Origin of the sequence: Streptomyces sp. NPDC001599, from assembly GCF_042893535.1 — a bacterium.
Taxonomy (GTDB): domain Bacteria; phylum Actinomycetota; class Actinomycetes; order Streptomycetales; family Streptomycetaceae; genus Streptomyces.
In genome coordinates, this window is record NZ_JBIAVA010000001.1 from 905,038 (window position 1) to 961,925 (window position 56,888).

Annotated in this window: 50 protein-coding genes and 1 riboswitch (2 of these 51 only partly in view); of the genes, 20 read left to right on the forward strand and 30 right to left on the reverse strand. The window is 73.2% G+C overall.

The genetic code is table 11. The annotated features are described in order from the left end of the window. The 6 genes from ACFYZ3_RS04145 to ACFYZ3_RS04170 form a co-directional block, all read left to right on the forward strand. Window positions 1-1,070, forward strand: partial view of a family 43 glycosylhydrolase gene (locus ACFYZ3_RS04145; RefSeq protein WP_388513835.1) — the 3' portion only. The gene continues 505 nt to the left of window position 1, outside the view; the window shows 1,070 of its 1,575 coding nt (coding positions 506-1,575); its start codon lies beyond the left edge, outside the window; it ends in the stop codon at window positions 1,068-1,070. Window positions 1,071-1,134: 64 nt separating this feature from the next. Then, entirely contained in the window at window positions 1,135-2,505 is a 1,371-nt protein-coding gene (locus tag ACFYZ3_RS04150; RefSeq protein WP_388513837.1) for an ABC transporter substrate-binding protein, read from the forward strand. Window positions 2,506-2,639: 134 nt separating this feature from the next. After that, the gene (locus ACFYZ3_RS04155; protein WP_388513838.1) at window positions 2,640-3,443 is read left to right on the forward strand and encodes a rhamnogalacturonan acetylesterase; all 804 of its coding nucleotides are present in this window, start codon (window positions 2,640-2,642) and stop codon (window positions 3,441-3,443) included. Window positions 3,444-3,483: 40 nt separating this feature from the next. Next, entirely contained in the window at window positions 3,484-4,818 is a 1,335-nt protein-coding gene (locus ACFYZ3_RS04160) for a polysaccharide lyase family 1 protein (RefSeq protein WP_388513840.1), read from the forward strand. 47 nt (window positions 4,819-4,865) lie between these two features. Further along, a complete protein-coding gene (locus ACFYZ3_RS04165; protein ID WP_388513841.1) occupies window positions 4,866-6,002 on the forward strand; it encodes a pectinesterase family protein in 1,137 nt (378 codons plus the stop codon). Between the two features lie 132 nt (window positions 6,003-6,134). Then, window positions 6,135-6,932, forward strand: coding sequence for an HAD family acid phosphatase (locus ACFYZ3_RS04170; protein ID WP_388513843.1), 798 nt, complete (start codon window positions 6,135-6,137; stop codon window positions 6,930-6,932). Here the strand turns inward: ACFYZ3_RS04170 and ACFYZ3_RS04175 are convergent. The 9 genes from ACFYZ3_RS04175 to ACFYZ3_RS04215 form a co-directional block, all read right to left on the reverse strand. Beyond that, the gene (locus ACFYZ3_RS04175) at window positions 6,917-9,139 is read right to left on the reverse strand and encodes a family 43 glycosylhydrolase (RefSeq protein ID WP_388513845.1); all 2,223 of its coding nucleotides are present in this window, start codon (window positions 9,137-9,139) and stop codon (window positions 6,917-6,919) included. The genes ACFYZ3_RS04170 and ACFYZ3_RS04175 overlap by 16 nt on opposite strands. A 185-nt stretch (window positions 9,140-9,324) precedes the next feature. Next, window positions 9,325-10,068: a hypothetical protein gene (locus ACFYZ3_RS04180; protein WP_388513847.1), complete on the reverse strand. Its 744-nt coding sequence runs from the start codon at window positions 10,066-10,068 to the stop codon at window positions 9,325-9,327. After that, complete coding sequence (locus ACFYZ3_RS04185) at window positions 10,065-10,631, reverse strand: SigE family RNA polymerase sigma factor (RefSeq protein ID WP_388513849.1); 567 nt, start codon at window positions 10,629-10,631, stop codon at window positions 10,065-10,067. The genes ACFYZ3_RS04180 and ACFYZ3_RS04185 overlap by 4 nt, the downstream gene beginning before the upstream one ends. Before the next feature lie 76 nt (window positions 10,632-10,707). Continuing rightward, complete coding sequence (locus ACFYZ3_RS04190) at window positions 10,708-12,162, reverse strand: peptidoglycan D,D-transpeptidase FtsI family protein (RefSeq protein ID WP_388513851.1); 1,455 nt, start codon at window positions 12,160-12,162, stop codon at window positions 10,708-10,710. A gap of 82 nt (window positions 12,163-12,244) precedes the next feature. Beyond that, the gene (locus ACFYZ3_RS04195; RefSeq protein ID WP_388513852.1) at window positions 12,245-12,904 is read right to left on the reverse strand and encodes a response regulator; all 660 of its coding nucleotides are present in this window, start codon (window positions 12,902-12,904) and stop codon (window positions 12,245-12,247) included. After that, window positions 12,901-14,172 carry a sensor histidine kinase gene (locus tag ACFYZ3_RS04200; protein WP_388513853.1) on the reverse strand — a complete coding sequence of 424 codons (1,272 nt, stop codon included), beginning with the start codon at window positions 14,170-14,172 and terminating at the stop codon, window positions 12,901-12,903. The genes ACFYZ3_RS04195 and ACFYZ3_RS04200 overlap by 4 nt, the downstream gene beginning before the upstream one ends. Continuing rightward, window positions 14,169-15,188, reverse strand: a complete 1,020-nt coding sequence (locus ACFYZ3_RS04205) for a hypothetical protein (RefSeq protein WP_388513855.1) — start codon at window positions 15,186-15,188, stop codon at window positions 14,169-14,171. Before ACFYZ3_RS04205 ends, ACFYZ3_RS04200 begins: the two co-directional genes overlap by 4 nt. A gap of 111 nt (window positions 15,189-15,299) precedes the next feature. Continuing rightward, window positions 15,300-15,770: a GNAT family N-acetyltransferase gene (locus ACFYZ3_RS04210; protein ID WP_388513856.1), complete on the reverse strand. Its 471-nt coding sequence runs from the start codon at window positions 15,768-15,770 to the stop codon at window positions 15,300-15,302. Between the two features lie 3 nt (window positions 15,771-15,773). Continuing rightward, a complete protein-coding gene (locus tag ACFYZ3_RS04215; RefSeq protein WP_003976948.1) occupies window positions 15,774-16,547 on the reverse strand; it encodes an IclR family transcriptional regulator in 774 nt (257 codons plus the stop codon). Window positions 16,548-16,669: 122 nt separating this feature from the next. Between ACFYZ3_RS04215 and ACFYZ3_RS04220 the strand changes: the two genes are divergently transcribed. The 4 genes from ACFYZ3_RS04220 to ACFYZ3_RS04235 all read left to right on the forward strand — a co-directional run bounded on the left by ACFYZ3_RS04220 (window position 16,670) and on the right by ACFYZ3_RS04235 (window position 20,886). Next, window positions 16,670-18,199 carry an aldehyde dehydrogenase (NADP(+)) gene (locus tag ACFYZ3_RS04220; protein WP_388513858.1) on the forward strand — a complete coding sequence of 510 codons (1,530 nt, stop codon included), beginning with the start codon at window positions 16,670-16,672 and terminating at the stop codon, window positions 18,197-18,199. A gap of 118 nt (window positions 18,200-18,317) precedes the next feature. Beyond that, window positions 18,318-18,926: a DUF1349 domain-containing protein gene (locus ACFYZ3_RS04225; RefSeq protein ID WP_388513860.1), complete on the forward strand. Its 609-nt coding sequence runs from the start codon at window positions 18,318-18,320 to the stop codon at window positions 18,924-18,926. 92 nt (window positions 18,927-19,018) lie between these two features. After that, window positions 19,019-19,732 (forward strand): DsbA family oxidoreductase, encoded by a 714-nt coding sequence (locus tag ACFYZ3_RS04230; protein WP_388513861.1) that lies wholly within the window; start codon window positions 19,019-19,021, stop codon window positions 19,730-19,732. Between the two features lie 59 nt (window positions 19,733-19,791). Continuing rightward, window positions 19,792-20,886, forward strand: a complete 1,095-nt coding sequence (locus ACFYZ3_RS04235) for an aminotransferase class V-fold PLP-dependent enzyme (protein WP_388513862.1) — start codon at window positions 19,792-19,794, stop codon at window positions 20,884-20,886. A gap of 80 nt (window positions 20,887-20,966) precedes the next feature. On the opposite strand, the gene thpD is transcribed toward ACFYZ3_RS04235, so the two are convergent. The 5 genes from thpD to ACFYZ3_RS04260 form a co-directional block, all read right to left on the reverse strand. Continuing rightward, entirely contained in the window at window positions 20,967-21,866 is a 900-nt protein-coding gene (thpD, locus tag ACFYZ3_RS04240) for an ectoine hydroxylase (protein WP_361007820.1), read from the reverse strand. Between the two features lie 6 nt (window positions 21,867-21,872). Beyond that, a complete protein-coding gene (locus ACFYZ3_RS04245; protein ID WP_003976954.1) occupies window positions 21,873-22,271 on the reverse strand; it encodes an ectoine synthase in 399 nt (132 codons plus the stop codon). A gap of 118 nt (window positions 22,272-22,389) precedes the next feature. Continuing rightward, entirely contained in the window at window positions 22,390-23,661 is a 1,272-nt protein-coding gene (ectB, locus tag ACFYZ3_RS04250; protein ID WP_361007822.1) for a diaminobutyrate--2-oxoglutarate transaminase, read from the reverse strand. Between the two features lie 130 nt (window positions 23,662-23,791). Then, a complete protein-coding gene (ectA, locus tag ACFYZ3_RS04255) occupies window positions 23,792-24,304 on the reverse strand; it encodes a diaminobutyrate acetyltransferase (protein ID WP_361007824.1) in 513 nt (170 codons plus the stop codon). 329 nt (window positions 24,305-24,633) lie between these two features. Next, window positions 24,634-25,761, reverse strand: a complete 1,128-nt coding sequence (locus tag ACFYZ3_RS04260; RefSeq protein ID WP_388513864.1) for a pyridoxal-phosphate-dependent aminotransferase family protein — start codon at window positions 25,759-25,761, stop codon at window positions 24,634-24,636. A gap of 177 nt (window positions 25,762-25,938) precedes the next feature. On the opposite strand from ACFYZ3_RS04260, the gene ACFYZ3_RS04265 reads away from it, so the two are divergent. The 3 genes from ACFYZ3_RS04265 to ACFYZ3_RS04275 all read left to right on the forward strand — a co-directional run bounded on the left by ACFYZ3_RS04265 (window position 25,939) and on the right by ACFYZ3_RS04275 (window position 28,701). Next, window positions 25,939-26,421 (forward strand): hypothetical protein, encoded by a 483-nt coding sequence (locus ACFYZ3_RS04265; protein WP_388513865.1) that lies wholly within the window; start codon window positions 25,939-25,941, stop codon window positions 26,419-26,421. A 43-nt stretch (window positions 26,422-26,464) separates the two neighbouring features. Next, a complete protein-coding gene (locus tag ACFYZ3_RS04270; RefSeq protein WP_388513867.1) occupies window positions 26,465-27,556 on the forward strand; it encodes an amidohydrolase family protein in 1,092 nt (363 codons plus the stop codon). Window positions 27,557-27,753: 197 nt separating this feature from the next. Continuing rightward, entirely contained in the window at window positions 27,754-28,701 is a 948-nt protein-coding gene (locus tag ACFYZ3_RS04275; protein WP_388513869.1) for an SCO1860 family LAETG-anchored protein, read from the forward strand. A 412-nt stretch (window positions 28,702-29,113) separates the two neighbouring features. On the opposite strand, the gene cobC is transcribed toward ACFYZ3_RS04275, so the two are convergent. The 5 genes from cobC to cobM are packed head-to-tail and all read right to left on the reverse strand — an operon-like array spanning window position 29,114 to window position 34,880. Continuing rightward, complete coding sequence (gene cobC, locus ACFYZ3_RS04280; protein ID WP_388513870.1) at window positions 29,114-30,202, reverse strand: Rv2231c family pyridoxal phosphate-dependent protein CobC; 1,089 nt, start codon at window positions 30,200-30,202, stop codon at window positions 29,114-29,116. Then, the gene (locus ACFYZ3_RS04285) at window positions 30,174-31,091 is read right to left on the reverse strand and encodes a sirohydrochlorin chelatase (RefSeq protein WP_388513871.1); all 918 of its coding nucleotides are present in this window, start codon (window positions 31,089-31,091) and stop codon (window positions 30,174-30,176) included. Before ACFYZ3_RS04285 ends, cobC begins: the two co-directional genes overlap by 29 nt. Further along, on the reverse strand, window positions 31,088-32,839 hold the full coding sequence (gene cobJ / locus ACFYZ3_RS04290; protein WP_388513873.1) for a precorrin-3B C(17)-methyltransferase: 1,752 nt from the start codon (window positions 32,837-32,839) through the stop codon (window positions 31,088-31,090). The genes ACFYZ3_RS04285 and cobJ overlap by 4 nt, the downstream gene beginning before the upstream one ends. Beyond that, entirely contained in the window at window positions 32,836-34,071 is a 1,236-nt protein-coding gene (gene cbiE, locus ACFYZ3_RS04295) for a precorrin-6y C5,15-methyltransferase (decarboxylating) subunit CbiE (protein ID WP_388513874.1), read from the reverse strand. Before cbiE ends, cobJ begins: the two co-directional genes overlap by 4 nt. Then, the gene (gene cobM, locus ACFYZ3_RS04300; RefSeq protein ID WP_388513876.1) at window positions 34,068-34,880 is read right to left on the reverse strand and encodes a precorrin-4 C(11)-methyltransferase; all 813 of its coding nucleotides are present in this window, start codon (window positions 34,878-34,880) and stop codon (window positions 34,068-34,070) included. The genes cbiE and cobM overlap by 4 nt, the downstream gene beginning before the upstream one ends. Window positions 34,881-34,990: 110 nt before the next feature. Between cobM and ACFYZ3_RS04305 the strand changes: the two genes are divergently transcribed. Then, entirely contained in the window at window positions 34,991-35,719 is a 729-nt protein-coding gene (locus tag ACFYZ3_RS04305) for a ZIP family metal transporter (RefSeq protein WP_388513877.1), read from the forward strand. A 20-nt stretch (window positions 35,720-35,739) separates the two neighbouring features. On the opposite strand, the gene cobI is transcribed toward ACFYZ3_RS04305, so the two are convergent. From cobI to pitH, 9 genes are all read right to left on the reverse strand, one after another. Next, window positions 35,740-36,489 carry a precorrin-2 C(20)-methyltransferase gene (gene cobI / locus ACFYZ3_RS04310; RefSeq protein ID WP_388513879.1) on the reverse strand — a complete coding sequence of 250 codons (750 nt, stop codon included), beginning with the start codon at window positions 36,487-36,489 and terminating at the stop codon, window positions 35,740-35,742. Then, window positions 36,486-37,946 carry a cobyrinate a,c-diamide synthase gene (locus tag ACFYZ3_RS04315; RefSeq protein ID WP_388513880.1) on the reverse strand — a complete coding sequence of 487 codons (1,461 nt, stop codon included), beginning with the start codon at window positions 37,944-37,946 and terminating at the stop codon, window positions 36,486-36,488. The genes cobI and ACFYZ3_RS04315 overlap by 4 nt, the downstream gene beginning before the upstream one ends. Next, on the reverse strand, window positions 37,943-38,542 hold the full coding sequence (gene cobO / locus ACFYZ3_RS04320) for a cob(I)yrinic acid a,c-diamide adenosyltransferase (protein WP_003976969.1): 600 nt from the start codon (window positions 38,540-38,542) through the stop codon (window positions 37,943-37,945). The genes ACFYZ3_RS04315 and cobO overlap by 4 nt, the downstream gene beginning before the upstream one ends. Continuing rightward, window positions 38,542-40,551 (reverse strand): putative cobaltochelatase, encoded by a 2,010-nt coding sequence (locus tag ACFYZ3_RS04325; RefSeq protein WP_388513881.1) that lies wholly within the window; start codon window positions 40,549-40,551, stop codon window positions 38,542-38,544. Before ACFYZ3_RS04325 ends, cobO begins: the two co-directional genes overlap by 1 nt. Continuing rightward, a complete protein-coding gene (cobN, locus tag ACFYZ3_RS04330) occupies window positions 40,548-44,201 on the reverse strand; it encodes a cobaltochelatase subunit CobN (RefSeq protein ID WP_388513882.1) in 3,654 nt (1,217 codons plus the stop codon). Before cobN ends, ACFYZ3_RS04325 begins: the two co-directional genes overlap by 4 nt. Beyond that, on the reverse strand, window positions 44,198-45,706 hold the full coding sequence (locus ACFYZ3_RS04335; RefSeq protein ID WP_388513883.1) for a cobyric acid synthase: 1,509 nt from the start codon (window positions 45,704-45,706) through the stop codon (window positions 44,198-44,200). Before ACFYZ3_RS04335 ends, cobN begins: the two co-directional genes overlap by 4 nt. Further along, the gene (locus tag ACFYZ3_RS04340) at window positions 45,703-46,689 is read right to left on the reverse strand and encodes a cobalamin biosynthesis protein (protein ID WP_388513884.1); all 987 of its coding nucleotides are present in this window, start codon (window positions 46,687-46,689) and stop codon (window positions 45,703-45,705) included. Before ACFYZ3_RS04340 ends, ACFYZ3_RS04335 begins: the two co-directional genes overlap by 4 nt. Window positions 46,690-46,814: 125 nt before the next feature. After that, a riboswitch (cobalamin riboswitch) is annotated at window positions 46,815-46,890 on the reverse strand. Window positions 46,891-47,096: 206 nt separating this feature from the next. Then, entirely contained in the window at window positions 47,097-47,318 is a 222-nt protein-coding gene (locus ACFYZ3_RS04345; RefSeq protein WP_031047613.1) for a hypothetical protein, read from the reverse strand. Between the two features lie 34 nt (window positions 47,319-47,352). Next, window positions 47,353-48,624 (reverse strand): low-affinity phosphate transporter PitH, encoded by a 1,272-nt coding sequence (gene pitH / locus ACFYZ3_RS04350; RefSeq protein WP_388513886.1) that lies wholly within the window; start codon window positions 48,622-48,624, stop codon window positions 47,353-47,355. A 223-nt stretch (window positions 48,625-48,847) separates the two neighbouring features. Between pitH and ACFYZ3_RS04355 the strand changes: the two genes are divergently transcribed. From ACFYZ3_RS04355 to ACFYZ3_RS04365, 3 genes are all read left to right on the forward strand, one after another. Beyond that, on the forward strand, window positions 48,848-49,546 hold the full coding sequence (locus ACFYZ3_RS04355; protein WP_388513888.1) for a class II aldolase/adducin family protein: 699 nt from the start codon (window positions 48,848-48,850) through the stop codon (window positions 49,544-49,546). Window positions 49,547-49,661: 115 nt separating this feature from the next. Further along, window positions 49,662-50,789 carry an alpha/beta hydrolase family protein gene (locus ACFYZ3_RS04360; protein ID WP_388513890.1) on the forward strand — a complete coding sequence of 376 codons (1,128 nt, stop codon included), beginning with the start codon at window positions 49,662-49,664 and terminating at the stop codon, window positions 50,787-50,789. Between the two features lie 213 nt (window positions 50,790-51,002). Next, window positions 51,003-52,421 carry a hypothetical protein gene (locus ACFYZ3_RS04365; RefSeq protein ID WP_388513891.1) on the forward strand — a complete coding sequence of 473 codons (1,419 nt, stop codon included), beginning with the start codon at window positions 51,003-51,005 and terminating at the stop codon, window positions 52,419-52,421. Window positions 52,422-52,453: 32 nt separating this feature from the next. Here ACFYZ3_RS04365 and ACFYZ3_RS04370 read toward each other — a convergent pair whose 3' ends face one another. Then, the gene (locus tag ACFYZ3_RS04370) at window positions 52,454-52,867 is read right to left on the reverse strand and encodes a VOC family protein (RefSeq protein ID WP_388513892.1); all 414 of its coding nucleotides are present in this window, start codon (window positions 52,865-52,867) and stop codon (window positions 52,454-52,456) included. 246 nt (window positions 52,868-53,113) lie between these two features. On the opposite strand from ACFYZ3_RS04370, the gene ACFYZ3_RS04375 reads away from it, so the two are divergent. The 3 genes from ACFYZ3_RS04375 (at window position 53,114) to ACFYZ3_RS04385 (ending at window position 56,230) form a co-directional block, all read left to right on the forward strand. Further along, window positions 53,114-54,712: an ABC-F family ATP-binding cassette domain-containing protein gene (locus ACFYZ3_RS04375; protein WP_388513893.1), complete on the forward strand. Its 1,599-nt coding sequence runs from the start codon at window positions 53,114-53,116 to the stop codon at window positions 54,710-54,712. Window positions 54,713-55,047: 335 nt separating this feature from the next. Beyond that, window positions 55,048-55,269, forward strand: a complete 222-nt coding sequence (locus tag ACFYZ3_RS04380; protein WP_003976983.1) for a helix-turn-helix domain-containing protein — start codon at window positions 55,048-55,050, stop codon at window positions 55,267-55,269. Window positions 55,270-55,426: 157 nt separating this feature from the next. Further along, entirely contained in the window at window positions 55,427-56,230 is an 804-nt protein-coding gene (locus ACFYZ3_RS04385; protein ID WP_361007865.1) for an enoyl-CoA hydratase/isomerase family protein, read from the forward strand. Between the two features lie 16 nt (window positions 56,231-56,246). Here the strand turns inward: ACFYZ3_RS04385 and ACFYZ3_RS04390 are convergent, their stop codons facing one another. Next, window positions 56,247-56,888, reverse strand: the 3' portion of a protein-coding gene (locus tag ACFYZ3_RS04390; RefSeq protein ID WP_388513896.1) for a nucleopolyhedrovirus P10 family protein. The gene runs 126 nt beyond the window's last position; only the last 642 of its 768 coding nucleotides appear in the window; the start codon falls outside the window, past its right edge; the stop codon is at window positions 56,247-56,249.

Sequence of the window (56,888 nt, forward strand, 5' to 3'; positions counted from 1 at the left end):
ACCGCATGCGCCCCGACGGCACCGGACTCCTCGACGACGGCAAGGTGATCGTCGACGGCGACCGGCTCCCCGGCTGGTTCACCCTGGAGGGTCCCAAGCTCTACCGGCACGACGGCTGGTACTGGATCCTCGCCCCCGCCGGATCGGTGGAGACCGGCTGGCAGGGCGCCTTCCGCTCCCGCGAGTTCTTCGGGCCGTACGAGGAGAAGGTCGTCCTGGAACAGAAGGACACCGACGTCAACGGCCCCCACCAGGGCGGCTGGGTGCGCACGGCGTCCGGCGAGGACTGGTTCCTGCACTTCCAGCAGCGCGGCGCGTACGGGAGGGTGGTCCACCTCCAGCCGATGCGGTGGGACTCGGACGGCTGGCCGGTCCTGGGCGACGAGGGCGCCCCGGTCGCCGAGCACCGGCGTCCCGCCCTGCCTCCGCAGCCGCCCGCCGCGCCCGCCACCGACGACGACTTCCCCGGCGGACGGTTCGGCCGCCAGTGGTCGTGGACGGCCAACCCCCGGGCCGGCTGGGCCACCCAGCACGCCGGGGACGGGCTGCGCCTCGCCTGCGTCCGCTCGGCCGACGCGCACGACCTGCGCCTGCTGCCTAGCGTCCTGACCCAGCGCTTCCCCGGCGAGCCCTCGGTGATCGAGGTCGAGCTGCGCCTGGACAGCGAGGAACCCGGCGCGCGGGCCGGGCTCGCGGTGCTCGGCGACGCCTACCGCTGGATCGGGCTCCAGCGGGACACCGACGGGACCGTGCACCTGGTGCACCGCTTCGCCGAGTCCGTGGCCGAGGCCGAGCGGGACGCCGACCGGCCCCGCCCCGCACCCGGGGGACGGGCCAGGCTGCGGATCGAGACGGTCCCCGGGGCGCGCTGCCGCTTCTCCTACGACCTCCTCGACGACGATCCCGGCGGCGACGGCCTCGGCGAGGGCCCGCACCCCGTCGGCCGGGAGTTCGCCGCCACCCCCTGGCGCTGGGTCGGCGCACTGCTCGGACTGTTCGCCCTCGCGCCCGCCGGCCAGGGTCCCGCCGGCGCCGCCACCTTCACGCGGTTCCGCCTCGGGCCCCACTGAACCCCCACGTTGTCGTTCCACCGCTTTGTTCGATCCAGAAGATCCGGAAGAAGAGAGCCGACCAATGAGGATCAGCATGCTCAGCAGCAGAGACAAAGGCACAGTCAGGCGCCGGACGTCCGCCGCCGTCGCCCTGGGGGCCGTGCTCGCGCTGACCGCCACCGCCTGCGGTGACGACGGCAGCGGGGCGGGCGGCGACAAGGGGGCCGAGGGCAGCGGCAAGGGGAAGATCACCTTCTGGGACAACAACGGCGGTATCCGTACGGCCGTCTGGAAGACGATCATCGCCGACTTCGAGAAGGCGAACCCGGACATCGACGTGGAGTACGTCGGCATCGCCGCCACCGAGTACCAGTCCAAGGTGGACACCGCCATCCAGGGCGGCGGCCTGCCGGACGTCGGCGGCGTGACGGCGTCGATGCTCGCGGGCTTCTCCGCCCAGGGCGCCCTGGAGCCGCTGGACGACCGGCTCGCCAAGTCCTCCCTGAGCGCCAAGCTCAACAAGGACATGGTCGAGTCCCTGAAGGCCGCGGGCGGTGGCGACGGCACCCTGTACTCGATGCCGACCTCCGCCAACAACGGCGTCCTCTACTACCGCACCGACCTGTTCGAGAAGGCCGGTCTCGACGCGCCGACGACGTGGGACAAGTTCTACTCCGCCGCCGAGAAGCTCACCGACGCGGGCAAGAACGAGTTCGGCTACACCATCCGCGGCGGCTCCGGATCCATCGCCCAGGCACTTGACGCGATGTACGGGCAGTCCGGCATCACCTCGTTCTGGGACGCCGGCAAGAAGAAGACCACCGTCAACGACCCGAAGAACGTCGAGGCGCTGGAGAAGTACGCGGCCCTCTACAAGAAGGTCACGCCGGCCGCCGACGTCAACAACGACTTCGCCAAGATGGTGGCCCAGTGGGACACCGGCACCATCGGCATGCTCAACCACAACCTGGGTTCCTACCAGGACCACGTGAAGGCGCTCGGCGTCGGCAAGTTCCGCGGCATCCCGCAGCCGGTCGGCGCCTCCGGCAAGCGGGTCCAGGTGTCCAACCCGGTCGACGGGCTCGGCATGTTCAAGAGCTCGAAGAACAAGGAGGCCGCCTGGAAGTTCATCGAGTTCGCCACGTCGAAGGAGCAGAACTCGAAGTTCAACGAGTCGGCCGGGCAGGTGCCGTCCAACACCGAGGCGGCGAGCGACGCGTGGATCCAGAAGGCGGAGCCGACGAAGCTGGCGGCGCAGGCGCTGAATGACGGGTCTACGACCATTGTTCAGCTGCCGTACTACCTGCCGGACTGGAACACGCTGTCCAAGTCGGAGAGTGAGCCGGGGTTCCAGAAGGTGCTGCTGGGTGACATGAGTGCGAAGGACTTCCTGGACGGGCTGGCCGACAAGCTGAATGAGGCGCAGGCCGAGTGGACGGAACAGATGGGTTAGTCGGCGGTTTCGGTCTCGGTTTCGCCGTGGGTGGTCCGTGGTTCGTCGCGGGCTGCGGGCCGTCCGTGGCTTGTCACGCAGTTCCCCGCGCCCCTGAGGGAGCTGCCCATCCCCCTCTTGAAAGGCAGACCGGCGTGTCACTCAGCCGAAGACAAGTCACCTCAGCCGCCGTTGCCGCCATACCCTTGGCTTTCGCGGTCAGCGGCACCGCCCACGCCGGGGGGCGCCACCACCCCCGCACCCTCTTCATCGCCGGGGACTCCACCGCCGCGCAGAAGTACTCCGACGCCGCTCCCGAGACCGGGTGGGGGATGGCGTTGCCGTTCTTCCTCCGCAAGGATCTCCGGGTCGCCAACCACGCCGTGAACGGGCGGAGTTCCAAGAGCTTCGTCGACGAGGGGCGGCTCGATGTCGTCCTGGGCGCCATCCGGCCCGGTGACTTCCTGCTGATCCAGTTCGCCCACAACGACGAGAAGGACGAGGACCCCACCCGCTACACCGAGCCCTGGACGACGTACCAGCAGTATCTGCGGAGGTACGTCGACGGGGCGCGGGCCCGCGGGGCGCGGCCGGTGCTGGCCACGCCCGTGGAGCGGCGGCGGTTCGACGCGGAGGGGAAGGCCGTGCCCAGTCACGGCGAGTACCCGGCGGCGATGCGGGCGCTCGCGCGGCAGGAGGGCGTGGCGCTGCTCGACGTACAGGCGCTGTCACTCGCGCTGTGGCAGCGGCTCGGGGCCGAGGAGACCAAGGCGTACTTCAACTGGACCGCCACCGAGCAGGACAACACCCACTTCAACCCGCCGGGCGCGATCGCGGTCGCCCGGCTCGTCGCCCGGGAGCTGCTGCGCGGGCGCGTACTGGCGCACCGGGACGTGCGCCGGCTGGACGAGGAGATCCCCGGGTCCTGGATCAGCTGGCCCGCGCCGGCCACCGCGTAACACCGACGTCGACCGACCCGAGAACAAGGAGAGCCGCACCATGAGCATCCAGAGATGGCATGGGCATGCCATAAAGAGAAGCGCCGCGCTCGTCGGCTGCACCGCCCTCGTGCTGAGCCTGACGGCCGCCACGGCCGAGGCCCGCCCCGGGCACCACCACCCCCGGGACACCGCCCGGCAGACGCTGCCGGCGGGCGACGGCTGGGGATCGCACGGCACCGGCACCACCGGCGGGTCCGCCGCCGACGCGGAGCACGTGTACACCGTCTCCACCTGGGCCGAGTTCAAGGCCGCCCTCGCCGCCGACGGCACCGCGCCCAGGATCATCAAGGTCAAGGGCACCGTCGACGCCGTCTCGGAGGGCTGCGAGGCCTTCGCCGCGCCCGGCTACGACTTCGACGCCTACCTGGAGAAGTACTCCCCGGAGAACTGGGGCAGGGAGACCGACCTGAGCGCCGAGCCCGACGACAGCCCCGAGGGCCTGCGCCGCGTCTCCGCCGCACAGCAGGACCGGTCCATCAAGGCGAACGTCCCCTCCGACACCACCATCATCGGTGTCGGCCGGGGCGCCGCGCTCAAGGGCGCCAGCCTCCAGATCAAGGACGTGGACAACGTCATCGTCCGCAACCTGACCTTCGAGAGCCCCGTCGACTGCTTCCCGCAGTGGGACCCGACGGACGGGGACCAGGGCAACTGGAACTCCGAGTACGACAGCGCCGTCGTGTACGGGTCGACCCACGTCTGGCTGGACCACAACACCTTCACCGACGGCGAGCACCCCGACAGCGCGGCGCCCACCTACTTCGGCATGCTCTACCAGCAGCACGACGGCCAACTGGACATCGTCAAGGGCGCCGACCACGTCACCGCCTCCTGGAACGTCTTCACCGAGCACGACAAGACGATCCTGATCGGCAACAGCGACAGCGAGTCCACCGCCGCCGTCGACCGGGGCCACCTGAAGGTGACCTTCCACCACAACCTGTTCAAGAACCTCGTCGAGCGCGCGCCCCGCGTCCGCTTCGGCCAGGTCGACGTCTACAACAACCACTTCGTGGCCTCGGACGACTACGCCTACAGCTTCGGCGTCGGCAAGGAGTCCGCGCTCGTCGCCGAGCACAACGCCTTCACCCTGCCGGCCGGCGTCAGCCCCGCGAAGGTGCTCAAGCGCTGGAACGACTCGCCGCTCAGCGCCGCCCACAACCGCGTCAACGGCCGCACCGTCGACCTGATCGCCGCCCACAACGCCGAGAACCCGGACGCGGTCCTGCGCTCCGGCGCGGGCTGGACGCCCTCGCTGCGCACCAAGGTCCTCCCGTCCCGGGCGGTCCCCTTCGTCGTCGACCACGGCGCGGGCGCCGGCCGCCTGCGCTGACACCCGTCCCCCGCACCGCCCCGGCCCACCCCCGAAGGAGCATCCGCATGCACCGACCCGCCCCATCCCGCAGAGGCTTCCTCCTGGCGACCGCCGGCGCGGGCGCCGCCCTCGGCCTCGCGGCAGCCGGTCCCGCCGCCGCCGGAACCCGACCGCACCCGCACCCGCGTCCCTTCGGCAGGTACGGCTCACCGCGCGCCCGCCGCACACCCAAGACCCTGTACGTCGACCCGTACGGCCGCGGCGACTTCACCTCCGTCCAGAGCGCGGTCGACGCCGCCGGGGGCGACGGCTGGACGCTCGTCCTCGCCCCGGGCACCTACCGCGAGACGGTCTCCGTCGACGCCGAGCGCACCGGTGCGACCTGGATCGGAGCCTCCGGCGACCCGCGCGACGTCGTCATCGTCTACGACAACGCGGCCGGCACCCCCAAGCCGGACGGCTCCGGCACCTACGGCACCAGCGGTTCGGCCACCACCACCGTGCGCGCCGACGGCTTCACCGCCCGCGCCGTCACCTTCGCCAACGACTGGCTGCGCGCCGACCGGCCCGACTGGACCGGCACCCAGGCGGTCGCGATCAAGGTCATGGGCGACCGCTCCGCCTTCCACGACTGCCGTTTCCTCGGCCACCAGGACACCCTCTACGCCGACAGCCGCGACCTCTCCCTCTTCGCCCGCCAGTACTTCGAGCGCTGCTACGTCGAGGGCGACGTCGACTTCGTCTTCGGCCGGGCGACCGCGGTGTACGAGCAGTGCCACTTCCGCACCCTGGTCCGCCCCGACCTCGACGCCGCCCCGTACGGCTTCGTGTTCGCGCCGTCCACGGCGGGCGCCAACCCGCGCGGCTACCTGGTGATCCGGGGCCGCGTCAGCAGCGAGGCCCCCGACGGCTACTACAAGCTGGCCCGCCCCTGGGTGCCCAGCTCCGACGCCACCGCCCGTCCGATGCTCACCGTGCGCGAGACCCGCCTCGGCGCGGGCATCGACGCGGCGGCGCCGTACGCCAACATGCGCGACGCGTACCCCTGGCAGGAGCAGCGGTTCCGCGAGTACCGCAACACCGGCCCCGGCGCCGAGGTCACCGTCCCGGATAACCGGCCGCAGCTCACCCGCGCCGAGGCCGCCGCGTACACCCGCGAGGCGTACCTCGGCGACTGGCGGCCCTACGACCGGCGGCGGTGACCGGTCCGCAGGTGACCGGTCCGCAGGTGACCGGTACTTGACCTGCTTGACGTGATTTTTGCCAGGTAAAGGGGCGCGGATCCGGCCACGGGTCTCGCGCTCACCCGGGTGACGCGCGTAGAAAACTGTGTCATGCATAAACCACTGCGCATCGCGACCGTCACCGCCGCCTGTGCCGTCGCCGGTGCCGTCCTGTACGGAACGGGCGCCGCCACCGCCGGCCAGTCGACGGCCAACTCCACCCACGAGCCGTACAACATCGGGGTGCTGGCCAAGGACATCGACGCCTACTACGGCACCACCCTCGACGCCGACGGCGTCTACCAGGCATCCCCGGACAGCCCCTACGCCGCGGACCTGGCCCGCGTCGACGCCGCCGCGAAGAAGCAGATCGACCGGGCCGTCCGCACGGCGCACCACAAGCACACCAGGCCCGCGGTCGTCTTCGACATCGACGACACGCTGCTCCTCAGCCTCGACTACGAGAAGAAGAACAACTACGGCTACGACGGCGCCACCTGGGCCGCCTACGTCGACCGCGCCGACCGCCCGGCGGTCCCCGGCAGCCCCGAACTCGCCCGGTACGCCGAGAAGAAGGGCGTCGAGGTCTTCTACAACTCCGGCCTGAGCGAGGCGCAGCGCGCAGCCGCCGTCGAGAACCTGGAGAAGGTCGGCGCCGGGGTGAACCTCGACGCCGGCCACATGTTCCTCAAGGACAAGGCGAACCCGCCCTCCTACCTGGCCCACTGCGCCACCCCGGGCACCTGGACGTGCACCACCGTGCAGTACAAGGCGGGTACCCGCCGGCACATCGAGCGGGACCTCGGGTACGACATCGTCGCCAACTTCGGCGACCAGTACTCCGACCTCCAGGGCGGCTACGCGGACCGGACGTACAAGCTGCCCAACCCGACCTACTTCGTGGAGTAGCGCCCGGCAACGGCGGGGACGGACCCCAGGGTCGGCACGACCGGCTCGATCGTGCCGTCGGAGGCGAACTCCAGCCGGTCGATCGTGGTCTCCCGGTGGGTGCCGTCCCCGCCGGACCCGCCGGGACCGTTCAGCGCGAACCGGTGGTAGACGATGTACCAGTCGTCGGTGCCGGGCGTGTTGACCACGGAGTGGTGGCCGGTGCCGAGGATGCCGTACTCCGGGCGCTTGGACAGGATCGTGCCGCGCTCGGTCCACGGGCCGAGCGGCGACGGGCCGGTCGCGTACGCCACGTGGTAGTTCTCGCTGCGCGTGTCGTCCTGCGACCACATGAAGTAGTAGGTTCCGCCGCGCTTCACCACGAACGACCCCTCGCGGAAGTCGCCCGGGGTGATGTCCTTCACCCGCGACGCGTCGAACGACACCATGTCGTCGTTCAGCGGGGCCACGTAACCGTGCCCGTTCCCCCAGTACAGGTACGACTGCCCGTCGTCGTCGGTGAAGACGGACGGGTCGATCATCTGGCCGTCGAACTGCCCCTTGGCGACCAGTGGCCTGCCCAGCGCGTCCGTGAAGGGACCGGCCGGGGAGTCGGCCACCGCGACGCCGATCTGCTGCTCGGCGCAGAAGTAGAAGTAGTACCTGCCGTCGCGTTCGGCGATCGCCGGGGCCCAGGCGTTCTTGTCCGCCCAGGTCACGTCCGGCCCCAGGTCGAGGATGACGCCGTGGTCCTTCCAGTGGACCAGGTCCTTCGACGAGAACGCCTTGAACCGGGTGCCGCTCCAGCCGGGGAAGCCGTCCGTCGTCGGATAGATCCAGTACCGGCCGTCCATGTACCGCACGTCGGGATCCGCGTACAGGCCGGGCAGGACCGGGCTGCGGGTGGGCACCGCCTCGACGGTCCAGGTGCGCCGGGTGCCGTCGGCGGCCGTCACCGTGTACGTCTGCGGCCTGCGGAAGTCGCGGCGCGTACCGGACCGCGGGCTGACCGTCGCGCCCTCGCCGACCCACAGCTTCGGGGCCAGGTGGCGCAGGTTGGTGCGCGGCTCCATCGGCAGGACGACCTTGCCGGTCTCCTCGCTGACGACCGCGTAACCCTTCTGCCCGCGCGCCGCGGCGTCCACGACCGAGGCGGGGCTCGCCGGGTAGGCGGCCAGCAGCCGGTCGTACTCCGCCTGCGTCACCGGTATCACCGTTCCGTGCCGGGGGCTGGCGGGCAGCTGGTAGCCGGTCGAGGGCGTCCACCTGCCCGAGTCGAGGTCGGTGGTCTCGAAGGGGAGGTAGCCCCGGCCGCCGTACTCGTCGACGAACAGGTACCACTTCTCCTCGGTGTTCGACTTGAACACCGTCGGTCCCTCGCCCCGGTCCATCGCGCCGCTGCCGATGCAGTCGGAGACGAAGTCGTACGAGGTGTCGGTGAGCGAGGCCGACTTCTCGGCGGTGATGAACTTCGAGCAGGGGGAGCCGGAGGACGGGTCGCGCTCGTCCTTGGTGTAGCGGTAGTACGTGCCCTCGTGCGCGACGACCGTCGAGTCGATGACCGAGTAGCCCGGGTCGTTCCAGACCTTCGGCTCGCTGAAGGTGCGGAAGTCCTTCGTGGTGGCGTACAGCATCTTGTTGTACGTCGAGCCCGTGTGGTCCGGGTCGTCGTCGGCGTAGAGCTTGGACGCCCAGAAGACGACGTAGGCGTCCAGCTCGTCGTCCCAGTAGGCCTCCGGCGCCCAGGTGTTGCCCGCGTTGTCCGGGGACACCTTCACCAGGCGCTGGTCGGTCCAGTGGACCAGGTCGGTGGACTCCCACACCATGATCGACTTGCTGCCGTGCCGCTGGACCTCGTCCCAGCTGCCGCTGCTGTTGCGGTACATCCGCAGATCGGTGGCGATCAGGTAGAACCGGTCGCCCTCGGGGGAGCGGATCACGAACGGGTCGCGCAGGCCCTTCTCGCCGGTCGTGGAGGTCAGCACGGGCTCGCCCCCGTTCAACTCGCGCCAGTGCAGGGCGTCGTTGCCGCGGCTGAGGGCGTAGCGGATCTGCTCGCCGTCGGCGGTGCCCTCGCCGGTGAAGTAGGCGAAGAGGTATCCGGCGTACGGATTCTTCTGCGCGGGCGGTGCTTCCGGACGGGCGGCGCCCGGCGGGGCGGCGAGCAGGGCGAGGAGGAGAGCGAGGAAGGGGACCAGAAGCGTGCGGCGAGCGGTGTGACGGCGCATGACACTTCCTGTGGGAGTCTGAGTGATTGTGTTGGATGGCGTGCACTTGAGTGTCGCCAGTGCCGGTCGGGGCGTCAACGGAACGGTGGGAGGAAAATCCGGCGGGTCGGTCGGTGGTCGGTATATCGAACACACTCATCGGTCGTCACCGGCGCGGAACGGGTTGCCGGGTCCTCAGGGGTTCTTCACGAGTCGTCGCCGCGGGGCGCGAAGTCGCCCCGCACCGAGAACTGCCCGGACGCGGCGGTGGCCGTCGCCGAGTAGCGGTCGCCGCGGGCGTCCCGGCCACCGCGCTCGTGGTTGTACTGGCCGGCGAAGATCCACTCGCCCGCCGGGACCGTGCGCCCCGGCTTGAGCGTCCACCGGTGGACGAGGAAACCGTCCCGTTCCTCGACCGTGAGCGTGAAGTCGCCCTCCGGCAGCGATCGCCAGGCCCCGGTGGAGGTGACCGACCCGGTCTGCGCCACCCTCAGTTCGACGGTGAGCGCGGTCAGGGGAGCGCTCGCCTTGAGGGTGACGTTGCTCTGCGCCCAGAAGTCGTTGCTGTGCGGGTCCACCGAGCCGTCCGACCACAGCGGGCCGTCCGCGACGCCGGAGGCGGGCGGCCGGCCCGTGGTGGCGTCCCCGGGTGACGGTGCGGGGACCGGGGAGGTGGCGACCGAGCGCTGGGCGGGGGCCTCGTCCCTCACCGCGGACGCGACCGCGTAGCCGCCGGCGGCCAGGACGCCGGCCACCGCCGCCGTCGCACCGGCCACCCGGACCCAGCCCAGCAGCGTCGGACGGACCGACCGGTGCCGCGCGGGGCGGTCCCGGTCCGTCATGCCGCGCTCGACCCGGGCCAGGATGCGGGCCCGGTCGGGCTCGTGCGCCCCGGCCGCCTCGCGCAGCCGGACACGCAGCTCCTCGTCCACGTCCCGCCGCCCGGTCATCGGTTCCCTCCCGCTGCCCCACCGCTGCGTGCGATCGCCGCGTGCACCTGCCGGGGAGCCGCCCGGGTGCCGAGCAGCCGCTGCAGTTCGGCCACTCCCTTCGACGTCTGGCTCTTCACCGTACCCACCGACACGCCCAGGGCGAGCGCCGTGTCCCTCTCGGAGAGGTCGAAGGAGTGCCGCAGCACCACGCACGCCCGCTTGCGGAACGGCAGCCGGCGCAGCGCCTCCCGCACGTCCACCACGCCGGCGACGTCCGGGTTCTCCGTCCGCTCCTCGCGCTGCGACCAGAACAGGGCGACGCGTCTGCGTTCGCGCACGGCGGTCCGGATGCGGGTGCGGGCGAGGTTGGCGACGACACCGCGGGCGTACGCCGTCGGATGGTCTGCCGCGCGCACCCGGTCCCAGCGGTGCCACAGGGCCAGCAGGGCGTCCGCCGCGAGGTCGTCGGCGGCGTCCGGCTCGCCCGTCAGCAGCTGGGCGAGCCGGGAGAGTTCGGCGTAGTGACGCTCGAAGAAGGCGTGGAACTCCGCGGAGGCGGCGTCGTCGACGACTGTCCCCACGGCGGACTCTCCTCGCAGCGGCTTCCCGGGTGCCGAACACCGTACGGCAGACCGAACCCGAACGACCCCCGCAAAGTCAGCCCTTGAGCGCCGCCTCCATCATCGCCTTGGCCACCGGGGCCGCCAGGCCGTTGCCGCTGACCTCGCTGCGGGCCGCGTCGGACTGCTCGACGATGACCGCCACCGCGACCTCCTTGTCCGACGAGTCGGACTTGGCGTAGGAGGTGAACCAGGCGTACGGCGTCTTGCTGTTGTTCTCGCCGTGCTGGGCCGTGCCCGTCTTGCCGCCCACCGTCGCCCCGGAGATCTGCGCGTTCGAGCCCGTGCCGTCCTCGACGACGGTCTCCATGGCCGACTGCAACTGCTCGGCCGTGTTCGAGCTGACGATCCGCTTCGAGTCCGGGTCGGTGTGGTCCTCCAGGACGTCGCCGCCGCTGTCGGTGACCTGCGACACCATGTGCGGGGAGACCAGCTCGCCGCCGCCCGCGAGGGCCGCGGAGACCATCGCCATCTGGAGCGGGGTCGCCGTCACGTCGAACTGGCCGATACCCGTCAGGGCCGTCGACGACCGGTTCATGTCCTTCGGGTAGACGCTGGTGTACGCCCGTACCGGCACGTCCTGCGACTCGTCGTTGAAGCCGAACTTCTCGGCCATGGCGCGCAGCTCGTCCTGGCCGAGGTCGACGGCCATCTTCGCGAAGACGTTGTTGCACGAGTACTGCAGCGCGGTGCGGATCGTGGCGTTCTCGCAGGGCGCGTTCGGATTCTCGTTGGTCAGGTCCGTGGTGGTGCCCGGGAGCGTGTACGGATCGGGGCTGTCGGTCTTCTCGTCCACCGAGTCGTACAGCCCGTTCTCCAGTGCGGCGGCCGCCACGACCAGCTTGAACGTCGAGCCCGGCGGCAGCGGCTGGCGCAGCGCCCGGTTGGTCAGCGGCTTGTCCGGGTCGGCGGTGAGCTTCTCCCAGGCCTCACCGGCGGTGTTGGCGTCGGTCAGCGACGTCGGGTCGTAGGAGGGGGTCGACACGACCGACAGGATCCGGCCCGTCTTCGGGTCGATCGCGACGGCGGCGCCCTTCTTGTCGCCCAGCGCCTCGAACCCGGCCTTCTGCACGGCCGGGTCGATCGTCGTCACCACGTTGCCCGGCTCCGCCCGGGTGCCGGTGACGGTGTCCGTCACCGTCTTCAGCCGCGGATCGGTGCCGTTGAGCACGTCCTGGTAGATGCCCTCCAGCTGGGTCGGCGCGTACGCCTGCGAGGCGTAGCCCGTCACCGCCGCGTACAGCTTCCCGTTCTCGTACGTGCGTTTGTACGCGAGGTCGCCGCCCTCCGTCGGCGCCGAGCCGGTGACCGACCGGCCGCCCACGATGATGTTCCCGAGCGGCTCCGCGTACGTCTCGATCGCGTTCCGTCGGTTGTCCTTGCCGTCGGCGAGTGCCTGTCCCTCGTAGAACTGCACCCAGGTCGCCCTGACCAGCAGAGCGAACACCAGGAGCAGCGTGAAGACCGAGGCGCGCCTGATCGTCTTGTTCATCCCGTTCATCCCGCTGACAGGACGAACGGGCGGGCGGCGGTCGTTCCCGTGTGCCCCGATTTCTCATCTTTCTCATCCCGTCTCATCGCCCGTTCATGAAGCCCGCCTCGTAGGCCCGGATCACCGCCTGGGTGCGATCCCGGGCGCCGGTCTTCGCCAGCACCGCCGCCACATGGGTCTTCGCCGTGGCCGGGCCCACCCCCAGCCGCCCGGCGATCTCCGCGTTGGTCAGCCCGGTCGCCATCAGGCGCAGCACCTCGCCCTCGCGTTCGGTGAGCCGCGCCACCCACGCCGGCGGGGCGGGATTCGCGCGCGCGTGCTCGGCCGCCAGCGTGCGCACCGCCGACGGGAACAGCAGCGTGTCGCTGTGCGCCACCAGCCGCACCGCCCGGACGAGGGTGTCGGCGTCGGCGCGCTTGAGCAGGAAACCGGCGGCACCGGCGCGCAGGGCGTCGTAGACGTAGGAGTCGTTCTCGAAGGTGGTCACGACGACGACGCGGGGCGGTTCGGCGAGCGTGGCGAGGATCTGCTCGGTGGCGCGGATGCCGTCGACCCCGGGCATGCGGACGTCCATCAGGACCACGTCGGGCCGGACCTCCCGCACGACGGAGACGGCCTCGGCACCGGTGGCGGCCTCACCGACGACCTCCAGATCCGGTTCGGCGGCGAGGATGGCGCGCAGGGCGGTACGGACCATGCGCTCGTCGTCGGCGAGGACGATCCGGATCGGCGGCTGGGTCACGCGGTTCCCTTCAACGGCAGTCGGACGTGCAGTCGCCACACCGGACCAGCGGGGCCCGCCTCTGCCGCTCCGCCCAGCAGCCGGGCCCGGTCGGCGATGCCGCGCAGGCCGTGGCCGCCGCCGGGGCGCGGGGCTGGGACGGAGCCGACGGGATTCTCGACGGTGATCCGCAGGTGCCGGTCCAGCACCTCGACGCGGAGCGTCACGGCGGCCTCCCCACCCGCGTGCCTGAGCGCGTTGCTCAGCCCCTCCTGCACGATGCGGTAGGCCTCGCGGGAGACGGGCGGCGGCAGCGCCCGCGGGTCGGTGGCGACGGCGGCGACGGCGGCGTCCACGCGCAGTCCGCCCGCGCGGGTGCGGCGCAGCAGGCCGTCGAGGTCGGTGGCGAGCGTCGGCGCGGGCGCGGTGTCCCAGGGGTCACCGGGTGCGTCGCCGTCGCGCAGGACGCCCAGTACGGCGTCGAGTTCGCCGACCGTGCGACGGGTGGTGTCCTCGATCGCGGCGAGCGCCTCGCGGACGAACTCCGGGTCGGTGTCCAGGACCCGGCGGGCGGCGCTCGCCTGGAGGGTGACCGCGCTCAGCGCGTGGCCGACGGAGTCGTGCAGTTCGCGCGCGAGCCGGTTGCGGACGGCGAGGTCGGCGGCGCGTGCCTCGGCCGCCGCCACCCGGTCCGCCGCGGACGGGCCGAGCAGGTCCGGCGCCCAGCGGGCCAGCAGCGTGCCGCAGGCGGCGGCGCATCCGGCCAGCGCGACCAGCATGGCGACGCCCGCGAGCGGCGAGAGGACGAGCGCCCAGGCGTGGTGGAAGAAGCCGGGCAGCCCCAGCCGCCCCTCGCGCAGCGCCGGCACGAAGGGCAGGACGATCAGCGTGCCCGCGAACGGCGGCACCGCCAGCGACATCCCCGCCACGATCCCGCCGGCCCCCAGGTGCAGCGTGAACCAGGCCGCCGTGCGCCCCTTCTCGCCCCTGGTCCGGGCGGGCCCGTACGCGAGCCGGTCGGCCTCCACACCGCACAGCCACCGCACCACTCCCGACTCCAGGGGGCGGGTCAGCGGGAACAGCGAGGTGACGGCGGCGAGCGGCAACCCGACGGCGAACGCGGCGAGTTGGAGGCGGAGTGAACCGAAGACGTTCGCACCCCCGGCGACCGGGCCGACGACGACCGAGCCGACGAGGACGTACGGCATGGCGAGCGCGCCGCCGAGGATCAGGTGGATCCACCTCAGGCGCGCCCGCCGGCCGAACAGCAGCCGGGCGAGTGCGGTCACGGCCGGACGCGGTCGGCGGCCGACCGCCCCGCGAGGAAGCGCGCGCCCGAGGCGGCGAGGAGGAGGCCGACGGTCATCTGGGCAGCGTAGGTGACGATCATCAACCGTGTCGGGCGGTCGGCGGGTTCGCCCGGACCGATCAGGGAGGCGAGCAGCATCCAGCCGCCCCAGCAGGCCACCGCACCGGAGCAGACCCAGGCCGTGGCGAGCGGCACGGCGACCGGCAGGTCGCGGGCCCGGCGGAAGGCGAGCACCGCGCCGGCGGCGACGGCCAGGACGAGGAAGCCGACGTAGAGGCCCTCGAGCACGTAGAAGTCACTCGTGCGGTCCGCCGCCCGGTCCGCGCCGAGCCCGGCGGTGGAGCCGCAGGCCCACAGCAGCCGGACCACGAGCGGGAACAGCGCGAGCACGGCGGCCACGGCGGTCGCGGCCCGCGGCATCCCACCGGTGACGGCGGCCGGCAGGTCCCGCGTCCGACCGCGCCACAACCACCCCCAGCGGTCCCGGGCGTAGAGCACGAACAGGGCTCCCAGGGCGAGGCCCTGCACGATGAACCCGCCGTACACGACCCCGAACACCCACTCGTGCAGGAAGGGCTCCCGCCGGGGGTCGGCGGACGTGGCGACCGGGCCGGTGACCGCCCGCGCGAGGAGTTGCAGCGGGTACCCCGCCATGATCGGCGCGAGCAGCCCGGTGGCGACCCACACCGGGAACGCCAGCGACCAGGCGGGCACCCGGCGCCCCCAGGGCCGGGTCAGCACCAGCGCGAGCACGATCACGCAGCTGTCCAGCAGGACGGAGACGCCGTTGCCGACGATCAGGGCCGTCCGGTGGTCGAGCAGCGCGCTGCCCTCCGGGATACCGGCCCGGCTGCCGCCGATCCAGGCGGCCTTGAGCGCGAGGTAGGGCAGACAGGCCACGACGGCGACCGCCCGCAGCAGCCGCCGGGGCCGGGTGGGACCCGTGGGCGGAGCCGAGGCGGGCGGGGCGGAGGCGGAGGCGGGCGTCGGCGTCATGCGTCCACGCTCCCGCCCGCACGCCCCCGGCACGTCCTGCGCACCGACGATCCGCCTCCGCCGCGCGGCGGAGGCGCACCGGCCCGGTGGATTACCGGTGCGGCCGGTGGCTCACTCCGCGAGGTGCAGGACGACCTCGTCGATCTCCGTGCCCCGGGCGGCCGCGAACCCCCGCGCCCGCGCGCTGGTCACGAAGCCGCACTTCTCCAGCACGCGCCGCGAGCCCGTGTTGTCGGCCGCCGCCCGCGCGTACAGCGGGCGGTCCCGGACCTCGGCGAGCAGGGCCCGCAGCGCGGCCGTCGCCACGCCCCGGCCCCAGTACGCCCGGTCCACCCAGTACGTCACCTCGCGCTCGCCCGGCTCCCCGTACACCGCCGTGCTGCCGACGACGTCACCGTCGCCGAGGATGGTGCGCACGACGTCGCGGGAGGCCCGGATCTTCGTCCAGTGGGCCGTGAACGCGTCCCAGTCGGCGGGGTCCTTCGGGGTGAAGGCCGCCATGCGCAGGGCCTCCGGATCGTTCATCTGCCGGAAGAAGACGGGCAGATCGCTGTCGTGTACCTCGCGCAGTGCGATGTGCATGGGTCAGAGCCTACGCGTGGCCAGTGTCAGCCGGTCCCGCGCGTCGAACAGAGCGTCCTTCACCATCTGTTCGTGCGCGGGCGTCAGCCGCGCCACCGGCACCGAGCAGCTGATCGCGTCCCGCGCGGGGGTGCGGTAGGGGACCGCCACGCCGAAGCAGCGCAGCCCCAGTGTGTTCTCCTCGCGGTCCACGGCGAAGCCCTGCTCCCGCACCAGGCGCAGCTCCTCGATGAGCTTCTCCCGGTCCGTGATGGTGTGCTCGGTCAGCGCCGGGAGGGTCTCCGGGAGCATCTTGCGCACCTGCTCGTCGGTGTACGTGCTCAGCAGCGCCTTGCCCAGCGAGGTCGAGTGCGCGGGCAGCCGGCGGCCGACCCGGGTGAACGGCCGCAGGTAGTGCTGGGACTGGCGGGTGGCCAGGTACACCACGTTCGTGCCGTCCAGGCGTGCGAGGTGGATGGTCTCCGTCGTGTCGTCGGAGAGCCGGTCCAGCGTCGGCCGGGCCGCCGCGACCACCTCGTCGCCGTCGATGTACGAGGTGCCGACCAGCAGCGCCCGTACGCCGATGCCGTACCGCGTGCCCGTGGCGTCCGTCTCCACCCAGCCCAGCTCCACCAGCGTGCGCAGCAGCATGTAGAGGCTGGACTTGGGGTAACCGACGGCCTCCTGGACCGACGCGAGGGAGTGCATACCGGGGCGCCCGGCGAAGTACTCGAGCAGCTCAACCGTCCGCACCGCGGACTTGACCTGCGCTCCGCCCCCCGTCTCGACAGCCGACATCGCCCTTGACCCCTTCGTTCGACGAGAAGCTGAAGATATAGTCTCGAACAGCATATTCATCAGTAGAGACAGCGTTCAGTATATCGAACAACTTCTGTGCAGAGCACGTGGAGGGACCCGCGGTGGCAGCAGCACCAGTCTGGAGTGTCGACCCCCGTACCGGGAAGCAGCGTGAACAGGTCGCCGTGGAGGCCACGGCCCAGGAGGTGGACGCCGCCGTCCGGGCGGCGCACGCCGCCCGGGAGGCCCTCGCCGACCGCACGGTCCGTGCGGCCTTCCTGCGGAGCGCCGCCGACGAGCTGAAGGCGGCCGAGAGCACCCTCGTCGAGGTGGCCGACGCGGAGACCGCGCTCGGCCCGGTCCGGCTCACCGGCGAACTCGCCCGCACCTGCTACCAGCTGCGGGCCTTCGCCGACATCGTCGACGAGGGCGAGTTCCTCGGCGTGGTCGTCAACCACCCCGACGACACCGCCACCCCGCCCATCCCCGACCTGCGCCGCTACAAGGTGCCGCTCGGCGTCGTCGCCGTCTACTCGGCCTCCAACTTCCCCTTCGCCTTCTCCGTCCCCGGCGGCGACACCGCGAGCGCCCTCGCGGCCGGCTGCCCGGTCGTCGTCAAGGCGCACCCCGACCACCCGGCCCTGTCCGAGCTGGTCGCCAAGGTGCTGCGCCGGGCCGCGGCCACGCACGGCATCCCCGACGGCGTCCTCGGCCTGGTCCACGGCTTCGAGGCGGGCGTCGAGCTGATCAAGCACCCGCTGGTCGCCGCGGCGGGCTTCACGGGTTCGGTCCGAGGCGGTCGCGCGCTCTTCGACGCGGCGGCGGCGCGTCCGGTGCCGATCCCCTTCCACGGCGAGCTGGGCTCGCTGAACCCGGTCGTCGTCACGGAGGCGGCGGCCGTGGAGCGGTCCGAGGCGATCGGCGCGGGCCTGGCCGGTTCTATGACGCTGGGCGTCGGCCAGTTCTGCGTCAAGCCCGGCCTGGTGCTCGTACCGGCGGGCGACGCCGGTGACGGGCTGGTCAAGTCGCTCACCGACGCGGTCAGTGCCACCGACGCCGGTGTGCTCCTCGACCACCGCATGCGGGACAACTTCGTCGCGGGCGTCGCCGAGCGCGCCGCGCTGCCCGACGTGGACTCCCCGGTGACGCCGGGCTCGGGCGGCGAGCACACCGTCAGCGCCGGGTTCCTCACGGTGCCGGCGGCGCGGCTGGCGGCGGAGGGCGAGCACGACCTGCTCCTGGAGGAGTGCTTCGGGCCGGTCACCGTGGTGGCCCGCTACGAGGACGAGGGGGAGGTGCGGGGGGTGCTGTCGCGTCTGCCGGGGAACCTGACGGCGACCGTGCAGCTCTCTGCCGAGGAAGTGGCGGGAGAGGGTGCCGGGGCGGCTCTTCTCGCGGAGGTGACGCCGTTGGCGGGGCGGGTGCTGGTCAACGGCTGGCCCACGGGTGTTGCCGTGGCGGCGGCCCAGCAGCACGGGGGGCCGTACCCGGCGACCACTTCGACGTCCACGTCGGTGGGGGGTACGGCCATCGAGCGGTGGCTGCGGCCGGTGGCTTATCAGGGGGTGCCTGAGGCGTTGCTGCCGGTGGAGTTGCGGGACGACAATCCGCTGGGGCTGCCTCGGCGGTTCAACGGGGTGCTTGAGCGATAGCGCTCCGCGGTTGCGCCGTAGGGGTGCGGGTTGTTCTGCGGGTGCGGCGCCGTCGTGGCTGGTCGCGCAGTTCCCCGCGCCCCTTAAAAGCGTTCACTGGGCCTGCGATGATCAGTGCATGACTCTTCAGCTTCCCGAACTGCCGTTTCCCCTCCGCCCGTACGGTCCCGACGGGCACTGGTCCTACGCCGACGGTGTGCTCACCGGCGTCGCCGGGGCCCGGCAGGATCGGTTCGTGCCGCCTGTCGGGGAGTCGCTGGAGTCCGTGTCCGACGCGCCGCGGTTGCTGGGGGCGCCGGATGGGGACTTCCAGCTGATCGCCCGCGTCCGTGTCGGGTTCCGGGGTGCCTTCGACGCCGGGGTGCTCTACGTGCACGTGGGGGAGCAGGCGTGGGCCAAGCTCTGTCTGGAGTACTCGCCCGACGTGCCCACCGTCTGCACGGTGGTCACCCGAGGGCACTCCGACGACTGCAACTCCTTCACCGTGGAGGGGGACTCCGTCTGGTTCCGGGTCAGCCGGAGCGGACGGGCCTTCGCCTTCCACGCCTCGCTCGACGGGAAGCGCTGGACCTTCGTACGGCTCTTCACGCTGGGTGACGAGCGGGAGACCGGCGCGGCCCTGGTCGGGTTCCTGGCGCAGGCGCCGACGGGGGAGGGCTGCACGGTGACGTACGACCACCTGGAGTTCCGGCCGGTCTGGCCGGCGGACCTGCGGGACGGCAGCTGAGCGCGGGGCGGGAATGAGACCTGCTGCTTGAACGTTCACGTTCGGGGCGGAGAGGGCCTCCGCCGCCGTACGACCTGGAGAAGAGCCGAGACATGCGCGTCGAGATCTGGAGCGACATCGCCTGCCCCTGGTGCTACGTGGGCAAGGCCCGCTTCGAGAAGGCGCTCGCGGCCTTCCCGCACCGGGACGGGGTCGAGGTGGTCCACCGTTCCTTCGAGCTGGACCCCGGGCGGGCCAAGGGCGACGTGCAGCCGGTGCTGACGATGCTCACCGCCAAGTACGGCATGAGCCAGGCGCAGGCGCAGGCCGGTGAGGACAACCTCGGCGCGCAGGCCGCCGCCGAGGGCCTGGACTACCGCACCCGGGACCGCGACCACGGCAGCACCTTCGACCTGCACCGCCTGCTGCACCTGGCCAAGGAGCGGGAGCGGCACGAGGCCCTGCTGGACGCGTTCTACCGGGGCAACTTCGCCGACGAGCGCTCCGTGTTCAACGACGACGCGCGGCTCGTGGAGCTGGCCGTCGGTGCCGGGCTCGACGCCGAGGAGGTCCGGGCGGTGCTCGCCGACCCCGACGCCTACGCCGACGCGGTGCGCGCCGACGAGCAGGAGGCCGCCCAGCTCGGGGCCACCGGAGTGCCGTTCTTCGTGCTCGACCGCGCCTACGGCGTCTCGGGCGCCCAGCCCGCCGAGGTCTTCACCCGGGCGCTGACCCAGGCGTGGGGCGAGCGCACACCGCTGAAGCTGGTGGAGGACGGGGACGCACAGGTCTGCGGTCCGGACGGATGCGCGGTCCCCGGCAACTGAAGCGGCAGGTCGGGACGGAGGCATAAGCGTCCCTTGGGGGTACCGCGTAGAAATACGCAATGGACGGGGAGGTCACGGGGCCGCACAGTGGTGCCATGGAGAGCTTCGAGAATCTCGTCCGTACCGAGTTCGCCCCGAAGACCACGTACCTGAACACCGCCAGCACCGGCCTGCTGCCCGCCCGGACCCTCGTGGCCATGCACGACGCGGCGGCCGCAGCCGCCGAAGGGCAGCCGCTCGACATGTTCGCCGACGTCGAGGCGTCCCGGGCCGCGTACGCCCGCCTCGTGGGGGTGCCCGCCACCCGGGTCGCGACCGGCGCGTCCGTCGCCACGTTCAGCGGGCTCGTCGCCGCGTCGCTGCCCCCGGGCGCCGAAGTCCTCACCGCTGAGGCCGACTTCAGCTCCCTGGTGAACCCGCTGTACACGCGCGGCGACCTGAAGGTGCGCAGCGTGCCGCTGGAACGGCTGGCCGAGTCGGTGGGGCCGGACACCGCGCTCGTGGCGGTCAGCTCCGTGCAGTCCGCCGACGGGCGGATCGCCGACCTCGCCGGGCTGCGGGACGCCGCCCGGGCGCACGGGGCGCGGACGCTGATCGACGCCTCCCAGGCGAACGGCTGGCTGCCGACGGCCGCGGACGACTTCGACTTCGTGACCGCCGTCGGCTACAAGTGGGTGCTCTGCCCGCGCGGCGTCGCCTTCCTCGTGGTCCCGCAGGACCTGGGAGCGGCGGCCGGGCTGACGCCGCTGTTCGCCGGGTGGGCGACCGGTGAGCACCCCTGGGACAGTTGCTACGGCCCCGTCGAGGAACTCGCGCACTCCGCCCGGCGGTTCGACGAGTCCCCCGCGCTCTTCTCCTACACCGGGGCCCGGCACTCGCTGGCCCTGATGGAGGAACTGGGCGTCGACGCCGTGCACGCCCACGACACCGCTCTCGCCGACCGGTTCCGCCAGGGAGTGCGCTCGCTGGGCCACGAGCCGGTGGTCGCGCCGGGCTCCGCGATCGTCTCCGTGCCGGGACTCGGACACCGGCAGGGCGAACTGGGCGAGGCGGGCGTCCAGGTGTCGGACCGGGCGGGCAATCTGCGGGCCGCCTTCCACGTGTACAACACCGCGGCCGACGTGGACCGGCTGCTCGACGTGCTGGCGGGCTGACCCGGCAGGTCCGGGAAGAAATATCGGGCAGGGGCCTCCCGTCCCACACGAAAAGGCCCCTGCCCGAGATCAGATGCGGGTCACTTCACCGGCGTGAAGTCCCGTGCCCCGATGAACTCCGGCCGCCGGATCGGTGCCGCGAACGGCTCCACGGCCGTGTTCTCCACGCTGTTGAACACGATGAACACGTTGCTGCGCGGGAACGGCGTGATGTTGTCGCCCGACCCGTGCATGCAGTTGCAGTCGAACCAGGTCGCCGAACCGGCCTTGCCGGTGAACAGCTTGATGCCGTACTCCGAGGCCATCTTCGTCAGGCCCTCGTCGGACGGCGTCCCCGCGTCCTGCATCTGAAGGGACTTCTTGTAGTTGTCCTTCGGCGTGGCCCCCGCGCACCCGAGGAACGTCTTGTGCGACCCCGGCATGATCATCAGACCGCCGTTGGTGTCGTAGTTCTCCGTGAGCGCGATCGAGACCGAGATCGTGCGCATGTTGGGCAGGCCGTCCTCGGCGTGCCAGGTCTCGAAGTCCGAGTGCCAGTAGAAGCCGCTGGCCCCGAAACCCGGCTTGACGTTGATCCGCGACTGGTGGACGTAGACGTCCGAGCCGAGGATCTGCCGCGCCCGCCCGACCACGCGCTCGTCGCGCACCAGCTTGGCGAAGACCTCACTGATCTTGTGCACCTCGAAGACCGACCGGATCTCCTTGGACTGCGGCTCGACGATCGAGCGCTCGTCCGCGCGGATGGCCGGGTCGGTGGTGAGGCGCTCCAGCTCACGCTGGTACTCGCCGACCTCGTCCGGCGCGATCAGCTGGTCGATCGCGAGGAAGCCGTCGCGGTCCAGCGCCTGGAGGTCACCGGCCGACACGGGGCCGGGCGTGTCCGGGGAGCCCCAGACCACCGGGTCCTGCCGGGGAGTCGCCACCTCGGTGGCGCCGCGGGTGGGATAGAGATCAGTGACGTTCGTGGTCGTGGTGGTCACGGTGACTCACACCTCCTCGGTGAGCAGCGGGTAGACGCCGTTCTCGTCGTGATCCTCCCGTCCGGTGACGGGCGGGTTGAAGACACAGATGCAGTGGAAGTCCTCCTTGACCTTGAGCGTGTGCCGCTCGTGGCCGTCGAGGAGATACATCGTGCCCGGCGTGATGTGGTACGTCTTCCCCGTCTCGCGGTCGGTCAACTCGGCGTCGCCCTTGGTGCAGACGACGGCCTCGATGTGGTTGGCGTACCACATCGACGTCTCCGTACCCGCGTACAGGATCGTCTCGTGCACGGAGAAGCCGACCTTCTCCTTGGCGAGGACGATCCGGGTGCTTTCCCAGGTGCCGGACGCGCTCTTCACGTGCCGGTCGGTGCCTTCGAACTCCTTGAACGAACGGACGATCACGGTTTTGCGATGCCTCCTAGGTGAAGGGTGTGCAAGGGGCCCCGGCGTCCCCGGCCGCGCGGGCCGAAGACGCCGGGAGTTCGTGGTGGTGGTGCCCGACGGCCGGGCCGTCAGACCGTCACGCGGTCTCGCGCACGGCCCTGGCCAGGGTCTTCATGCCCTCGTCCAGCTCGTCGGGCGTGATGGTGAGCGCCGGCAGCAGCTTGACGACCTCGCTCTCGGGGCCGGAGGTCTCGATGAGCAGCCCCAGCTCGAAGGCGCGCTTCGCGACCCGGCCCGCGCGGCCCTTGTCGTGGAACTCCAGGCCCCAGACCAGGCCGCGGCCGCGGTACTCCTTGACGTCGGCGAGGTTCTCCTCGGTGATGGCGATCATGTGCTGCTCGACCTGCTCGCCGCGCTTGCGGGTCTGCTTCTCCATCGCCGACCCGTCGGCCCAGTACGCCTCCAGCGTGGCGGTCGCCGTGACGAAGGCCGGGTTGTTGCCGCGGAAGGTGCCGTTGTGCTCGCCCGGCTCCCAGACGTCCAGCTCCGGCTTGAACAGGGTCAGCGCCATCGGCATGCCGTAGCCGCTGATGGACTTGGAGACGGTGACGATGTCCGGCGTGATGCCCGCCTCCTCGAAGGAGAAGAAGGCGCCGGTACGGCCGCAGCCCATCTGGATGTCGTCGACGATGAGCAGCATGTCCTGGCGCTCGCACAGGTCGGCCAGGGCGCGCAGCCACTCGGCCCGGGCGACGTTGATGCCGCCCTCGCCCTGCACCGTCTCGACGATGACGGCGGCCGGCTTGTTGAGGCCGGATCCCTGGTCCTCCAGCAGCCGCTCGAACCAGATGAAGTCCTCGACGGTGCCGTCGAAGTAGTTGTCGAACGGCATGGGCGTGCCGTGCACCAGCGGGATGCCGGCGCCGGCCCGCTTGAAGGCGTTGCCGGTCACCGCGAGGGAGCCCAGCGACATGCCGTGGAAGGCGTTGGTGAAGGACACGATCGACTCGCGCCCCTTCACCTTGCGCGCCAGCTTGAGGGCCGACTCGACGGCGTTGGTGCCCGTCGGGCCCGGGAACATGACCTTGTAGGGCAGGTCGCGGGGCCGCAGGATGGTGTTCTGGAACGTCTCCAGGAAGCGGCGCTTGGCGGTCGTCGACATGTCGAGCCCGTGCGTGACGCCGTCCCGCTCCAGGTAGTCGATCAGCGCGCGTTTCAGGACGGCGTTGTTGTGCCCGTAGTTGAGCGAGCCCGCTCCGGCGAAGAAGTCGAGGTACTCGTGGCCGTCCTCGTCGTACATGCGGCTGCCGACCGCACGGTCGAAGACGGTGGGCCAGCCGCGGCAGTAGCTGCGCACCTCGGACTCGACGGTCTCGAAGACGCTGAGGTCGGGCTGGGTGATGGTCACGACGAATCGCTCCTCGTGGGGTGAGGGTGGGAGAGGAAGGTCGTACGGTCCGGGGACCGGTGCGGTCCGCCGGGAAGTCTGTGAGGCCGGACTGGCACGGGGTGCCGCGCCGCCCGGGCGGGCCGGTCGGTCAGCCGGCGGCGGACAGCGGGCCTATGCGGTACAGGACCTCGGGCTCGTGCGGTCCGTCGGGGAACAGCTCCGTGCCGAACAGCACCTCGCGCTCGAGCCGGGCGCCGCGGCGCTCGGCGAAGGAGGTGAACAGCCGCTGGGAGGCGGTGTTGTCGGGGGAGATGGTGGTCTCCAGGGTGGTCAGCCCGTGTTCCGCGACGGTCCGCGCGGCCAGCCCGTCGAGCAGGGACGCGGCGAGCCGGCGCCCGCGGTACGCCTCGTCCACCGCCACCTGCCACACGAGCAGGGTGTCCGGGCGGTCCGGTCGTACGTATCCGGTGACGAAGCCGACCGGCTCACCGTGCTCGTCGCGGGCGACGGCCGACGTGGCGGCGAAGTCCCGGCACCAGAGCAGATAGCTGTAGGAGGAGTTGAGGTCGAGGACCTTGGAATCCCTCGCTATCCGCCACAGGGCGGCGCCGTCGGCCACTCTCGGACGATCGATTTGCAGGTCTGCTTGGGCGGCAGTCATGCAAATTGAATTTACCCAGCGAAATTCGAAATTGCATCGCCGGACGGGGTTACGAATGGGCGCCTCGTGTGTTATCACGCGGGCGCGTGCTGCCGCGCGAGGAGGCGGCAGTTTGGGGCGATTTGGCAGGGTCGTAAGCCGCAAAACGGGCAGCATGTGGATCGGGTCACAATCGCGTAACCCGTGCGAGACGTGTCCGAAATGTGAAGATCGGCTGTCGTGAAATCTTTGTGTTTAGGTCCAGAGAAAGCGGGCAGAAGAATACGGGAAGCTGCGCTGAGTGGAATTCCTTAATTCTGCTTGTGCGAGTATCGGGAATTCCCTCGAATTCACCCTTCCGAAAGGGCGGCGCCGGACGGGCGCTCCCACGCCTCCTCGGCGGCCCGCCGGGCGGCCTCCGGGTCGGCCTTCACACCCCGCTCCACCAGCGCGGCACCCAGTGCCGCCAGGCAGTCCCGCACGGCCCCGCGCGTCGCGTCCGGACCGTAGTGGTTGACCCGGATCATCTCGCCCGCCAACGCGCCGCCGCCCGCCGCCAGCGGCAGCGCCGGGTCGGACTCCAGGGCCCGGGCCACCAGCGCGGACGCATCGACGTCCGACGGCGTGCGCAGCGTCGTCGCGACCGGCGCGGCGTCCCTGGCCTCGTACACGTACGGCTCCAGGCCGCCCAGCGCGAGCGCGCCGGCCCGGGCGGCCGCCGCCGCGGACGCGTGCCGCGCCATCACCGCGGCGGGGCCCTCCGCCTCGACGCGCTCGACGCAGGCCTCCAGCGCGAGCATCTCCAACTGCGCCGGCGCGTGCAGCAGCGCCTTGCGCCCGCCGTCGATCCAGCGCTCCTTCCAGTCGAGGAGCGACAGGTACGACCGCCGCGGGGCGTTCGGATTCGCCGCCATCCGCGCCCAGGCCCGCTCGCTCACCGACACCGCCGAGACCCCGGCCGGGCCGCCCATCGCCTTCTGCGCGCCGATCACGCACAGGTCCACGCCCCACGCGTCCGGCAGCACCGGCTCCGCGCCCACCGAGGCCACGGCGTCCAGGTAGAAGAGCGCGCCGTGTGCCCGGACCACCTCGCCGATCTCCGCGACCGGGTTGGTGTTGCCGGTCGCCGCCTCGGCGTGCACGAGGGACACGAAGTCGATCTCCGGGTGCTCGGCGAGGGCCTGGCCGATCTGCTCGGCGGAGACGGCCGTGTGGAACGGCACGGCGAGGTCGTGCACCCGCGCGCCGCAGTCCCGCAGCCAGTCCCCGAAGGTCTGCCCGTACGGTCCCGTGACGACGTTCAGTGCGACGGTGCCGGGCCCCGCCGCGGCGCGGATGGCGCCCTCCAGCGGCAGCAGCGCCTCGCCCTGCATGACCACCACGTCCTGGCCGGTACCGAGCAGGCGCGCGACCCGGTCCTCGATCGCGGCGAAACGTCCGGCGCTCAGCGGGGGGAGGTCCAGGAGGGGATGGGTCACGGCGGTGCTCTCTTCGGTGACGGCGGGTGTGCGGCGCGGGTACGCGGCGTACGGAGTCGAGAGTAACCATGGCGTCCGCCGGCACTCGCGCCGGAGTGCATCCGTTGCGACACCCCCACGCCCGGAATCGTGGCTTCCGTCACAGCCGAAGCGATCACCGTCTGATGAACTGGCCCCGTGTTCCTCGTACTCCTGCTGGTCGTCCTGGTCGCCGTGGTGTCCGCCGTCGGCCTGACCGGCCACGGCGCGAGCGTCCTCGCGGCCCGCCGTGCCCGGGGAACGGGTGCCGGACCGGCTCTGCGCGCCCTCGCCGCCTTCGCCGGCGCCGCCGCCGTCGCGGTGTACGCCTGGGGGCTGCTGCACGTGACCGGCGCCGTCATGGAGTCCGACGGCGGTGCGGGCTCCGCGCCGGCGCCGCCCTGCCGCACACCCGGGAACGAGGAGCGCGCCCTCCACGTCATCGACCAGTCGGTCTCCTTCCTGCCGCTGGGTTTCGTCTGCGAGACCACCGACGGCGGCGAGTACACCAGCGACGACGTCCCCGGCTACGTCAACCCCGCCACCGCCGCCCTGGCCCTGACCGCCGTCGCGGGCGCCGTCGGGGCCAGGTGCGCGAGCGAGCCGCGCGCCCGCGCGGCAGCGCGCGGCGGGGGCGGGTGACCGGCCCCGGACGGGTGTGCGGGCACCGTTTAGGGTGCGGGGCATGAGGGATCGCGCGGTGCTGCACGTGAAGGGTCGGGTGCTCGTCGGACCGGAGGAGGTCCGGGACGAGGTGTGGGTGATCGACGGCCGGATCTCGTACGACCGCCCCACGGGCGCCGCCGACGTCCGCACCGTCGAGGGATGGGCACTGCCCGGCCTGGTCGACGCGCACTGCCACGTCGGCCTCGACCAGCACGGCGCCGTCCCTGCGGACGTCGCCGAGAAGCACGCGCTGACCGACCGCGAGGCGGGCACCCTCCTCATCCGCGACGCGGGCTCGCCCTCCGACACCCGCTGGATCGACGACCGCGAGGACCTTCCGAAGGTCATCCGGGCCGGCCGGCACATCGCCCGCACCCGCCGCTACATCCGCAACTACGCCTGGGAGGTCGAGCCCGAGGACCTGGTCGCCTACGTCGCCCAGGAGGCCCGGCGCGGTGACGGCTGGGTGAAGCTGGTCGGCGACTGGATCGACCGCGACCTCGGCGACCTGTCGGCCTGCTGGCCGCGCGGCGCCGTCGAGGCGGCCATCGCGGAGGCGCACCGCCTGGGCGCCCGCGTCACCGCGCACTGCTTCGCCGAGGACTCCCTGCGCGACCTGGTCGAGGCCGGGATCGACTGCGTCGAGCACGCCACGGGACTGACCGACGACACGATCCCGCTCTTCGCCGAGCACGGCGTCGCCATCGTCCCCACCCTGGTCAACATCGCCACCTTCCCCGCGCTGGCCGACGGCGGCGAGTCCCGGTTCCCGCGCTGGTCGGCCCATATGCGCCGGCTCCACGAACGCCGCTACGACACCGTCCGCAACGCCTACGACGCCGGCATCCCGGTCTTCGTCGGCACCGACGCGGGCGGTGCCCTCGCCCACGGGCTGGCCGGGGCCGAGGTCGCCGAGCTGGTCACCGCGGGCATCTCGCCCGTCGAGGCCCTCGCCGCGACGACCTGGGCCGCCCGGCGCTGGCTCGGCCGCCCCGGCCTGGACGAGGGCGCGCCGGCGGACCTGGTGGTGTACGAGCAGGACCCGCGCGCGGACGTGCGCGTGCTCACCGCTCCGCGCCGGGTCGTGCTCAACGGGCGGGTCGTCGGTTGACCGACGGGAGTGACGCCGGGGAACACCCGTGCCGGAAGATGCGACGAAGATTCGAATAGATCCGCCAAAACCCCACGAAGGGGTGAAGTGCCTCCGGTTCACTGACGGTTGGGCGGACGCGGGGAGATTCTGTCCGGGTCCCAAGCACGTCGCTCATGCGTGCCCCGCACGCATGTCTCACTGGGGGTCCCACCACCTTGAACGGCAACACCTTCCGCATGCCCGCACGCCGTCTCGCCACCGTCGCGGCGGCCACGGCCCTGGCCGCGGGCCCCGCGACCCTGGCCGGCGCGGGGTCCGCCCACGCGACCGGCGACCACGGCCGCGCGAGCGCCACCGTGCTGCGCGCCGCGCTCGACGTCTCCCTGCTCAACAAGACCGTGAACGTCCCGCTCGCGGTCACCCTCAACGAGGTGCAGGCACCCGAGAGCGCCGAGCAGACCGCGCTCACCGCCCGGCTGGACGGCGTCGACGGCGGAAAGCCGTTCAGCGTCCTGCGCGCCGACGTGGCCGAGGCGAGGGCGACGGCCACCGCCGACAAGAGCGAGGGCTCCACGACGCTGGCCCGCGCCCGGCTCCACGTCCCCGGCCTGCCGCTGCTGTCGGTGATCGAGGTCCAGGAGGTCACCTCCACGGCGACCTGCGAGGCCGGGAAGAAGCCGGTCGCCGACGCCAACCTCCTGGGACCGGTGACCGTCCTCGGCAAGAAGGTCACCCTCACCACCGGCGGTCCGACGGACGTGAAGGTGCCCGGCGTCGGCGAGGTGCGGCTCGACCTCTCGAAGACGGAGACCACCTCCCGCACGGCCGCCGCCACCGCGCTCGAACTCAAGGTCTCCGTCAACCCCGGCGAACTGAACGTCGCCGAGGTCGACGGCACCGTCACCCTGGCCAGGGCGACCTGCGAGTCCCCGGCCGCTCCCGCGAACGAGGCCGAGCAGCCCCCGGCCGAGCAGCACGAGGGGCAGGAGGCCGACCCCGCCGCGGAACCGGCGGCCGACGTGAAGGCCCAGGGCGCCCGCACCGAGGCCGACCTGGCCGAGACCGGCGGCAGCTCCGCGACGCCGTACGTCGCGGCCGGAGCCGCGGCCCTGGTCCTGGCGGGCGGTGGGGCACTGGTCCTGGCCAGGCGCAGGCGCGGCTGACGGCGGGGGGACCGGCCGGGGGAGGGGCACTGGCCGGTTCTGGCCGGGGTGCGTGTGCGGGGGTGGACGGTGCTCCGGTTCTGGTGACCCCGAGGGGCGCGGAGGGTGCCGGGGCCCGGTTCTGGCGGGCGGGGGCGCGCTGGTGCCGGCCCGGTGCGATGCGGTGCGGTGCGGCTGACGGTGGGGGACCCGCCGGGGCGGGTCTCGGGCCGGGGTGCGCGGCGCCTGTGGGGGATCCGGGCGGGGGCGGTGGTCCCGGCTGGAGCCGGGCGGCGGTCCTGTGTGTCGCGGGCGGCCGGGGGAGGCCCGGTTCTGGCGGGCGGGGGCGCCGCTTCTGACCCGGAGCGGGCACGGCTGACCCGACGGGGGGCGGAAACCGGCCGGAGCCCGTTGCGCAGGCGCCCCGCGTGCCTCAGGCCGGTTCCGTCGCCGTCAGCGCGCGTTCCAGCGCGCTCAGGAAGCCCTCCGTCGTCGCCCGGTCCCGTACCGCCAGGCGCAGCCACCGGCCGCCCAGCCCCGGGAACGTGTCCCCGCGCCGGACCGCGTACCCCAGGCCGCGCAGCCGGTGCCGTACGGCGGCCGCGTCCGGGACGCCGACCAGGACGAAGGGACCCTCGGCGGGTGCGACGACCCGGAGCCCGGCACCGGCGAACTCCGCGAGCCCGGCGACCAGACGGTCCCGGTCGGTGGCGATGCGGTGGGCGGCGTGGGCGGCCTCCGCCAGCGCGCGCGGCGCCACGCACGCCTCGGCCGCCGCCAACGCGGGCGTGGACACCGGCCACAGCGGCTGGGCGCGCTCCAGCTCGCCGACCGTCTCCGGATCCGCGAGGACGTACCCGATGCGCAGCCCCGCCAGCCCCCACGTCTTGGTGAGGCTGCGCAGGACGACGAGCCCGGATACGTCCGTCCGCCCGGCCAGCGCCTCACGCTCGCCCGGCACCGCGTCCATGAACGCCTCGTCCACCACCAGCGTCCGCCCGGTCCGTGCCAGCGACGCGAGCACGCCCGCCGGGTGCAGCACCGAGGTCGGGTTCGTCGGGTTGCCGACCACCACCAGGTCGGCGTCCTCGGGGACGTCGGCGGGGTCGAGGCGGAAGCCGTCCGCCGCCCGCAGCAGCACCCGGCCGACCGTGTGCCCCGCGTCCCGCAGCGCCGCCTCCGGCTCGGTGAACTGCGGGTGCACCACGACCGGCCGGCGCACCTTCAGCGCCCGCGCCAGCAGCACGAACGCCTCCGCCGCCCCCGCCGTCAGCAGCACCCGCTCCACCGGCAGCCCGTGCCGCGCCGCCACCGCCGCCCGCGCCGCCCGCCCGTCCGGATAGGCGGCGAGCGAACCGAGCGAGGCGGCGACGTGCTCGCGCAGCCAGGCCGGGGGAGTGTCCGCGCGGACGTTCACCGCGAGGTCCACCAGCGCCGCACCGTCGTCGCGCACCTCGGCGTCCCCGTGATGGCGCAGGTCGGGGCCGTCGGCCTCAGTGTGCATGGGAGTGTGCGTGTCCATGCCCGTGATGGTGCCCGTGGTGGTGGTCGCCGTCGTCGTCGGGGTGGAAGTGCGGCTGCTGCGGCAGCCCCACCTTGTCCTCGAACCCCGGCAGCGCGATCCGGTACACGCAGCTGTCGCAGTTCATCCGCAGGTCGCCCTCGACGGCCTCCTCGTACCGCTCCCACACCAGGTCGAGCAGCTCCGGCTCGGGACCGATCACGTCCGCCGAGCGCACCTCGGTCTGCGGGTGCGCGGCGGCCCACTCCTCGGTCTGCTGCCGGACCCGGTCCGGGAGGATGCCGGTGAACAGGAAGTACGGCAGCACCACGACCCGCCGCGCCCCCAGCCGCACGCACCGCTCCAGGCCGCCCGGCACGTCCGGCTCCGCCAGCGACACGAACGCCGTCTCCACGCCCGCGTAACCGCGTCCCTCCCACAGCAGCCGCGCCGCCTTGAACACCTCGGCGTTGGCGTCCGGGTCCGTCGAACCGCGCCCGACCAGCAGCACGGTCACCTCGGACCGGTCCCAGGACGGATCGACCGCCTCCGCCAGGCGCCGCTCCAGCACCCGCAGCAGCGCGGGGTGCGGGCCCAGCGGGCGCCCGTACGTGTACGTGATGCCGGGGTGGCGCTCCTTCTCGCGGGACAGGGCCGCCGGGATGTCGCCCTTGGCGTGCCCGGCGGACACCAGCATCAGCGGCACCGCCGCGAACCGGCGCACACCGCGCTCCACCAGCTCGGCGACCGCGTCGCCCAGCGGCGGCGGGGACAGCTCGATGAAGCCGCCCGCGACGGGCAGCTCGGGATGGCGTCGGCCCAGCTCGCGCACGAAGTCGCGGAACGCCTCGGCTCCGGCCTCGTCCCGGGTGCCGTGTCCGGCGATGAGCAGGGCGGGCGGGGTCGTCACAGGGTCTCCTCGGATGTAGCGGATACGTCGGTTGTCGCGGACGAGTCGGTCTTCTCGGCGCCCGGCGCGGTGTCGCGCGCCTGCCAGCGGTAGCCGCGCGGCGTCACCATGCGCCCGGCGATCTCCCGGGTCGCGGTGTTGCCCACCGTCACGACCGTCATCATGTCGACGGTCGCCGGGTCGAGGGCGGCGAGCGTGCACAGGCGGCTCGACTCGTCGGCGCGCGACGCGTTGCGCACGACACCCACCGGAGTCGTCGGCTCCCGGTGCTCCGCGAGGATCGCCAGCGCCTTGGGCAGCTGCCAGTCGCGGCCCCGGCTGCGCGGGTTGTAGAACGTCACCACGAGGTCCGCCTCAGCCGCCGCTCGCACCCGCCGCTCGATGACCTCCCACGGCGTGTGCAGGTCGGACAGGCTGATCGACACGTGGTCGTGGCCGAGCGGCGCGCCCAGGACCGCCCCGGCCGCCAGCGCGGCCGTCACGCCCGGCACCCCGACCACGTCGATGTCGTCGGACGCCTCGGCCAGCGCCGGCGACGCCATGGCGTACACCCCGGCGTCCCCGCTGCCGATCAGCGCGACGGCGTGCCCGCGCCGCGCCTGTTCGACAGCCGTCCTGGCCCGCTCCTCCTCGGCGCCGAGCCCCGACTCCAGCACCCGGGTGCCGGGCCGCAGCAGATCGCGGATCTGGTCGACGTACTGGTCGAGCCCGACCAGCACCGACGCCCGCCGCAGCTCCGCCCGCGCCCGCGGCGTCACCAGGTCCCGGGCGCCGGGCCCGAGCCCGACCACCGCGAGCCGTCCACGCCCGGGACGCCGTACCACCGCGCAGGTCGCCATCGCGGGCACCGCCGCCGACTTCCGCTTGGGCACGAGGAGTTCACCCCCGCGCACCAGCGCCGCCGCCTCCGCGACCGACGGGGTGCCCACGGCCGCGAGCGGCGCGTCCGAGGGGTTGGGGACCTCGACGCCGGCCAACTCGTCGGCGGGGTACGTCACCAGGGGCACGCCCAGCCGCCCGGCGGCCCCGACGATCCCGGGCTCCTCCGCCTTGGCGTCCACGGTGGCCAGCTCGGCGACCGACGCGGCGGACAGTCCCGCCTCGCGCAGGACGGCCTCCACCAGCCCCAGCACCTCGTCCACCGGCGCCCCCCTGGACGCGCCGATCCCGACGACCAGGGACGGCGGCCGCAGGACGACCTCGCCCTCGGCCGGTTCCACCGCACGGTCCGTCACCCGGATCCCGCAGGCCCCTTCGGCGGTGACCGGAAGCGGCGGCAGCGGCCACGGCACCTCCGCCCACAGCGCCACCGGCTCACCGTCCAGCAGAGCCCGCGACACTCCGGCGACATCGCCCTCCACGGGCAGCCCGAGCGTGTCCAGACCGGCCAGCCCGACCGCGTCGGTCGCCGTCGTCACCACCGGCTCCGCGCCCAGCACCTCGCCGACCGCACGGGCCAGTTCGTTGGCGCCGCCCCCGTGCCCGCCGACCAGCGACACGGCGAACCGCCCGCCCTCGTCGACGCACACCACACCCGGGTCGGTCCGCTTGTCGTCCAGCAGCGGCGCCACCAGCCGGACCACCGCGCCGGTGGCCAGGAAGCACACCAGCCGCTCGCACTCGGCGAACGCGGCCCGCACGGAGTCCCCGACGGGACCCTCGTACACCCGCGTGCGGTCCGGCCACGCCGCGGCCAGCCGGTCCCGCGCCGCCGCTCCCGCCGCCGTGGCGGAAATGAGGCCGATCAAGGGGCAACTCCTTCGGTACGGCCGTGCGGCCTGACGCCCCACAGCAGGAAGACGGGATTGGTGGCCGCGAGCCGGGTCACGTCCCCCGGCAGCGGCGCGAGCCGCGAGGACTGCAGCAGCACCCCGTCGCAGTCGAGACCGGCGCCGAGCAGCGCCTCGCGGGCCGCCGGCACCCGGTCGAGCGCGGCCACGGCGACGACCACGACGCGCCGGGCCCGCCGCGCGCACTCGGCGACGATCGCGGGCAGCCCGCGCCCGCCGCCGCCCACGAAAACGGCGTCGGGGTCGTCCCCCAGACCGGACAGGACCGCGGGCGCCGCCCCGTGCACCACCCGCACGTCGACGCCGTGCGCGGCGGCGTTGGCGCGGACCCGCCCGACCCCGTCCGGCGTCCTCTCGACGGCGGTGACGGCGGCACCGAGCCGCGCACACTCCACGGCCACGGACCCGGAGCCCGCGCCGACGTCCCACACCAGGTCGCCGGGGCGCGGCCCGAGGCGGGCCAGGGCCAGCGCCCGCACCTCGAACTTGGTGATCATCGAGTCCCGGTGCGCGAACGCGTCCTCGTCCAGCGCCCATCCGGCGGGCCCGGGACGCGGCCCAGCGACCGCCCGCACCGGTCCCAGCGCCCGCGCCTCGTCCAGGCACAGCACCACACTCACCGCCGTCCCCCAGTCCCGTCCGGCGGCCTCGGCGGGCGTCACCCGTTCCACGCGCTCCCCGTCGGAGCCCAGCGCGGAGGCGACGACGAACACCCGCCCGTCGTCCCCCAACGCGGCCCCCAGCTCCGCCGGACCGGCCCCGGGACCGGTCAGCACGGCGACCTTCGGGTGCGCCCGGCACAGGTTCACCGCCGTCCGCAGGTCCCGCCCGTGCGCGCTGGCCACCACGGCGTCGTCCCACGGCAGCCCGGCCCGCGCGAAGGCCGCCGCCACGGAGGAGACCCCCGGCCGCACGTCCAGCCGCTCGGGCCCGAACCGCTCGGCCAGCGCCCGCACGATCCCGAAGAACCCCGGATCACCGGAGGCCAGCACGGTCACCGGCCGCCCCTCGGCGACGTACTCCGCGACCGTGTCCAGGGCGGGCGCCAGCGCCCCGAGGACGACCGTCCTCGCGCCCTCCGGAAGCCGTACGGCGTCCAGGTGCCGCCGCCCGCCGACGACCAGCTCCGCGCCGTCGGCCACGTCCTCGGGCAGTGGGGAACCGGTCCCCGCCCCGACCACCGTGATCACGTGCTCGCACCCCGCGAGCGCAGCTCCCTGCGCGCCTCCGGGTCGGCCTTGCGATAGCCGTGGAAGTGCCCCGGGTGGTAGAGGTGCGAGCGGGTGCCGTGCGCGTCGAGGGCCGGGCCGACCAGGAACAGGGTGTGCTTCCAGAGCCTGTGCTCCTTGACCGTCTCCTCCAGCGTCCCGATCGTGCACCGCACGACCAGCTCCTCCGGCCAGGTCGCCTGGTAGGCGACGACGACCGGCGTCTCGGTCGGATAGCCGCCCTCCAGCAGCTCCCGCACCAGCTGGCCGCTGCGGGCCGCCGACAGGAAGACCGCCATGGTCGTGCCGTGCTTCGCGAACTCGCGGACCTCCTCCCCGGGCGGCATCGGCGTCTTGCCCCCGCCGAGCCGCGTGAGGACCACGGACTGCGCGACCTCCGGGATGGTCAACTCACGCTGCGCGAGCGCGGCCACGGCCGAGAACGCCGAGACGCCCGGCACCACCTCGGTCGCGACGCCGAGCTCCGCGCACCGGTCGAGCTGCTCCTGCGTGCCGCCCCACAGCGCCGGGTCCCCGGAGTGGATGCGGGCCACCCGCAGCCCCTCCTCCCGGGCCCGCCGGTACACGGCGACGACGTCCTCCAGCGACATCGTCGCCGAGTCCAGCACCTCGGCGCCCTCCCGCGCGTGCTGGAGCACCTCCGCCTGGACGAGGCTCGCCGCCCAGATCACCACGTCCGCCTCGGCGATCGCCCGCGCCGCACGGAACGTCAGCAGGTCGGCGGCGCCGGGACCGGCACCGACGAAGGTCACCCTGGCCTCGGAATCCATCGTTTTCGGTCCTCTCCTGTGCGTCCTGTTCCTGTGCGCCGTGCGCATATTTACTGCGGTTGCTGCTGTCGTACGCGCGTGAACGCGGGGTGATCGGATACCAAGGGCCCATGGCGGTCTTCGTCGCGCTCGGCGCGTTCCTGATGACGCTGGCCGGCGGCTGGACGGCACAGCGCGTGACCGACCGGCGCCATCTGGTCCTGGGCCTGGCCGGCGGCCTCATGCTGGGCGTGGTCGGCCTCGACCTGCTGCCGGAGGCCCTGGAGGCGGCGGGCGACGAGGTGTTCGGCGTGCCCGCCGCACTGCTGCTCTTCGTCGCCGGATTCCTGCTCGCGCACCTGGTGGAACGCCTGCTGGCGGCCCGCCGCGCCGCACACGGCGCCGACGAGCACGGCCACCGCTCGCCCGAGGTGGGCCTGACGGCCGCGGCCGCGATGGTCGGCCACAGCGCGATGGACGGCGTGGCGATCGGTGCGGCCTTCCAGGTCGGCGGCGGCATGGGCGCGGCGGTCGCGATGGCCGTGATCGCCCACGACTTCGCGGACGGCTTCAACACCTACACACTGACCAGCCTGTACGGCAACGCCCGCCGCCGCGCCATCGCGATGCTGGTCGCCGACGCGATCGCCCCCGTCGTGGGCGCGGCCTCCACCCTCCTCTTCACCATCCCGGAGGGCGTGCTCGGCGCCTATCTCGGCCTGTTCGGCGGCGTACTCCTCTACCTCGCCGCGGCCGAGATCCTCCCCGAGGCCCACCACGAGCACCCCGCGCGCTCGACCCTGCTGTGCACGATCGCGGGCGCGGCGTTCATCTGGCTGGTGGTGGGCATCGCGGAATGAGCGCCGGGAACGGGAGGCGGTCACAGCTTGCCGCCCCGCCCGCCCTCGCGCCGGGCGGGCGCGATGAGCGTCGACAGATACGGCAACGGAGCCCCGTCCAGCTCGCCGGCCGGCCGCACCGACTCCTCCGGCAGCCCCAGCGCCGACCCCCACACGGCGTCGTCCAGCCGCCCGCTCTCCCGCAGCGCCTCGGCCACCTCGGACGCCTGCCGGCCGAACTTGTAGGCGACGACCGTGCCGGGCCCGTGCAACGCCTCCTTGAGCACCGCGGACCCCGCGGTGACCGGCACCAGCGTCAACGGCTCCGTGCCCTCGGTCAGCACGGCCCCCGACCGCGCCGCGAGGTCCTGCATGGCGGTGATCCCCGGCACGGTCTCCACGACCGTCCCCGGCACCAGCGCGCCCACGGTCTGCGCCAGGTAGGTGAAGGTGGAATACACGTTGGGATCACCGATGGTCGCGAAGGCGACGGCGGCATGCTCCCGCAGCAGCCCGGCCACCCGCTCCCCGGCCGCGTCCCAGGCCGCCTCGCGCCGCGCCCGGTCGGTGCGCTCGTTCAGCGCGAACACGACCCGCACGACCTTCTCGGCGCCCACGTAGTGCAGCACGGTCGCCTCGGCCCGGCCGCGCTCCCCGCCATCTTTTCCATCGGATGCAGCCATGACGGGCACGACCACGACATCGGCGTCCCGCAGCGCGTTGACGCCCTTCACGGTCACCAGCTCCGGATCCCCGGGCCCGACCCCGACCCCGATCAACCTGCTGCTCATGACGTCCGGCACCTCTCCACGAACCGACGGGCGACACCGGGCTCGGCCGCCCAGTGCGTGTGCAGATAGCTCGCGTGCACACCGCGCTCCACAAATCCCTCGACGCGCCGCTCGGGCGCCCGCATCCCCCACGCCGGTGCCGCCCCGGCCCCCGGTTCCACCACCGTCCGGTGGAACTCGTGCCCCCGCATCCGCGTCCCCGCCCCGGCCAGCGCGCTGTCGGACACGGCCACGGCGTCCCGGTAGCCCAGCGTCAGCCGCTGCGACATCCGCGCGGCGGCGTCCAGCACCCCGCACATCGGCAACCCGTCCAGCTCCCGGCACAGATACAGCAGCCCCGCACACTCGGCGGCCACGGGAGCACCGCTGAGCGCCAGCTCGGCGACGGACTTCCGCAGCCCCTGGTTGGCGGACAGCTCGGAGGCGTACACCTCGGGGAACCCGCCTCCGATGACGAGCCCCTGAGTGCCCTCCGGCAGTTCCTCGTCCCGCAGCGGATTGAACGTGACGACCTCGGCCCCGGCGGCGGCGAGCAGCTCGGTGTGCTCGGCGTAGGAGAACGTGAAGGCGGGTCCACCGGCAACGGCGACGCGCTTTCTCAGCCCGTCCGGCGCTTGAGGACGAGGCCGTCCGGGCCGAACGAGGGGGTCTGGGGGCGCAGCCCCCAGGGACGGGACGGGAAGGGGCGGCGGGGGCGAGGAGACCAAGGCCTCACCCGCGTTCCAAGCCGCACAGGACAACGCACCGGCGCTGCGCGCCAACCCGACCAACGCCTCCAGGTCACACCCGGCGGCGACCTGCGCACCCATCGCCGCCACGGCATCCACCGCATCCGGGCCCCGCTCGGCAACAGGCACCAGCCCCAGATGCCGCGACGGCACGTCGACCCGCGCGGCCCGCCGCAACACCCCGAGGACCGGCACCCCGACGGAGTCCACCGCCTCCCGCAGCAACACCTCGTGCCGGTCCGACGCGACCTTGTTGAGGATCACGCCCCCGATCCGCACCTCCGGGTCCCAGGACACGAACCCGTGCACCAGCGCCGCCACCGACCGCGACTGCGAGGACGCGTCCACGACCAGCACCACCGGCGCCCGCAACAGCTTCGCGACCTGCGCGGTGGACGCCAGCTCGCCCTCCCCGGCGGCCCCGTCGTACAGCCCCATCACGCCCTCGACCACGGCGATGTCGCACCCGCGCGCCCCGTGCAGGAACAGCGGCCCGACCAGCTCGGGCCCGCACAGGTACGCGTCGAGGTTGCGGCCCACCCGCCCGGTGGCGAGCGCGTGGTAGCCGGGGTCGATGTAGTCGGGCCCGACCTTGTGCGGGGACACGGCGAGCCCCCGCGCCGTGAGCGCGGCCATCAACCCGGTGGCGACGGTGGTCTTGCCGCTCCCGGACGAGGGCGCGGCGATGACGAGCCGGGGAACGGCGGAGCCGGAGTCGGAGGAGGTCACCACTCGATGCCCCTCTGCCCCTTCTGCCCCGCGTCCATCGGATGCTTGACCTTGGACATGTCGGTGACGAGATCGGCGAACTCCACGAGGGCGCCGGGCGCGTTCCGCCCGGTGATCACGACGTGCTGGGTCCCCGGCCGCTCGCGCAGCACCGACACCACCTCGTCGGTGTCGACCCACCCCCAGTGCATCGGGTAGGCGAACTCGTCCAGCACGTACAGCTTGTACGTCTCGGCGGCCAGGTCCCGCTTGACCTGCTCCCAGCCCTCGCGGGCCTTCTCCTCGTTGTCCATCTGGGCGTCCCGCTGGACCCAGGACCAGCCCTCGCCCATCTTGTGCCAGTCGACGGACCCGCCCTCGCCGCTGGCCCCCAGCACCCGCAGGGCGTTCTCCTCGCCGACCTTCCACTTCGCCGACTTGACGAACTGGAACACCCCGATCGGCCACCCCTGGTTCCAGGCCCGCAGCGCCAGCCCGAAGGCGGCGGTGGACTTGCCCTTCCCGATGCCCGTGTGCACCACGACCAGCGGGCGGTTGCGCCGCTGACGGGTCGTCAGACCGTCGTCCGGTACGACACTCGGCTTCCCCTGCGGCATTACGCGGCCCTCCTGCTGCCCCGAACGTCCCTCACCAGACCGGCGATCGAGTCGGCCCGCAGCTCGTCCAGCGTCACCGCGGTACCGCCCAGCTCACCCGCGAGCTGCCCGGCGAGCCCGAGCCGCACGGGCCCCGACTCGCAGTCCACGACCACGGACGCGGTGCCCTCGGCCGCGAACAGCCGCGCCGCCCGCCCCGCCAGCGCGACGGGCTCGGGACCACCCGTGGCCCGACCGTCCGTCACGACGACCATCAGTGGCCGCCGCGCCGGGTCCCGCAGTCGCTCCACCCGCAGCACCTCGTGGGCGCGCAGCAGGCCGGCGGCGAGCGGCGTACGCCCGCCCGTCGGCAGCGACTCCAGCCGCACCGCCGCCGCGTCCACCGACGAGGTCGGCGGCAGCGCGACATCCGCGGCCGAACCCCGGAAGGTCACCAGCCCCACCTTGTCCCGCCGCTGGTACGCGTCCAGCAGCAGCGACAGCACGGCGCCCTTGACGGCACTCATCCGCTGCCGCGCGGCCATCGACCCGGAGGCGTCGACGACGAAGAGCACGAGGTTGCCCTCACGCCCCTCACGCGTCGCCTGCCGCAGATCGTCCCGGCGTACCACGAGCCCCGGACCGCTGCGACCCCGCGCCCGCTGGTGCGGGGCGGCGGCCTGCACGGTGGCGGCCAGGTGCAGCTTGGTCAGGGCACCCTGCGGCCGCCGGGCGCCCGTGGTCCGCCCGTGCTCGGTCCGCGCCCGCGAACGCCGCCCGGCGGCACCCTCGCCGAGCCCCGGCACGCTCAGCACCTTGGTCCGGAAGGGCTCGGCGGCACGCGCGGGGGACTGCTCGCCGGCACCACCGGAAGGCTGCGGCTCGCCGCCCTCCCCGGCCTCGGGCCGCGCGGCGGCGTCGCCATCGCCCTGCGGCGCGTCATCGGGCTCGGGCTGCCCACCGGGACCGCCCCCGGGACCCGGATCGGGGTCGTCGTCCCCGCCTCCGTCCCCGTCCTGCCCGCTGAACTCCTCCAGCGTCTCGTCCAGCTTGTCCTCGTCCAAGCCGGGGGCGTCGAAGGGATTGCGCCGCCGCCGGTGGGGCAGCGCGAGCAGGGCCGCCTGCCGCACGTCCTCGGCGAGCACCTCGGTCCGCCCGGCCCAGGCCGCCAGCGCCGTCGCCGTACGCGCCATCACGATGTCGGCCCGCATGCCGTCCACCTCGAAGGCCGCGCAGGTCGCCGCGATCTGCCGCAGCGCCCCGTCGCCCAGGCGCACCGACGGCAGCAGCTCCCGCGCCCCCACGATCCGCGCCCGTACGGCGGCCTCCTCGTCGGCCCAGCGCGCGGCGAAACCGGCCGGGTCGTCGTCGTACGCCAGCCGGCGCCGTACGACCTCCACGCGCTGGTCCGGCTCGCGCGAGGCGGCGACCTCGACGGTGAGTCCGAACCGGTCGAGCAACTGCGGGCGCAGCTCGCCCTCTTCGGGGTTCATGGTCCCGACGAGCAGGAACTTCGAGGCGTGCCGCACGGACACGCCCTCGCGCTCGACGTAGGAGGCGCCCATCGCGGCGGCATCCAACAGGAGGTCGACCAAGTGGTCGTGGAGGAGATTGACCTCGTCGACGTAGAGGATCCCGCGGTGCGCGTCGGCCAACAGCCCCGGCTCGAAGGCCTTCACGCCCTCTGCGAGCGCCCGCTCGATGTCGAGGGCGCCGACGAGTCGGTCCTCGGAGGCACCGACGGGCAGCTCGACCATCCGCGCCGGGCGCGAGGCGAAGGCACCCGGCTCGTGCGGGCCGTCCGGGCAGCCCGGGTCGGGGGAGTCGGGATCGCAGGAGAAACGGCACCCGGAGACGACGTCCACCTCCGGCATCAGCGCCGACAGCGCACGCACGGCCGTGGACTTCGCGGTGCCCTTCTCACCACGGACCAGCACACCGCCGACGGCCGGGGAAACGGCGTTCAGCAGCAGCGCGAGCCGCAGGTCGTCCTGCCCCACGACGGCCGTGAACGGGAACGGGGTACTCACTTGTCGTCGCCCTCCAAGTCACCTTCGAGCTCCAGATACGTGGCGCGCAGCCGCTCCAGCGTCTCCGCGTCCGGCTCCGCCCACAGTCCCCGGTCCGCGGCCTCCAGCAGCCGTTCCGTGATGCCGCGCAGTGCCCAGGGGTTGGACTTCTTCATGAAGTCCCGGTTCTCGGGGGCGAAGACGTACTCGGCGCTGAGCCGCTCGTACATCCAGTCGTCCACGACCCCGGCCGTGGCGTCGTAGCCGAAGAGGTAGTCCACGGTGGCCGCCATCTCGAAGGCGCCCTTGTAGCCGTGCCGCCGCATCGCCGCCATCCAGCGCGGGTTGACCACCCGGGCCCGGAAGACCCGGTGCGTCTCCTCGCCCAGCGTCCGGGTCTTCACCTGGTCCGGGGTGGCCGAGTCACCGACGTACGCCTCGGGGGAGGACCCCGTCAGATGCCGCACCATGGCGACCATGCCGCCGTGGTACTGGAAGTAGTCGTCGGCGTCGACGAGATCGTGCTCACGCGTGTCGACGTTCTTCGCCGCCACCGCGATCCGCCGGAACGCCGTCTCCATGTCACCGCGCGCCGCCCGCCCGTCCAGCCCGCGCCCGTAGGCGTAGCCGCCCCACACCGCGTACACCTCGGCGAGGTCCGCGTCGCTGCGCCAGTTGCGGGCGTCGATCAGCGGCAGCAGACCCGCGCCGTACGCGCCCGGCTTGGAGCCGAAGATGCGGGAGGTCGCCCGGCGCCGGTCGCCGTGCTCGGCGGTGTCCTCGTCGGCGTGCGCCTTCACGAAGTTGGACGATGCGGGCTCGTCCAGCTCCGCCACCGCCCGCACCGCGTCGTCGATCAACCCCACCACATGGGGGAACGCGTCCCGGAAGAAGCCCGAGATGCGCACCGTCACGTCCACGCGCGGCCGGCCCAGCTCCGCCACCGGGACCACCTCGAAGCCCGTCACCCGGCGAGAGGCGTCGTCCCAGACCGGACGGCAGCCCAGCAGCGCCAGGATCTCGGCGATGTCGTCGCCCTGGGTGCGCATCGCGGACGTGCCCCACACCGTGAGGCCGACGGACTTCGGGTACTCGCCGGTGTCGCTCAGGTACCGCTGGATCAGCGAGTCGGCCAGCGACTGCCCGACCTCCCAGCTCAGCCGGGACGGGATCGCCTTCGGGTCGACGGAGTAGAAGTTCCGGCCGGTCGGCAGGACGTTGACCAGGCCGCGCGTCGGGGAGCCGGACGGCCCGGCCGGGACGTAACCGCCGTCCAGGGCCCGCAGGATGTGCCCGATCTCGTCGGAGGTCCGGGCGAGGCGCGGCACGACCTCCGTGCAGGCGAACTCCAGCACCGCCACCGCGTCGCCGAGTTCCGTGCCCAGCACGTCCCGCACCAGGCCCGGGACGGCCGCCCGGTCCCACGCCCGCAGCTCCATGCCCTCGGCGAACCGCCGGCACAGCTGCTCGAGCAGGTCGATCGCGTCGGCCGCCGACCGCGCCGGGCCGTCGACCAGGTCGGTCAGTTCCACCGGCGCCTTCACCGGGGCGCCGGGCTCGGCCAGCAGATCCTTCTCCACCAGCCCGAAGTGCTCGGCCAGACAGGCCCGCAGGCCCGGCAGCGCGTTCGCCTGCCCGCCCCACACCTGCGAGGCGCGCAGCACCGCCAGGACGAGGTTGACGCGCGGCTCGCCGACCGGGCCGCCGCCCAGGACGTGCAGGCCGTCGCGGATCTGCACGTCCTTGATCTCGCACAGGTAGCCGTCGATGTGCATGACGAACTCGTCGAACGCGTCGTCGTCCGGCTGGTCGTCCACGTGCAGGTCGTGGTGGAGCTCGGCCGCCTTGACCAGCGTCCAGATCTGCGCGCGGACCGCCGGCGCCTTCGTCGGGTCCAGGTCGGAGACGAGGGCGTACTCGTCGAGCAGCTGCTCCAGCTTGGCCAGGTCGCCGTAGGTGTCGGCGCGCGCCATCGGCGGCACCAGGTGGTCGACGACGGTGGCGTGCCCGCGGCGCTTGGCCTGGGTGCCCTCGCCGGGGTCGTTGACGATGAACGGGTAGATCAGCGGCAGGTCGCCGAGGACCGCGTCCGGTGCGCAGCCGGCGCTCAGCCCCAGCCCCTTGCCCGGCAGCCACTCCATCGTGCCGTGCTTGCCCATGTGCACGATCGCGTCGGCGCCGAAACCGTGCTCGAGCCAGCGGTAGGCCGCCATGTAGTGGTGCGACGGCGGCATGTCCGGGTCGTGGTAGATCGCGATCGGGTTCTCGCCGAAGCCGCGCGGCGGCTGGATCATCACCACGACGTTCCCGAACCGGAGGGAGGCCAGCACGATGTCGTCGCCGTCCACGTACAGCGAGCCCGGCGGCTCGCCCCACGCCTCCCGCATGCCCTCCCGCAGCTCCGGGTCCAGCTTCTCGAACCAGGCCCGGTAGTCGGCCAGCGGCACCCGCGCGGGCGCCGCCGCCAGCTGGTCCTCCGTCAGCCACTCCACGTCGTGACCGCCCGCCTCGATCAGCCGGTGGATCAACTCGTCGCCCTCGGAGGGGTACTCGGTGACCCCGTAGCCCGCCTCCCGCAGCGCGTCCAGGACCCGCACCGCGGACGCGGGGGTGTCGAGGCCGACGGCGTTGCCGACGCGGGAGTGCTTGGTCGGGTACGCCGTGAAGACCAGCGCCAGCTTCTTGTCGGCGTTCGGCTTGTGCCCGAGCGCCGCGTGCCGGACGGCGATCCCGGCGACGCGCGCGGCCCGCTCGGGGTCGGCGACGTAGACCGGCACCTCGTCCGGCCCCTGCTCCTTGAAGGAGAAGGGCACCGTGACGAGCCGTCCGTCGAACTCCGGGATCGCCACCTGCATCGCAGCGTCCATGGGGGACAGGGCGGCGTCGGAGGCCTCCCAGGCGGCCCGGGAGGAGGTGAGGCAGAGGCCTTGCAGCACCGGCACGTTCAGGTCGGCCAGCGCACCGATGTCCCACGCCTCCTCGTCACCGCCCGCCGAGGCCTGCGAGGCGTGCGTGCCGCCGGCCGCCAGGACGGTGGCGACCAGGGCGTCGGCCCGGCCCAGCAGGTCGTACAGCCCGGGGTCCGCGTCGCGCAGCGAACCGCAGTACACCGGCAGGGCGTTGGCGCCGCGCGCCTCGATCGCCTCGCACAGCGTGTCGACGAAGGCGGTGTTGCCGCTCAGCTGGTGGGCGCGGTAGAAGAGCACGCCGACCGTCGGGCGGCCCGCCACGACGTCCCGCGAGCCGTGGACGCCGTACTCCGGCATCTTCCGCGGCTCGTCGAAGCCCTCGCCGGTCAGCAGCACCGTGTCCGACAGGAAGCGCGCCAGCTGGGCGAGGTTGTCCGGGCCGCCCTCGACCAGGTAGCGCAGGGCCTGCGCCACCACCCCGGCCGGGACCGACGACTCGGCCATCAGCTCCGCGTCCGGCACGCTCTCGCCGCCCAGCAGGACGGTCGGGATGCCGGCGGCCCTCAGCGCGGCGAGCCCGTCCTCCCAGGCGCGCTTGCCGCCGAGCAGGCGGACCACGGCGAGGTCCGCGCCCTCGACCAGCCCGGGCAACTCCTCGCGGACGTCGACCCGGGTCGGGTTGCCGATCCGGTAGGCGGCGTCCGACGCGCGGGCCGCCAGCAGGTCCGTGTCGGCGGTCGACAACAACAGCACAGTGCTCATGCGGGCGCTCCCGGTGGAATGAAGGGCAGTCCTTGCGGCGCGCCGGACTCGATGAGCCGCCACAGCGCGTCCGTGTCCGCGTGGTGTTCGATCAGGTCGCCGAGCCGGTCGAGCTGCTCCTCGCGCAGCGCGGCGAACGAGGTGTCGGGGGCCGGCACGAAGCGGCGGCCCGCGGCGGCGGCCACCTCGCGCAGGAACGCCCGCCGGAAACCGTCCGACTCCAGCGAGCCGTGCCAGTGCGTGCCCCAGGTCTGGCCGACCCGGCAGCCGTCCAAGAAGGGGGCACCGCCCGTGACTTCGGCGACGCCGTGGTGGATCTCGTACCCCTCGACGTGCTCGCCGAGGGCCTCGCCCACCGGCCGGGTGAGGGTCTTCTCGCGGGCGAACCGCACCCGCACGGGGAGCAGTCCCAGCCCGTCCACGTGCCCGGCGCGGGACTCGACCTTGTCCTCGATGTGCTCGCCGAGGAGCTGGAAACCGCCGCAGATGCCGAGCACGGGCCGTCGCTCGGCGACCCTGCGGGCGATCGCGTCCGCGAGCCCCCGCTCCCGCAGCCACTGAAGGGCCCGCACCGTCCCGCGCGTCCCCGGCACGATCACCAGGTCGGCGTCGGCCAGTTCCTCCGGCCGGTCCACGAACCGCACCACGACGCCCGGCTCGGCGGCCAGCGCGTCCACGTCCGTGAAGTTGGACATCAGCGGGACCGCGCAGACCGCGACCCGCAGCACGTCCTCGCCGACCGGCGGGGCGACGACCGACTCCCGCACCGCCCCGCGCAGGGAGACGCGCAGCCCGTCCTCCTCGTCGATGCCGAGCCCGTGCCGGAAGGGCAGCACGCCGTACGTCCGCCGCCCGGTGAGGCCGTGCAGCATGTCGAGCCCGGGCTCCAGGAGCGACACGTCGCCGCGGAACTTGTTCACGAGGAACCCGGCGACCAGCGCCTGGTCCTCGGGCGCCAGCAGCGCCACCGTGCCGAAGAAGGAGGCGAAGACGCCCCCGCGGTCGATGTCGCCGACGACGAGGACGGGGAGTCCGGCGCCCCGGGCGATCCCCATGTTCACGATGTCGGTGCGACGCAGGTTGATCTCGGCCGGGCTGCCCGCCCCCTCGCAGATCACCGCGTCGTACGTGCCGCGCAGTTCGGCCAGCGAGTCCAGCACCGTGCCGAGCAGCCGCTCCTGGCGTCCGCCGTGATAGCCGCGGGCGCTCATCTCGCCCACCGGCCTGCCGAGCAGCACGACCTGGCTGCTGCGTTCCCCGCCGGGCTTGAGCAGCACGGGGTTCATGTGCGCGGTCGGCTCCACCCGGCAGGCCTGGGCCTGCATGGCCTGCGCCCGCCCGATCTCGGCGCCGTCCCGGGTCACGAAGGAGTTCAGCGACATGTTCTGCGCCTTGAAGGGCGCCACCTTGACGCCCTGGCGCACCAGCCAGCGGCAGATCCCGGCGGTGACGACGCTCTTGCCGGCGTCGGAGGTGGTGCCGGCGACGAGGAGGCCACCGTTCATGACGTACGTCCCTTCGTGACACCCGGGTTCTTCGCGGCGGCCCGGCGGGCGAGCAGCCGCACGCCCGCGCACACGCCCAGCGCCAGCCAGCCCACGCGCCGGGAGAGGCGTACCGCACGGTCGATGTCGCCGGAGCCGGACGCCCGTACGGCGCGTCCCGCCGCCCCGTTGAGGACGGGCCGGTGTTCGACCCGCCCGCCGTAGGAGAGCGTGCCGCCGAGCCGCACGCCGAGGGCGCCCGCGAACGAGGCTTCCACGGGCCCGGCGTTGGGGCTCGGGTGCTGTGCGGCGTCCGCGCGCCAGGCCCGTACGGCGCCGCGCGGGTCGCCGCCCGCCACGGTGGTCAGCACGGCGGTGAGGCGGGCGCCCGGCCAGCCCGCGAGGTCGTCGAGGCGGGCCGAGGCCCAGCCGTAGCGGCGGTACCGGGGCGACTTGTGGCCGACCATCGCGTCCAGGGTGTTCACGGCCCGGAAGCCGAGCAGCCCGGGCACCCCGGCGGCCGCGCCCCACACCAGGGCGCCCACCACCGCGTCCGAGGTGTTCTCGGCGACGGACTCCACGACGGCCCGGGCGATTCCGTCGGCGTCCAGCGCCTGCGGGTCCCGCCCGCACAGGTGCGGCAGCCTCGCCCGCGCCGCCTCGACGTCCCCGGCGTCCAGGGCACGGCCGATGGCAGTGGCCTCGCGGGCCAGCGAGGTGCCGCCGACGACCGACCAGGTGGCCGCGGCGGTCAGGGCGACGGAGGCGGCGGGGGAGCGGCGTACGGCATGCGCGGCGGCCGAGCCGAGGACGGCGGCGCCGCCCGCGCACACGACGGTGTGCAGGGCGCCCCAGCCCCGGTGGTCCCGCCACAGCACCTGTTCCACGGCGCCCGCGGCACGGCCGAACACGGCGACCGGGTGCCCGCGGCGAGGATCGCCGAGGAGGAGGTCACCGAGGAGGCCGGCGGCGGCGCCGTACGCGAAGACGCGTCCGGCACGCACGGCTCAACCGGCCGTGGGAAGGGGAAGTCGAAGCGTGTCGCTGGTGAGCCCGGAACGGCAGCCGCGCATGGCGATAGGTCCTCACTCAGGGTGTCCGCGCCCTGGTTCGAAGAGCACGGCGGCGAGAGTTCCTGGCTCCCGGGGATTCCTGTCCCCGGTCACAGTGGCGGGACCGCGCCGGATTCGCACCGGGCTTCCTCTCCTGCCGCCGTAGATGGCCCCGGAAGTCCACCACGGCCCGCGAACACCCGTCAACCTGGCGTTGACCTGCGACGGGGGAGTGTGCGAAGGCCCACACCCGGGTGGTGTGCGCCGGCACGCGAAGAGGCGGGGGCGGAACGGTTCGAGTCCGTCCCGCGCCCCGCCTCTGCGCGTACCTGTGCGTGCGCCCGTGAGACGGGCGTCGCTCAGGCGACGATCAGATAGATCCCGTACGCCACCGCCGCCGTGCAGGCCGCGAAGCACGCGTACGCGCCGGTGACCGCGAGGGCCGCGGAGCCGCCCTGAGCGGCGGCCCGCTCCTGGCGGGAGAGGCCGACGATGCCGAGGGTGAACAGGCCCACCAGGGCCACCGTGACCACGAGGCTGACGCCGAAGACGGAGCCGAGGGCTGCCCAGTCGATGCTCATGGAGGTTCGCTTCCTTCGTACCCGGCAGGCGGGTTCAGACGGTGGTGGCGGCCGACGGGGCCTTGGGGTCGGGGGTGGTGGCCGGGGCCGGGAGGGTGGCCGCCAGTTCCTCGGTCGCGCCCGTCGGGGGCGGCGACACGGCGGCCATCGCCGTGGTGACCACACCGGCGGGCTCGGGCTGCCCGGGCGCCTCGGTGTCCACCGGGTCGCCGTCGACGACGTTGGTGTGGTCGACGACCTCGCGGCGAGAGATCCGCCAGATCGCGAAGCTGGACGCGATCAGGAACACCGCGACGAGGGCCGTGCCCCAGTCGCCGGCGCGGCAGACCCACTCGGCGAGCGCGGCGACCAGGGCCGCGGCAGGCAGCGTCAGGCCCCAGGCGATGAACATCCGGGTGGCCGTGGACCAGCGGACCACGCCGCCCTTGCGGCCGAGGCCCGCGCCCATCACCGCACCGGAGACCGAGTGCGTGGTGGACAGCGAGAAGCCGAGGTGGGAGGAGGCCAGGATGACCGTGGCGGCGCTGGTCTGGGCGGCGAAGCCCTGCTGCGGCTGGAGGTCGGTCAGGCCCTTGCCCATGGTGCGGATGATGCGCCAGCCGCCCAGGTAGGTGCCGAGCGCGATGGCCAGGCCCGCGCTCAGGATGACCCACACGGGCGGGTCGGAGTCGGGGGCGAGCGAGCCGCCGGCGATCAGGGCGAGGGTGATGATGCCCATGGTCTTCTGGGCGTCGTTGGTGCCGTGGGCCAGCGAGACCAGACCGGCGGAGGCGATCTGGCCGGCGCGGTAGCCCTTCTTGGCGGCCTTGCCGTCGGCCTTGCGGCCCAGCGAGTACGTCATCCGGGAGGCGAGCATCGCCGCGAGGCCTGCCACGATCGGGGCGGCGATCGCGGGCAGGAGCACCTTGGTGACGAGCACGTCGCCGTTGACCGCGCCGATGCCGGCCGAGGCGACGGCGGCACCGATCAGGCCGCCCATCAGGGCGTGCGAGGAGCTGGACGGGAGCCCGACCAGCCAGGTCAGGAGGTTCCAGAGGATCGCGCCGACCAGGGCGGCGAAGATGACCTCGGGACGGATGCCGGTCTCGTCGACGAGACCCTTGGAGATCGTGTTGGCGACCTCCACGGAGAGGAAGGCGCCTACAAGGTTGAGGACGGCGGACATCGCCACCGCCACCTTGGGCTTGAGCGCACCGGTCGAAATGGTCGTCGCCATCGCGTTCGCGGTGTCGTGGAAACCGTTCGTGAAATCAAACGCGAGTGCGGTTACCACCACAATCGCGAGGATCAGCGAGAAGCTTTCCATTTACCCAGGCAATCGTTCGAGGTCGTTGGCGCGACGAACGTAGGTAACCAGGGTGAACGGAAGATGAACTGGGCAGGGCGTCACGGTGACCGGAAGCGGGGCCGCGATCTCCCTCTGCGTGCCCGCTCCGGTGCTCTCCGGAGACGTCCCTGGCAGGATCACCGCGAGGCCGTTCGGCGACGGGACGCGAGGGCGCGCGGGCGCCCCGGAGGAGTGGGTGACTGTGACGCAATCGCGGGCCGAGAGCGGGGAGAAGGCCGGAAGGACGGTGGGAAGGACCGCCGGGGAAGCGGCCTGGGAGGAACTCGTCGCGACGGCCCGGCGGACGGTGGCGGACGGGCTGGTGGTCGGCACCTCCGGCAACGTCTCGGTGCGCGTCGGCGACACGGTCCTGGTCACCCCGTCGGGCGTCCCCTACGACCGGCTGACCCCGGACGACGCGACCGGCGTCGACCTGGACGGACGACAGGTGCTCGGCACGCTCGTCCCCACCAGTGAACTGCCCATGCACCTGGCGGTCTACCGTGCCGACCCCGGCGCCCGGGCCGTCGTCCACACCCACGCCGTGCACGCGACGGCGGTCTCGCTGCTCGTCCCCGAACTCCCGCCGGTGCACTACATGACCGCCGCCCTCGGCGGCCCCGTCCGGGTCGCCCCCTACGCGGCCTACGGCACCGACGAACTCGCCCGCGGCATGCTCGACGCCCTCGCCGACCGCACCGGCTGCCTGCTCCGCAACCACGGCACGATCACCTACGGCACCACCCTCGACCAGGCCTACGACCGCACCGCCCAGCTCGAGTGGATGTGCCGCCTGTGGCTGACCGCGTCCTCGGTGCCGGGCCACTCGCCGTCCCTGCTGACGCCGGCCCAGCTCGCCGAGGTGACGGAACGCCTGCGCGGGTACGGGCAGCGAAGCTGACGCGCGATGCGTGCCGGGCGGCTGCGGGGGTACCGGCTACGGGACACGAAGACCCTCGTCACCCACTGTCACGCGTCCACTGGCCGCCCGAGGACTCCACCAGGAGACTGGCCCCATGCGCACTGTCACCGCAACGGCAGCCGCCGTCACCGCAGCTCTGGCGACCGGAGCGGCGAGCGTCGCCGTCGGCCGGCTCGCCAGCGACGCCGCGCTCAAGGCGCCCCCCGGACGGCCCCTGCCCACAGAGCCCCGGCTCACCGTGCACGGCACCGCCGCCGGACAGATCACCCTCACCCGGGACCTGGCCGCCCTGCGCCCCGGCCGGTACGGGCTCGCCGGTGACGGCTCCCACGCCGTCCTCGGCCCGGTCCTGGACACCGCCGAGCACGGCGCCGACACCGTCGTACGCCGCCTCGAACGCGTCACGCACGGCACCCTCGAGACCGGCGACCGGGCGTGGTTCACCCCCAACCTGTACGTCGGGAACCCGGGCACGGCCCTCGACCTCGAGTACGCCGACGTCGAGGTCCCGGGGGAACTCGGGCCGCTCCCGGCCTGGTTCCTGCCCGGGGCGCGGCCGACCTGGATCGTCGCCGTGCACGGCCTGGCCGCCACCCGCGAACACGCGCTGAACCTGATCGCCCCGCTGCACCGCCGCAACGTCCCGGTGCTCGCCCTCGCCTACCGCGGCGACGTCGGCGCACCGCCCTCGCCCGACGGCCTGCACCACTTCGGCGAGACCGAGTGGCGCGACGTGGACGCGGCCGTCCGCTACGCCCTCGACCACGGCGCCCGCCAGGTCGTCCTGCTCGGCTGGTCCACCGGCGCCACCATGGCCCTGCGCACCGCCGCGCTCTCCGGCGTGCGCGAGCGCATCGCGGGGCTCGTCCTGGACTCACCGGTGCTCAGCTGGGAGACCACCCTGCGCGCCCTGGCCGCCGCCCGCCGCACCCCCGGCGCGCTCCTGCCGCTCGCCGTCCGCGCCGCACAGGGCCGCGCCGGGCTGCACGCCGACCGGGACACCGGCACGGCCGGTCTGCACCGCCCCGCCGTCCCCACCCTGATCTTCCACGGCCCCGGCGACGAAGTGGCCCCCTGGCGCCTGAGCCGCCGCCTCGCCGACACCCACCCCCGCCTGGTCGCCCTCCACACCGTCCGGGACGCCCCGCACGGCGCCATGTGGAACGCCGACCCCGCGGACTACGAGGAGACCCTCCGCCGCTTCATGACCCCACTGGTGTGATCCGCTCCCGCACCCCCACGACCTCCTCCCGCGCCCCCTTCGACCGACCCGTGACACCTGCCCGCGGGTGCGACGATCAGGTTCCGTTCAGCGCCGTACCACTGGCCTGATCCGATGCCCGGACGGTGCGCCGGGCGCCCGCGTCCCCCGTTCCGGGAGGCCGCCGGGGCATTCCGTTTGGGTTTTCGGACCGTCAACCGGAAGACTGCACCCGTGACGTCCCGTATCCCGCGCGACTCCAGGCTTCGACTCGTCCGCCCGCGACCCCTGGCCGCCGCCCCCCAAGCGATGAATCAGCGGCGTCCGCGCCGCCCCGCGCCGCGCCCCCCGGAAGGCACACCGGCCCGCTCGGAGCTGGCCGGAATGGCGCGCTCCGGCCTTGCCGACGCGGCCCGCGTCGCCCGCTGGGCCGACTCCGCACTCGGCCCCGGCCGCGGCAGTGCGACCGCCGACGGCAAGGCCACCCTGTCCGACGCCACCGCCGACCACGCGGCCCGTGAGCTGGGCCTGCCCGTGGCCAAGGTCCGCGCCGACTGGGACACCGCCCGCCTCGCCGGACTGGTCGAGGTGCACGGCGGCACCGCCCGCCCCGGCTGGCGGCTGCGCGCCTGGAACCGCGACGACAGCGCCGTGCTGCGCGGCTGGGTCGCCCTCTTCGACGCCTGGTCGCTCGCCCACCCGGAGCCCGCCGGACAGGAGCCCGGCGCGGTGGCCGAGGTCGTCTCCGCGATGCCCCAGGTGCTCTCCTTCCTCCAGCTGTCCGCCGGACCCGTCCCGGTGGCGCAGCTCCTGGACCTGCTGGAGCAGCGCGTCACCGAACTGCGCACCGAACGCTGCGAGGTGCCCTACGGCCCCCGGCTCGAACCCGGCACCCCGGGCGCCGAACCGGACCCGGCCCCGGCCACCGACACCGCGCTCGCCCCCCTCCTCGACTGGGCCCTGCACGCCCTCGCCGCCGTCGGCGCCCTCACCTGCGGCGACGGACAGGCCACGCTCACGCCGCTCGGCAGCTGGGCGGTCTGGGTCAAGCTGGAGCAGATCTGCGTCGCCGCGCAGAGCCCCGCCGGCAACATCGAGCAGTCGGCCGAGGGCATGCTCCGCGGCTGCGCGCAGCTCCGCCCCAACGCCGCCCGCGCCGAGTACCGCGCCTGGCTCGCCGCCCGCCCCGTCGGCAGCGCCGTCGCCGAACTGCTCGGCGCCGCCCGCGGCGAGGACGCCCTGCTGCGCGGCCTCGCCTTCGAGGCGCTGCGCGTGGTCGGCGCACCCGCCGAGCCCGACGTCCGCGGCGTCCTCGACGAGCCGACGCTCAGGCCGTACGCCCTGCTGTGGCTGGCCGAGCACGACGGCGCCGACCCCGAGGACGCCCACGAGGTCCTCACCCGCCCCGAGGCCACCTGGCTGTGGGTCGACACCGCGGCGGCCGTCGCCGACCACGGGGAGGCCCCGCTGCTGGTGCGGCATCTGGAGTCGGCGGTGCAGGCCACCGTCCCGGCCCTGCTCGACGAGGTCCGCGCGGTCGGCCATCCCCGCACCGTGCAGGTCCTGGTGGCGCTGGCCGCCGCGCACCCGGACCCCGCCCTGGCCAAGGCCGTACGCCGGGCGGCCTTCCAGGTCCACACCGGGGGCAGCTGACCCGCCGACCCCGACGGGCGAACCGCCGGAGGCTACCCGTGTACCTCCGGCGCGTACGTCCCGAAGCTCCAGACGTTGCCCTCCAGGTCACGGGCCATGTAGTCCCGCGAGCCGTAGTCCTGGTCGGTCGGGGGCATCAGGATCTCCGCGCCGTGCTCCACCGCCCGCCGGTGATGGGCGTCGACGTCCGCCACCACCACGTACACCCCCGCGGGGCTCCCGCCCTTCATCGCCTCGTCGAAGCGGCCGCCCCTGCCCTTCGAACCGAGCATGACCGCGCCGTTGCCCTGGGCCAGTTCGGCGTGGGCCACCGAGCCGTCCTCGCCCTCGTACACCGCGAGTTCGGTGAAGCCGAAGGCCTCGGTGAGCTGTCGGATCGCCGCCCTGGCGTCCGCGTACTGGAGCGTCGGGTAAATGCTCGGGCTGCCGCCCGTGTTGCCTGCCATGCCGATCACTTCCCTGTGTGCCGGTGCTCCGTCCTGACTGACCGAGCCCGTGGCCCGAAGGGTGCTTTGGACTCGTTCGCCCAGTCTTGCACCGCCCACTGACAACGCCCGGCCGGCGCCCGGCGGGGAAAAGCGGTTGCACCGCCCCGTTAGACTGGCCCTCATGGCCATTCTCCTCGTGCATTAGAGCGGCGGGAACCTCCACAGCCGCCCATCCCCGCCAACCACCCGCCCAGGAGTCTGACCGTGATCTCCGCCTCCGGCATCGAGCTGCGCGCCGGTGCCCGTGTCCTCATCGAGAGCGCCACCTTCCGCGTCGCCAAGGGCGACCGCATCGGCCTGGTCGGCCGCAACGGCGCCGGCAAGACCACCCTGACCAAGGTCCTGGCCGGCGAGGGCCAGCCCGCCGCCGGTGCCGTCACCCGCTCCGGCGAGGTCGGCTACCTGCCGCAGGACCCGCGCACCGGCGACCTCGACGTGCTCGCCCGCGACCGCATCCTGTCCGCCCGCGGCCTGGACACCCTGATCCGCAAGATGCGTGACAACGAACAGCGCATCGCGGGCGGCCAGGGCGCCACCCGTGAGAAGGCGCTCAGGCAGTACGAGCGTCAGGAGACCGAGTTCCTGACCAAGGGCGGATACGCCGCCGAGGCCGAGGCCGCCACCATCGCCGCCGCGCTCAACCTGCCCGACCGGGTGCTCGGCCAGCCCCTGCACACGCTCTCCGGCGGTCAGCGCCGCCGTATCGAGCTGGCCAGGATCCTGTTCTCGGACGCCGACACCCTGCTGCTCGACGAGCCGACCAACCACCTCGACGCCGACTCGATCATCTGGCTGCGGGACTACCTGAAGACCTACCGCGGCGGCTTCATCGTGATCTCCCACGACGTCGACCTGGTCGAGACGGTCGTCAACAAGGTGTTCTACCTGGACGCCAACCGCTCCCGGATCGACGTCTACAACATGGGCTGGAAGCTCTACCAGCAGCAGCGCGAGGCCGACGAGAAGCGCCGCAAGCGCGAGCGTCAGAACGCCGAGAAGAAGGCGTCCGCGCTGCACTCGCAGGCCGACAAGATGCGCGCCAAGGCCACCAAGACCGTCGCCGCGCAGAACATGGCCCGCCGGGCCGACAAGCTGCTGGCCGGTCTGGAGGCCGAGCGGAAGTCCGACAAGGTCGCCAAGCTCCGCTTCCCCGAGCCCGCGCCCTGCGGCAAGACCCCGCTGACCGCCGAGGGGCTCTCCAAGTCGTACGGCTCCCTGGAGATCTTCACGGACGTCGACCTGGCCATCGACAAGGGCTCCCGGGTCGTCATCCTCGGCCTCAACGGCGCCGGCAAGACCACGCTGCTGCGCCTGCTCGGCGGCGTGGAGAAGCCCGACACCGGCGAGGTGATCGAGGGCCACGGACTGAAGCTGGGCTACTACGCGCAGGAGCACGAGACCCTCGACCCCGAGCGCACCGTCCTGGAGAACATGCGCTCGGCCAACCCCGACCTCGACCTCGTGGACGTCCGCAAGACGCTGGGCTCGTTCCTGTTCTCCGGCGACGACGTCGACAAGCCCGCCGGTGTCCTCTCCGGCGGCGAGAAGACCCGCCTCGCCCTGGCCACCCTCGTGGTGTCCTCGGCCAACGTGCTGCTCCTCGACGAGCCCACCAACAACCTCGACCCGGCCAGCCGCGAGGAGATCCTCGGCGCGCTGCGCACCTACAAGGGCGCCGTCGTCCTCGTCACCCACGACGAGGGCGCCGTCGAGGCGCTCCAGCCGGAACGGATCATTCTGCTTCCGGACGGCGTCGAGGACCTGTGGGGCGCCGACTACGCGGACCTCGTCGCCCTTGCTTGATCGAATGGATGATCCACCGGTTATGGATCATTCGGCCGATCCGTGATCCACCATCTGTGTGAGATCTCCTCATCAAGAGGTGTGTCCTACATCGAATTCGCGGCCGGGGCCCCCATTGCCGGGGCCTCGGCCGCGGCGCCTTTCTGACCTGGAATTTCGCGGAGAAACCCGTTCGGCCGAACCCGCCCGATTCTCTGGAATCACGGATTCCGTATGTGGGGACTCGCTCCTGTCGTCACAACCTTGTCTCATCGACCTTGCCGAATGGGTGGCCAGGAGGGCCTGGAGGGGTGATCATGAGGAGACCAGAGCGCACTTCCCATGAGGAGGCACGGGTGGCCGAGACTCTGAAGAAGGGCAGCCGGGTTACCGGCGCCGCGCGCGACAAGCTCGCGGCAGACCTGAAGAAGAAGTACGACGCCGGTGCGAGCATCCGGGCGTTGGCCGAGGAAACCGGCCGCTCGTATGGCTTTGTGCACCGCATGCTCAGCGAGTCGGGCGTCACGCTCCGAGGGCGTGGCGGGGCTACCCGGGGCAAGAAGGCCACTTCGGCCTGACGTCCCGGGCGGCCCCCGGCTCCGAAAGTGACGGTGGCCACCCGGTCGGTCGTCCGACCGTCCGGGTGGTTACTGTGCAGTCACTTAGCCCTGCCGTCGCACGGCGCACCGTCCGGCGCGCGGCGGGGACGACGACCGCACCTTTCGGAGGCGCCCCATGGCTTCGCCCGCCCACGACCCCGGTCCCGCACTCGACCAGGACGGCGTGCGGCTCACCGTCGACGACGCGATCGCCACGGTGACGCTGACCAACCCGGCCAAGCGCAACGCACAGAGCCCCGCTCTGTGGCGGGCGCTCGCCGAGGCCGGCCGGCTGCTGCCGGGCTCCGTCCGCGCCGTGGTGCTGCGGGCCGAGGGCAAGTCCTTCTCGGCCGGGCTCGACCGGCAGGCGTTCACGCCCGAGGGCTTCGACGGCGAACCGTCGTTCATCGACCTCGCGCGGGGCGGCGACGCCGAGCTGGACGCGACCATCGCCGAGTACCAGGAGGCGTTCACCTGGTGGCGGCGCAGCGACCTCGTGTCGGTCGCCGCCGTGCAGGGGCACGCCATCGGGGCGGGCTTCCAGCTGGCCCTCGCCTGTGACCTGCGGGTCGTCGCGGACGACGTGCAGTTCGCCATGCGCGAGACCAGCCTGGGCCTGGTGCCGGACCTGACGGGCACGCATCCCCTGGTGTCCCTGGTCGGGTACGCCCGTGCGCTGGAGATCTGCGCCACCGGGCGCTTCGTCGCGGCCGAGGAGGCCGTGAGCACCGGCCTGGCCAACCTCGCCGTGCCCGCGGACCAGCTCGACCCCGCCGTGCACGACCTGGTGTCCGCGATCCTGGCCGCACCGCGCGACGCGGTCGTCGAGACCAAGGCGCTGCTCCAGGGCGCCCTGACGCGGGACTACGAGACCCAGCGCACCGCCGAACGGGCCGCCCAGGGACGCCGGCTGCGCGACCTGGCGGGGCTCGGGGAGTAGCGGCGCCGACAGCCTCTCAGCCGACGTCCGTCACCACCACCGCCACCGACGGCCGGTCCGGCAGTGCCTCGGACACCACCGCGCGGACCCGCCGGGCGACCTCGACGGCCCGGTGGTCCGCGTGCACCGCCAGCTCCACCCGGACATGGCGGCGCGGCAGGACGCCCTCCTGCGGCGGCGGCTCGCTCAGGTGCACCGGACGGCCCAGTACGCCCGTCAGCCGCGCCACGCCCGGCACCGTCAGCGCGGCCCGGGCGACGCGCCCCTCGTCGCCACTGCCTCGGCCTTCGTCGTCCCTCTCACCGTCCGCCTCGTCGGGCCCGTCGGAGGGTCCCGGCCCGGGCCCGCCGCCCGCCTCCCGGGTCTGAGTCCCGTCGAGCAGGCCGGTCACCCGCAGGTCCACGTCCGGCACCGCGAGGCCGATCCGCGCTGCCGCCGCCTCCGTCAGCGCGGCCCTCAGGCGCGCGGCCGTCGCCGGCAGGGGCTCCGCGGACGCCGTCGGCCCCACCACCGCAGCGAAGTCGGCCGTCACCCGCAGCGGACCGGGCGGCAGCGCGCCGGGCGGGGACGGCACGGCGGGTTCCCGTACGTCGTCCGGGTCGGCCGAGCCGATCCGCAGGTCACCCGGACGCACCCCCGTCACCCCCCGGGCCGCCGC

Bases quoted from the DNA above. Each gene is read 5' to 3' on its own strand.
- cobM (WP_388513876.1), bottom strand. From the start codon at position 34,880: ATGGATTCCGAGGCCAGGGTGACCTTCGTCGGTGCCGGTCCCGGCGCC.
- ACFYZ3_RS04175 (WP_388513845.1), bottom strand. From the start codon at position 9,139: ATGCGCCGTCACACCGCTCGCCGCACGCTTCTGGTCCCCTTCCTCGCT.
- ACFYZ3_RS04165 (WP_388513841.1), top strand. From the start codon at position 4,866: ATGCACCGACCCGCCCCATCCCGCAGAGGCTTCCTCCTGGCGACCGCC.
- ACFYZ3_RS04150 (WP_388513837.1), top strand. From the start codon at position 1,135: ATGAGGATCAGCATGCTCAGCAGCAGAGACAAAGGCACAGTCAGGCGC.
- cobO (WP_003976969.1), bottom strand. From the start codon at position 38,542: ATGCCGCAGGGGAAGCCGAGTGTCGTACCGGACGACGGTCTGACGACC.
- cobC (WP_388513870.1), bottom strand. From the start codon at position 30,202: ATGGACACGCACACTCCCATGCACACTGAGGCCGACGGCCCCGACCTG.
- ACFYZ3_RS04160 (WP_388513840.1), top strand. From the start codon at position 3,484: ATGAGCATCCAGAGATGGCATGGGCATGCCATAAAGAGAAGCGCCGCG.
- ACFYZ3_RS04230 (WP_388513861.1), top strand. From the start codon at position 19,019: ATGCGCGTCGAGATCTGGAGCGACATCGCCTGCCCCTGGTGCTACGTG.
- ACFYZ3_RS04360 (WP_388513890.1), top strand. From the start codon at position 49,662: ATGCGCACTGTCACCGCAACGGCAGCCGCCGTCACCGCAGCTCTGGCG.
- ACFYZ3_RS04305 (WP_388513877.1), top strand. From the start codon at position 34,991: ATGGCGGTCTTCGTCGCGCTCGGCGCGTTCCTGATGACGCTGGCCGGC.
- ACFYZ3_RS04190 (WP_388513851.1), bottom strand. From the start codon at position 12,162: ATGAACAAGACGATCAGGCGCGCCTCGGTCTTCACGCTGCTCCTGGTG.
- ACFYZ3_RS04225 (WP_388513860.1), top strand. From the start codon at position 18,318: ATGACTCTTCAGCTTCCCGAACTGCCGTTTCCCCTCCGCCCGTACGGT.
- ACFYZ3_RS04210 (WP_388513856.1), bottom strand. From the start codon at position 15,770: ATGCACATCGCACTGCGCGAGGTACACGACAGCGATCTGCCCGTCTTC.
- ectA (WP_361007824.1), bottom strand. From the start codon at position 24,304: ATGACTGCCGCCCAAGCAGACCTGCAAATCGATCGTCCGAGAGTGGCC.
- ACFYZ3_RS04345 (WP_031047613.1), bottom strand. From the start codon at position 47,318: ATGAGCATCGACTGGGCAGCCCTCGGCTCCGTCTTCGGCGTCAGCCTC.
- ACFYZ3_RS04180 (WP_388513847.1), bottom strand. From the start codon at position 10,068: ATGACCGGGCGGCGGGACGTGGACGAGGAGCTGCGTGTCCGGCTGCGC.
- pitH (WP_388513886.1), bottom strand. From the start codon at position 48,624: ATGGAAAGCTTCTCGCTGATCCTCGCGATTGTGGTGGTAACCGCACTC.
- ACFYZ3_RS04235 (WP_388513862.1), top strand. From the start codon at position 19,792: ATGGACGGGGAGGTCACGGGGCCGCACAGTGGTGCCATGGAGAGCTTC.
- cobN (WP_388513882.1), bottom strand. From the start codon at position 44,201: ATGAGCACTGTGCTGTTGTTGTCGACCGCCGACACGGACCTGCTGGCG.
- ACFYZ3_RS04370 (WP_388513892.1), bottom strand. From the start codon at position 52,867: ATGGCAGGCAACACGGGCGGCAGCCCGAGCATTTACCCGACGCTCCAG.
- ACFYZ3_RS04205 (WP_388513855.1), bottom strand. From the start codon at position 15,188: ATGACGCCGACGCCCGCCTCCGCCTCCGCCCCGCCCGCCTCGGCTCCG.
- ACFYZ3_RS04170 (WP_388513843.1), top strand. From the start codon at position 6,135: ATGCATAAACCACTGCGCATCGCGACCGTCACCGCCGCCTGTGCCGTC.
- ACFYZ3_RS04270 (WP_388513867.1), top strand. From the start codon at position 26,465: ATGAGGGATCGCGCGGTGCTGCACGTGAAGGGTCGGGTGCTCGTCGGA.
- ACFYZ3_RS04385 (WP_361007865.1), top strand. From the start codon at position 55,427: ATGGCTTCGCCCGCCCACGACCCCGGTCCCGCACTCGACCAGGACGGC.
- ACFYZ3_RS04215 (WP_003976948.1), bottom strand. From the start codon at position 16,547: ATGTCGGCTGTCGAGACGGGGGGCGGAGCGCAGGTCAAGTCCGCGGTG.
- ACFYZ3_RS04335 (WP_388513883.1), bottom strand. From the start codon at position 45,706: ATGAACGGTGGCCTCCTCGTCGCCGGCACCACCTCCGACGCCGGCAAG.
- cobI (WP_388513879.1), bottom strand. From the start codon at position 36,489: ATGAGCAGCAGGTTGATCGGGGTCGGGGTCGGGCCCGGGGATCCGGAG.